The 57671-nt window shown below is 45.5% G+C and carries 46 protein-coding genes (1 of these 46 only partly in view); 26 read left to right on the top strand and 20 right to left on the bottom strand.

Going from position 1 to position 57671, the window contains the following annotated elements; genetic code table 11:
• A protein-coding gene (locus FS373_RS28455) for a TrkH family potassium uptake protein (RefSeq protein WP_152831161.1) crosses the window boundary here: on the top strand, positions 1–299 show its end. It extends 1144 nt beyond the left edge of the window; only the last 299 of its 1443 coding nucleotides appear in the window; the start codon falls outside the window, past its left edge; the stop codon is at positions 297–299.
• A 456-nt stretch (positions 300–755) separates the two neighbouring features.
• Here the strand turns inward: FS373_RS28455 and FS373_RS28450 are convergent, their stop codons facing one another.
• Entirely contained in the window at positions 756–1985 is a 1230-nt protein-coding gene (locus FS373_RS28450; RefSeq protein ID WP_194165948.1) for a serine hydrolase domain-containing protein, read from the bottom strand.
• 108 nt (positions 1986–2093) lie between these two features.
• Here FS373_RS28450 and FS373_RS28445 point away from each other — a divergent pair, with 108 nt between their 5' ends.
• Positions 2094–2972, top strand: a complete 879-nt coding sequence (locus FS373_RS28445; RefSeq protein ID WP_152831157.1) for a LysR family transcriptional regulator — start codon at positions 2094–2096, stop codon at positions 2970–2972.
• 84 nt (positions 2973–3056) lie between these two features.
• Here FS373_RS28445 and hemG (FS373_RS28440) read toward each other — a convergent pair whose 3' ends face one another.
• Positions 3057–3596: a menaquinone-dependent protoporphyrinogen IX dehydrogenase gene (gene hemG / locus FS373_RS28440; protein WP_152831155.1), complete on the bottom strand. Its 540-nt coding sequence runs from the start codon at positions 3594–3596 to the stop codon at positions 3057–3059.
• 198 nt (positions 3597–3794) lie between these two features.
• Between hemG (FS373_RS28440) and FS373_RS28435 the strand changes: the two genes are divergently transcribed.
• The gene (locus FS373_RS28435) at positions 3795–4100 is read left to right on the top strand and encodes an ArsR/SmtB family transcription factor (protein WP_144044315.1); all 306 of its coding nucleotides are present in this window, start codon (positions 3795–3797) and stop codon (positions 4098–4100) included.
• Between the two features lie 73 nt (positions 4101–4173).
• On the opposite strand, the gene hemG (FS373_RS28430) is transcribed toward FS373_RS28435, so the two are convergent.
• The 4 genes from hemG (FS373_RS28430) to pepQ all read right to left on the bottom strand — a co-directional run bounded on the left by hemG (FS373_RS28430) (position 4174) and on the right by pepQ (position 8376).
• The gene (gene hemG / locus FS373_RS28430) at positions 4174–4701 is read right to left on the bottom strand and encodes a menaquinone-dependent protoporphyrinogen IX dehydrogenase (protein ID WP_152831153.1); all 528 of its coding nucleotides are present in this window, start codon (positions 4699–4701) and stop codon (positions 4174–4176) included.
• A gap of 116 nt (positions 4702–4817) precedes the next feature.
• Positions 4818–6275 carry a TrkH family potassium uptake protein gene (locus FS373_RS28425; RefSeq protein WP_152831151.1) on the bottom strand — a complete coding sequence of 486 codons (1458 nt, stop codon included), beginning with the start codon at positions 6273–6275 and terminating at the stop codon, positions 4818–4820.
• 164 nt (positions 6276–6439) lie between these two features.
• A complete protein-coding gene (locus tag FS373_RS28420) occupies positions 6440–7057 on the bottom strand; it encodes a YigZ family protein (protein ID WP_144044313.1) in 618 nt (205 codons plus the stop codon).
• The gene (pepQ, locus tag FS373_RS28415; protein WP_144044312.1) at positions 7057–8376 is read right to left on the bottom strand and encodes a Xaa-Pro dipeptidase; all 1320 of its coding nucleotides are present in this window, start codon (positions 8374–8376) and stop codon (positions 7057–7059) included. The genes FS373_RS28420 and pepQ overlap by 1 nt, the downstream gene beginning before the upstream one ends.
• 303 nt (positions 8377–8679) lie before the next feature.
• On the opposite strand from pepQ, the gene fadB reads away from it, so the two are divergent.
• The 8 genes from fadB to FS373_RS28375 all read left to right on the top strand — a co-directional run bounded on the left by fadB (position 8680) and on the right by FS373_RS28375 (position 18951).
• Complete coding sequence (gene fadB / locus FS373_RS28410; RefSeq protein WP_152831149.1) at positions 8680–10833, top strand: fatty acid oxidation complex subunit alpha FadB; 2154 nt, start codon at positions 8680–8682, stop codon at positions 10831–10833.
• A gap of 18 nt (positions 10834–10851) precedes the next feature.
• Complete coding sequence (fadA, locus tag FS373_RS28405; protein WP_144044310.1) at positions 10852–12015, top strand: acetyl-CoA C-acyltransferase FadA; 1164 nt, start codon at positions 10852–10854, stop codon at positions 12013–12015.
• Positions 12016–12216: 201 nt separating this feature from the next.
• Positions 12217–12717: a GNAT family N-acetyltransferase gene (locus FS373_RS28400; protein WP_144044309.1), complete on the top strand. Its 501-nt coding sequence runs from the start codon at positions 12217–12219 to the stop codon at positions 12715–12717.
• Positions 12714–13193, top strand: coding sequence for a Cys-tRNA(Pro) deacylase (gene ybaK, locus FS373_RS28395; RefSeq protein ID WP_144044308.1), 480 nt, complete (start codon positions 12714–12716; stop codon positions 13191–13193). The genes FS373_RS28400 and ybaK overlap by 4 nt, the downstream gene beginning before the upstream one ends.
• A 167-nt stretch (positions 13194–13360) precedes the next feature.
• The gene (gene tusA, locus FS373_RS28390) at positions 13361–13594 is read left to right on the top strand and encodes a sulfurtransferase TusA (RefSeq protein ID WP_144048759.1); all 234 of its coding nucleotides are present in this window, start codon (positions 13361–13363) and stop codon (positions 13592–13594) included.
• 33 nt (positions 13595–13627) lie between these two features.
• Positions 13628–14065 carry an MOSC domain-containing protein gene (locus tag FS373_RS28385; RefSeq protein WP_144044307.1) on the top strand — a complete coding sequence of 146 codons (438 nt, stop codon included), beginning with the start codon at positions 13628–13630 and terminating at the stop codon, positions 14063–14065.
• Positions 14066–14490: 425 nt separating this feature from the next.
• Positions 14491–17730 carry an amidohydrolase family protein gene (locus FS373_RS28380; RefSeq protein ID WP_152831147.1) on the top strand — a complete coding sequence of 1080 codons (3240 nt, stop codon included), beginning with the start codon at positions 14491–14493 and terminating at the stop codon, positions 17728–17730.
• A 630-nt stretch (positions 17731–18360) separates the two neighbouring features.
• Positions 18361–18951, top strand: a complete 591-nt coding sequence (locus FS373_RS28375; RefSeq protein WP_152831145.1) for a hypothetical protein — start codon at positions 18361–18363, stop codon at positions 18949–18951.
• 112 nt (positions 18952–19063) lie between these two features.
• On the opposite strand, the gene FS373_RS28370 is transcribed toward FS373_RS28375, so the two are convergent.
• Complete coding sequence (locus tag FS373_RS28370; RefSeq protein ID WP_152831143.1) at positions 19064–19663, bottom strand: DNA-3-methyladenine glycosylase I; 600 nt, start codon at positions 19661–19663, stop codon at positions 19064–19066.
• A gap of 180 nt (positions 19664–19843) precedes the next feature.
• On the opposite strand from FS373_RS28370, the gene glyQ reads away from it, so the two are divergent.
• Together glyQ and glyS are read left to right on the top strand one after the other, a co-directional pair.
• Entirely contained in the window at positions 19844–20749 is a 906-nt protein-coding gene (gene glyQ, locus FS373_RS28365; RefSeq protein ID WP_144044304.1) for a glycine--tRNA ligase subunit alpha, read from the top strand.
• 11 nt (positions 20750–20760) lie between these two features.
• Positions 20761–22830: a glycine--tRNA ligase subunit beta gene (glyS, locus tag FS373_RS28360; RefSeq protein WP_144044303.1), complete on the top strand. Its 2070-nt coding sequence runs from the start codon at positions 20761–20763 to the stop codon at positions 22828–22830.
• 51 nt (positions 22831–22881) lie between these two features.
• Here glyS and FS373_RS28355 read toward each other — a convergent pair whose 3' ends face one another.
• On the bottom strand, positions 22882–23949 hold the full coding sequence (locus tag FS373_RS28355; protein WP_143564349.1) for an HDOD domain-containing protein: 1068 nt from the start codon (positions 23947–23949) through the stop codon (positions 22882–22884).
• 149 nt (positions 23950–24098) lie between these two features.
• Here FS373_RS28355 and pxpB point away from each other — a divergent pair, with 149 nt between their 5' ends.
• The 3 genes from pxpB to pxpA all read left to right on the top strand — a co-directional run bounded on the left by pxpB (position 24099) and on the right by pxpA (position 26812).
• Positions 24099–24881 (top strand): 5-oxoprolinase subunit PxpB, encoded by a 783-nt coding sequence (gene pxpB / locus FS373_RS28350; RefSeq protein ID WP_143564348.1) that lies wholly within the window; start codon positions 24099–24101, stop codon positions 24879–24881.
• Positions 24878–25807 (top strand): biotin-dependent carboxyltransferase family protein, encoded by a 930-nt coding sequence (locus tag FS373_RS28345; RefSeq protein ID WP_143564347.1) that lies wholly within the window; start codon positions 24878–24880, stop codon positions 25805–25807. Before pxpB ends, FS373_RS28345 begins: the two co-directional genes overlap by 4 nt.
• Before the next feature lie 267 nt (positions 25808–26074).
• Positions 26075–26812 carry a 5-oxoprolinase subunit PxpA gene (pxpA, locus tag FS373_RS28340; protein WP_143564346.1) on the top strand — a complete coding sequence of 246 codons (738 nt, stop codon included), beginning with the start codon at positions 26075–26077 and terminating at the stop codon, positions 26810–26812.
• Between the two features lie 46 nt (positions 26813–26858).
• Here the strand turns inward: pxpA and FS373_RS28335 are convergent, their stop codons facing one another.
• The 8 genes from FS373_RS28335 to dnaA all read right to left on the bottom strand — a co-directional run bounded on the left by FS373_RS28335 (position 26859) and on the right by dnaA (position 36147).
• On the bottom strand, positions 26859–27215 hold the full coding sequence (locus FS373_RS28335) for a c-type cytochrome (protein WP_152831141.1): 357 nt from the start codon (positions 27213–27215) through the stop codon (positions 26859–26861).
• 1 nt (position 27216) lies between these two features.
• Positions 27217–27648, bottom strand: coding sequence for a cytochrome C (locus FS373_RS28330; protein WP_227993374.1), 432 nt, complete (start codon positions 27646–27648; stop codon positions 27217–27219).
• Positions 27648–28874 carry a sulfite oxidase gene (locus FS373_RS28325; protein WP_143564344.1) on the bottom strand — a complete coding sequence of 409 codons (1227 nt, stop codon included), beginning with the start codon at positions 28872–28874 and terminating at the stop codon, positions 27648–27650. The genes FS373_RS28330 and FS373_RS28325 overlap by 1 nt, the downstream gene beginning before the upstream one ends.
• Positions 28875–28876: 2 nt before the next feature.
• Positions 28877–29212: a c-type cytochrome gene (locus FS373_RS28320; protein ID WP_227993363.1), complete on the bottom strand. Its 336-nt coding sequence runs from the start codon at positions 29210–29212 to the stop codon at positions 28877–28879.
• A 570-nt stretch (positions 29213–29782) separates the two neighbouring features.
• Complete coding sequence (gene gyrB / locus FS373_RS28315) at positions 29783–32203, bottom strand: DNA topoisomerase (ATP-hydrolyzing) subunit B (protein ID WP_143564343.1); 2421 nt, start codon at positions 32201–32203, stop codon at positions 29783–29785.
• Between the two features lies 1 nt (position 32204).
• Positions 32205–33302, bottom strand: coding sequence for a DNA replication/repair protein RecF (recF, locus tag FS373_RS28310; RefSeq protein WP_152831139.1), 1098 nt, complete (start codon positions 33300–33302; stop codon positions 32205–32207).
• Positions 33303–33638: 336 nt separating this feature from the next.
• Complete coding sequence (dnaN, locus tag FS373_RS28305; RefSeq protein WP_143564341.1) at positions 33639–34739, bottom strand: DNA polymerase III subunit beta; 1101 nt, start codon at positions 34737–34739, stop codon at positions 33639–33641.
• A gap of 19 nt (positions 34740–34758) precedes the next feature.
• The gene (gene dnaA / locus FS373_RS28300; RefSeq protein ID WP_143564340.1) at positions 34759–36147 is read right to left on the bottom strand and encodes a chromosomal replication initiator protein DnaA; all 1389 of its coding nucleotides are present in this window, start codon (positions 36145–36147) and stop codon (positions 34759–34761) included.
• Positions 36148–36595: 448 nt separating this feature from the next.
• Here dnaA and rpmH point away from each other — a divergent pair, with 448 nt between their 5' ends.
• The 6 genes from rpmH (at position 36596) to FS373_RS28270 (ending at position 41167) form a co-directional block, all read left to right on the top strand.
• Positions 36596–36733 (top strand): 50S ribosomal protein L34, encoded by a 138-nt coding sequence (rpmH, locus tag FS373_RS28295; protein ID WP_006083827.1) that lies wholly within the window; start codon positions 36596–36598, stop codon positions 36731–36733.
• A gap of 14 nt (positions 36734–36747) precedes the next feature.
• Positions 36748–37104 (top strand): ribonuclease P protein component, encoded by a 357-nt coding sequence (gene rnpA / locus FS373_RS28290; protein WP_144049173.1) that lies wholly within the window; start codon positions 36748–36750, stop codon positions 37102–37104.
• Positions 37071–37328, top strand: coding sequence for a membrane protein insertion efficiency factor YidD (yidD, locus tag FS373_RS28285; protein ID WP_144048756.1), 258 nt, complete (start codon positions 37071–37073; stop codon positions 37326–37328). Before rnpA ends, yidD begins: the two co-directional genes overlap by 34 nt.
• 3 nt (positions 37329–37331) lie before the next feature.
• Positions 37332–38966 carry a membrane protein insertase YidC gene (gene yidC / locus FS373_RS28280; RefSeq protein ID WP_144048755.1) on the top strand — a complete coding sequence of 545 codons (1635 nt, stop codon included), beginning with the start codon at positions 37332–37334 and terminating at the stop codon, positions 38964–38966.
• 126 nt (positions 38967–39092) lie between these two features.
• Positions 39093–40454 carry a tRNA uridine-5-carboxymethylaminomethyl(34) synthesis GTPase MnmE gene (gene mnmE / locus FS373_RS28275; RefSeq protein WP_144048754.1) on the top strand — a complete coding sequence of 454 codons (1362 nt, stop codon included), beginning with the start codon at positions 39093–39095 and terminating at the stop codon, positions 40452–40454.
• A gap of 401 nt (positions 40455–40855) precedes the next feature.
• The gene (locus FS373_RS28270; RefSeq protein WP_152831135.1) at positions 40856–41167 is read left to right on the top strand and encodes a DUF6916 family protein; all 312 of its coding nucleotides are present in this window, start codon (positions 40856–40858) and stop codon (positions 41165–41167) included.
• Between the two features lie 4 nt (positions 41168–41171).
• On the opposite strand, the gene FS373_RS28265 is transcribed toward FS373_RS28270, so the two are convergent.
• Entirely contained in the window at positions 41172–41669 is a 498-nt protein-coding gene (locus FS373_RS28265; RefSeq protein ID WP_152831133.1) for a GNAT family N-acetyltransferase, read from the bottom strand.
• Between the two features lie 81 nt (positions 41670–41750).
• On the opposite strand from FS373_RS28265, the gene FS373_RS28260 reads away from it, so the two are divergent.
• Together FS373_RS28260 and FS373_RS28255 are read left to right on the top strand one after the other, a co-directional pair.
• Positions 41751–42296 carry a phage tail protein gene (locus FS373_RS28260; protein ID WP_152831131.1) on the top strand — a complete coding sequence of 182 codons (546 nt, stop codon included), beginning with the start codon at positions 41751–41753 and terminating at the stop codon, positions 42294–42296.
• A gap of 43 nt (positions 42297–42339) precedes the next feature.
• A complete protein-coding gene (locus FS373_RS28255) occupies positions 42340–50790 on the top strand; it encodes a tandem-95 repeat protein (protein WP_152831129.1) in 8451 nt (2816 codons plus the stop codon).
• A gap of 790 nt (positions 50791–51580) precedes the next feature.
• Here FS373_RS28255 and FS373_RS28250 read toward each other — a convergent pair.
• Positions 51581–54166, bottom strand: a complete 2586-nt coding sequence (locus FS373_RS28250) for a helicase-related protein (RefSeq protein WP_152831127.1) — start codon at positions 54164–54166, stop codon at positions 51581–51583.
• Between the two features lie 221 nt (positions 54167–54387).
• Here FS373_RS28250 and FS373_RS28245 point away from each other — a divergent pair, with 221 nt between their 5' ends.
• Positions 54388–55422 carry a hypothetical protein gene (locus FS373_RS28245; protein WP_152831125.1) on the top strand — a complete coding sequence of 345 codons (1035 nt, stop codon included), beginning with the start codon at positions 54388–54390 and terminating at the stop codon, positions 55420–55422.
• A gap of 2 nt (positions 55423–55424) precedes the next feature.
• Entirely contained in the window at positions 55425–55853 is a 429-nt protein-coding gene (locus FS373_RS28240; protein ID WP_152831123.1) for a hypothetical protein, read from the top strand.
• A gap of 62 nt (positions 55854–55915) precedes the next feature.
• Here the strand turns inward: FS373_RS28240 and FS373_RS28235 are convergent, their stop codons facing one another.
• Together FS373_RS28235 and FS373_RS28230 are read right to left on the bottom strand one after the other, a co-directional pair.
• A complete protein-coding gene (locus FS373_RS28235) occupies positions 55916–56590 on the bottom strand; it encodes a hypothetical protein (RefSeq protein WP_144048746.1) in 675 nt (224 codons plus the stop codon).
• A 15-nt stretch (positions 56591–56605) separates the two neighbouring features.
• A complete protein-coding gene (locus FS373_RS28230; RefSeq protein WP_152831121.1) occupies positions 56606–57610 on the bottom strand; it encodes a 5'/3'-nucleotidase SurE in 1005 nt (334 codons plus the stop codon).
• Positions 57611–57671 lie beyond the last annotated feature (61 nt).

Genomic DNA, 57671 nt, shown 5'->3' with positions numbered 1-57671 from the left:
CCATAGGCGAAGATATCGTCCGCTCCCTAGTGACCTTTATTCTGCTGTTCATGTTCGTGATAATCGCACTTTCAGTCATATTAGTCATGACAGGACTAGATCCCACCACCAGTTTCACCGGCGCAATAACAGCAGTGACTAACGTAGGTCCTGGTCTTGGCCATATTATTGGTCCAGCGGGTAATTTCTCTAGCTTGCCCGACGTGGCCAAGTGGGCACTGGCCATAGGTATGTTGTTAGGACGCTTGGAAATACTGACGGTAGCGGTGCTGTTCCACCCAGGCTTTTGGAAATACTAGTTCGAAGTATTGGGTTCGAGTTTGAGTTGGGTTCATTGGGCAGGTTTTGGAGTTTGGTGAGTTTATTGAAGACCAGAGCTTCATTGGTATTTATTGCTTACAGCTGATGCCGTGCAAGGATGCACCAATGTCGTGATCACATGGATGTGAGTGAACGACCTTAAGTGCAAACGCTGCTGTGACACGCCGTAAGCACAATCCCTGTGGGCTCTACGACATCATCCCTGATGCCGAAGGTCACAGCCGCGTTCACACCAGAGTATTTGCTTCTTCGATTGAAGATTTATAGGTAGTCACTAACACGTTTTTGGACAGGAATAAGTAAGAATATTGCGTCTAGCTAAGGTGACTTCGATCAGAATAAGTATCTTAATTTACTTGAAGACCCTAATTCGCTCCGACCCCATTATTCTAAAAACCGCAATAAATGCGGCTTTTTACATTAAAGAAGCAAAGTTAACGCAGTGCTTTGATAATCTTGATGGAGCGTTCAATAGCGTCAAGTGCCTTATCACTATCAATGTTGATAGACCAGTCTTGCTGATTAATAACCGAAATACCCGAGGTTAAATCACTGAAGCCCACCTGCCCAAATGATCCTAAGCTCATCAAGATATTTTCTTCAGCAATGTAATAAGTCTGCATTCCATAAGAAACCTTACCTGAAACTTGCCCTAGGAACTTTCCAGTCGAACTCGACGCTAAATTATCACGTTGGATATCCATTGCCGTTTCATAAAAACTCTTACCTGCCTTACCTTCTGCGATGTACTGATGGAAAAGAGCGTAATCAATCGCACTTACATCGATACCAAATGCGGGAGACGTTGAACCATCAGAGGTCTTAGCGATAGCAGATGTGTTCTGATAGCCCACGTCATTAGCAATTTCGCCAAGTAATTCAGGCATAGACTTACCTGACACAGTCTCAGCAATAAGACCTAAAGTATCGGTGTTTTGATCACTGTACTCCCACTTTTCACCGCGCAGCGCACCGCTCGCTTTTGCTTGCTGAATCGCCTTCAAGTGCCCCTTTGGAGTACCGTTAGTTTGTAAGCCAATTTCAAGTTCCCACTCATAACCATTTGAGCCTTGAGTGTGGTAGTCGCCAAGCGACTCTATACCACTTGCCATATTACTAATATCCCTAATCGTAGCGGCACCAATAACACTCCCTTTAAGCTCTGGCATGTAATGCGCTGCCGTCTGGTCTAAATCGATCAGCCCTTTATCAACGAGTCTACCTATGATAACTCCTGCATAAGTTTTAGAGGCTGACTGCAAATTGTTAGTCATTCCTCGGTTATATCCATTATCATAAAACTCAGCCAAAAGGGTGTTGTTCTTCATGACTACAAACCCTTTTGTCTGGGTTGCGATTAAGTTTTCAATGAAACTCTGGCCCCCCTTAAACTCTTGGTTTAAGTCAAATACAATATCTGCCGAATTAATTTTAGCGGGGTCAACAGCAGCAGGAATATTGACCATTCCGTGAGCAACAAAATCTTGCATATTCATGCTCACGTACTTGTAATAAGGCCAACTTTGCATCCTGCTTAAAGGAATATTTTTAGTGTCAAATGCTTGGTAAAATTTCTGCACATCTTCACTTGGACCAAATGCACTATCAGCAAATGAACCAAAAGACAAAGTTACTAAGGTTAGAGCGCACAGTGATTTTTTCATATTAGTCTCCATAAAATTAAAGTTGTATCTATTGGGAACACCGTCATTATGCATTGGTGAAAAATATACTAATATGTAGATTCCATTGGTTGAACCTATAGGTTAGACATGAGTAGTCCCGAGTTACTTCGCAGCTTTATAGCGGCAGCAGATACAGGTTCATTCAGTGCAGCAGCAAGATTACTTGGTAAACATCAAGCAACCATTAGCGGAAATGTTGCACGGTTAGAGGATGAACTAGCTGTTATATTATTTGACCGTGTTGGAAAGTATCCCGAGATAACACCCCAAGGATTAGCACTTTATGACAGTGCCAAACTGGTCGTAGAGAGTACAGCTAGGTTTAATAGAAATGCATTAAATCTAGCTGCAGGTTTACCCGTACTCATCACTTTGGGTTTAGATGAAGATTTGCCTACTGCACCTTTGGTGGGGTTATTTAAAAAAATCCGCCAACAATACCCTTTATTAAAAATCAATATACTAAGAGAGCCTTCTCAACAGCTATTTAAATTAATAGAAGGAGAGCAGCTAGATTTAGCGCTATCTCTGACGTTAGAAGGACAAACAAATATCTATGAGTACAAAGCGATAGGCAGCGCAAACTATCATCTGGTGTGTGGAAAACGCCACCCTTTTGCAAGAAAAGCCACCATTAGTACTGACGAAATGATGCATTCTACTCAAATTTTACAGCGATCTTTGGCTCAAAATAATCTACATCAGACGGTAAAAATCGCATTTGATACTTGGGAATGCCAAGGGTTTGAGGCGCAGCTGGAAGCCATTAGAGCGAATGTTGGCTGGGCTTTTCTCGCCAATTATCCCTATCAACCAATGCCTGAAGGCATCACACAGTTCAATGCCGAGTTCGCAGCCGTCGACTTTTCCTCTCAATACGACCTGATCTGGCCTAAAGGGCGAGCAATCACAGAAGTAGAAAAATTCATCTGCGATCAGATAATGAGTTTGTTTTCGCAAAAATAACTGACTGTTAAAGTTATAACTTTCACAGTAAAAAACCGCAACGAGTACGGCTTTAATCTATCTATGGCAATAAAATCAACCTGGTTACTTAGCTAGACTAACCAAGTGATTTGCATAGACTTTAACGTCATCCCAGTCGGTGTAGTCGATCACCGATTTAGGGTCTGTTGGGCCATCTGTCATCTTCATGATCATCTGAATAGCGAGTCTGTCCCACCAGCGCCATGAGGGGTAATCAACCTTGCCGGCGATCACTTTAACGTCCTTGGGTTTCCAGGGGGAAAGCTCGATGAATTTCTGCAGATACTTGTTATTCTCCGGGATGCGCTTCTCGGGATTACGAGCGACAACATTAACGCTGTAAAAACTGCTGGGAATGCTATCTAAGGCTGCTTGATGTTCAGTGGCAAAGGCGAATACTGATTTATCATAGCTACCGTAAAGTACACAGGCACCTAAAGCGACGCAGTCATATTGTGACCAATCCAAGCCACTTTGCGTCGCCTCACTGATATGCATCACAGTGCATCTGTTTCCGCTGCTTTCAATTTGTTCGGCGACGGCGCGGCTGATTCTGGCGGTATGACCACCTCTGGAGTAGTAAAGTACCAGTACTGACTTCATCGATATGTCCAATTCAAAACTATTTTCAGCGCGTATTGTTGCAGCAAGTCATTTTATAAACACAGGAATTGATCACAAATTAGCGCTAGCTCATATAAATAGAAGTTAGAATTGAGATCTGTAGCCAAGTTAGTATCATTGTCTTAGCTAAACGGCTCAATTAGAATAAACTAATCCAAGAGTGAAGTGAGTACAGATATGCAAAAAGATATCGATGTAAATGCCATGGTGACCAATGCAGAGAATGCGGCTAAATGGCTAAAAGCGATTGCCAACCCAAATCGATTGATGATCTTGTGCCTACTGCTGGATAATGAATTAAGTGTGACTCAACTAAATGAGACCATCCCGCTGAGCCAATCAGCCCTGTCTCAGCATCTTGCCGTTTTAAGAACACAGGATCTGGTGTCTACACGTAAGAGCTCCCAGGTGGTGTATTACTCACTCAAGAATGAACAGGTCACTGAAATCATCTCGATCATGCATAAGCAGTTTTGTACATAATTCTTTTGGATAAGTTTATACAGCAAAATGCCAGTCACTCGACTGGCATTTTTAGTTTTCATCACAGCTAGAACTATCTATCGGTAAAAGCCTTGGCGAACTCTTCGACTTGATCCCAGTTGGTAAACTCATAGGTTCCAGACGTATCAGTCGGTCCCTTGGTCATCCACATGATAAAACGTATCATGCTCTTATCGAAGAAACGGTACTTAGGATAATCGATCTTACCGGCGAAAACGCCTAACTGCTGTGGTTTCCATAAAGAAAGCGATAGAAACTTCTTCATATAAGGATTGGTTTCCGGGGTGTTCTTCTCCGGTTTCCTGGCAACTACATTCACTGTAAAGAAGGCATTCTTCTTGGCATTAAGTACGGCTTGATGACGGTTGATATACTGATACAGTTCCGGTCTGTGCTTACCATAACGGATACTGGCACCAATCAAGATCTTATCAAAGTAAGAGAGGTTTAAACCTTGGGCCTCTTCCAGTGAAGCTAAAGTCACACTATCACCCGCACCTTCACTGATCCCCTGCACAAGCTCACAAATTGCTTTTGTTTGGCCATCGACGGTGGAGTAGATAATTAACGTATTGCTCATCAGCTTTCCTGAATAATAAAGGTAGAAATACCAGCGGCCACTTATGGACCATAAGTCTATATCAATTAAATAAAAATGTAGCCAATAAAGCTATAAGGTAAAGGTTTAATTCGACCCTAATTTCGCCAAAAAGTAGGCGTAAACAAGACTAAAAGCGTAAAAACTTCGAGTCGGCCAAACAACATGGCTAACAAGAGTATCCATTTAGAACCATCATTGATACTGGCATAGTTACTTGCCACTTCACCTAAACCTGGGCCTAAGTTATTTAGGCAAGCCGCGGTGGCGCTAAAGGCGGTGATATTATCCATCCCCATCCCCATCAATGCCAGCATGCAGATAACAAAAACCAGGGCGTAAGCAGAGAAAAAACCCCATACCGCATCTATGACGCGCTCGGGTAAGACTTTATTGCCGATCCGAATCGAGAACATGCCTCTGGGGTGTACCAGACGTTTAAGTTCACGGGAGCCCTGCTTGAGTAACAAGATCATCCGCATCACCTTGATACCGCCGGCAGTCGAACCGCCACAGCCGCCGATAAAGCTAGAGAAGATGAGTAACATAGGCAGAAACAGCGGCCACATGTGGAAACTCTCGGTGCCGAATCCAGCCGTTGTCGAAATTGACACCGCCTGAAATAGGGCATAATCGAAGGTCTCTTCCGGAGAATCATAGATCCCCGAGTGATAGAGAGTCGCAAAGCAGATCGCAGTCAACGCAAGCTGCACTATAATCAGCACCTTAAACTCGGCGTCTTTAAAGTAGACTCTGAGGTTAATACCGCGACGGGTGAAGGCAGCAAAGTGAAGGCTGAAATTGAGCGCTGCTATTAAGAGAAAGACCACACAGACCATGTTAATTGCCGGGCTATCGAAATGGCCGATACTGGCATCATAGGTAGAGAAGCCGCCGATGGCGATAGTTGAGAAAGAGTGGCAGATAGCATCGAAGACATTCATTCCCGCCACCCAGTAAGAGAAGGCACAGGCGACTGTCAGTAAAAAATAGATATACCATAAAGCCTTAGCTGTCTCGGCTATCCTTGGGGTCATCTTACTGTCTTTCACCGGACCAGGCATCTCGGCGCGATAGAGCTGCATTCCACCGATACCAAGTACAGGCAGAATGGCGACGGCCAAGACAATGATCCCCATACCACCCAGCCATTGCAGCAGATGTCGGTAGAAAAGTATGGCTTTGGGTAGAGAATCTAAGCCTACAATCACAGTGGCACCTGTGGTGGTTAAGGCCGAGAAAGACTCAAAGAAACTGTCAGTAATAGATAAGTCTGGCTGACTGGAAAAAATAAAGGGTACCGCACCAATAGAACCTAGCACCCCCCAAAAAAGCACCACCAAGAGGAAGCCTTCACGGGTACGAAGATCTTTTTTGTGCCTTCGATTGGGATACCAGAGCATGAAACCAAGAAATAGACTCAACACAAACGCCTGAATAAATGCGGTACCGCCTCCATCCTTATAGATCACCGCAACCAGAGCTGGCGGGAGCAGAGATAGGGAAAACAAGCCCATAAGCATACCTGTTATTCTTATTATCGTTCTATATTGCATCTAGGCCTATCTATTATTCATTAGCGAAACTCACTCCCCATAAGAAGAGAGCGAGGAAAGCGCACATTTTGTTATTTTCGCACATTTCGATAACCCAGCACAGAGACAAATCATCGTGCTCACTCATCATTAATGCAACTGGTATAAACCTCTTAAGCCAGAGATCACTCCAGCTCAAAGTTCGCTTTGAGCTTTCCCTGACTCATGGTGGCTAAATCAGTATTGAGTTTGTCTTGATGCCGTTTAGGAAGCTCAAAAGTCACCAGAACCTTATCGGTAAAGGATCTGTCCGATATCACGCCGTCACTCTGCTTAAGCAGATACTCCACATCCTGAAGCTGGCTATAATCACACTCCAATAGCCCCGGATAACGGATCTGTTTAAGCTCAGTTTGTAACTGAGTCAGTCCTTGTCTGATACCCGAACTATAGGCCCTGACTAACCCACCCACTCCGAGCTTAGTACCACCGAAGTAACGCACCACAATGGCGCCTATCTCACCCACACCAGATCCCTGTAAAGTCGCCAACATGGGACGCCCGGCACTTCCAGCTGGCTCCCCATCATCACTGGAACCGATAGCCATGCTGTTACCCGGTGCTGCATTTACGAACGCATAGCAATAATGGCTGGCCCCAGGATACTCGACCTTAATGTTAGTAAGCGCACACTTCAGCTCTTCATCAGACTGACAGTGAAAAAGAAAAGAGATAAAGCGACTATGCTTTATCTCTTCTTCTACTACTATGTCGACAGATGGGATCTGATAACTATCAATCATTAGCCTAAGCCACAATCACGAGTCATATTCTCGTTTCTATCGGCATGAACGATGACATTATCTTCGATGCGAATGCCGCCGAATGGACGTAACAGATCTATGGTATTCCAGTTGATCTGTGCCTGACGTTTATCTTGTTTTAAGCCATCGAGCAGAGAGTCGATGATGTAGATGCCAGGCTCTATGGTCAGCACCTGGTTCACGGCAAGAGTACGGGTACAACGCAGGAAGGGATGCGCATCTGGTGCGGCAATATGAGTGCCGCGTTCATCATGAAGATAGCCACCCATGTCGTGGACTTGTAGCCCTAACATGTGGCCTAACCCATGGGGGTAAAAGACACTGGTGATACCCTGCTCGACTAAGCTCTCGACATCCCCTCTGGCCATATTAAAATCCAACATGATCTGGGCAACTTTCTTATGAGTCTCAATATGTAAATCAACATATTTGACTCCCGGCCTCATCATATCCACAAGCTCAAGTTGCGCCTTGTTCATCGCCTCGATCAACTCGCTGAAGATATTTTTCTCGAAGGCGTAGGTGCGGGTAATATCCGAGGCATAACCAAAGAAATTTGCCCCGGCATCGATAAGAAAGGATTTTCTCGGATGAGGACTGGCATGTTCAAGCTTAGTGTAATGCAGAATCGAAGCATTCTGGTTAAGCGCGATAATATTACCGTAAGGCACTTCGTTCTCGCCCTGACAAGAAGCTGTTAGGTATTCCTGCTGGATCTCAAACTCGCTGCCACCATTATAGAAGGCCTTTCTAGCCGCTACGTGACCATGTACAGCTATCTCGTTAGAGCGTCGCATACACTCGAGCTCATATTGAGTCTTGGTCGCTCTATGGTAATGAAGGTAACTCATCACTGCATCTGGATTTCGAGACTTAAACCCAAGTACCTCGGCAACATCTAAGTGTTCCCCTATATAGGCCCAGTTTGCGATATCTTTTGGCAGTAACTCGGCAACCTTATCGGCTTTAGTCAGCAGTTTGATCTCAACATGCTCGCTCCAGAATGCATCGGGAACATCGGCAACCTTATGCCAGAAATCTACCGGACGAAAGAAGATCAATTGCGGCTTATCCCGGCCATTGACTAACAACCAACAGTGAGGATTATCCAAGATAGGTAACCAGGCCTTAAAGTGCGGATTAACCTTAAAAGGGTAATCCATATCGTCTAAAAACTGACGATGAGGTTGGCCTGAATGGATCACCAGACCAGATAAATTTTCTCGGGTAACTATGTCCGCCACACGACGGTTCAGTTCGGTGATATGAGCAAGATAATGGCTAGCGAGCTGATCCATGAGTGACTTCCTGTTGTTAGTTGTTCTTATTATTAAAGCATAGTAAGTATCTGACTCGCTTTTCAGCGTCACTTAACTAGACTATTTATGCCTGTTCAGCATCTAAAAACAGTCTAACATAAAGCTTAAAAAGACCTCCACCAAAGCGTCAATCAAACGAGTGTTTAAATTGGGTGTTGTAATTTATCCAAATTCGTCGCACACTGAGTAGTAACTGGTCAGATGATGACCTGCGCTGAGATAGAAAAATAACCCCTAGTTAATAATATTCAAAGACGGGTATCACGCAAAAGGAAGCAAGCAATGATCTACCAAAGTCCTACGATTCAGGTTGAGTTACTTGAAGATAATATCGCTCGGCTATGCTTTAACGCACCGGGTTCAGTCAACAAGCTAGATAGAGAAACGATTGACTCTCTTAACGCTGCACTCGATGCAATCAAGCAAAATTCAGACATCCAAGCTTTAGTCCTGACTTCAGGTAAAAGCGCCTTCATCGTTGGCGCCGACATCACTGAATTTTTAGGCTTGTTCGCCCAAGACGATAGCGTGCTACTACCTTGGATAGCAGAAGCGAATGTCGTATTTAATAAGTTAGAAGATCTTCCCTTTCCGACTATCTCAGCCATCAACAGCTTTGCACTAGGTGGTGGTTTCGAAACCGTACTAGCAACCGATTTCCGTATTGCCGATACTACGGCAAGAGTGGGATTACCTGAGTCTAAGCTAGGATTGGTTCCTGGTTTTGGTGGTACGGTTCGCCTTCCGCGTCTAATCGGTACAGACAACGCCCTAGAGTGGATCACTAGCGGTAAGGACCAACGTCCGGAAGCGGCACTTAAAGTCGGCGCTATCGACGCTATCGTTGCACCAGAGAATTTACAAGCTTCAGCGATTCAGATGCTGAAGGATGCCGTCGCAGAAAAACTCGACTGGCAGAGTCGCCGCGCTCGCAAGCAGGCGCCACTTACATTACCTAAGCTAGAAGCCATGATGTCATTCGCCACGGCGAAAGGCATGGTCTTCAAGATAGCGGGCAAGCATTACCCTGCACCTATGACAGCCATCAGCGTCATAGAGCAAGCAGCAAACCTTAAGCGAGATGAAGCTCTTAAGATAGAGCATCAGGCTTTTGTTAAGCTAGCCAAGACAGATGTGGCTCAGGCATTGATTGGTATCTTCCTCAATGACCAGTTAGTCAAAGGCAAGGCTAAGAAGGCCGGTAAACTGGCTAAGAAAGTAGACACAGCCGCCGTACTGGGTGCTGGCATCATGGGTGGCGGCATCGCCTACCAGAGCGCCAGCAAGGGCACTCCTATTGTCATGAAGGATATCGCACAGCCAGCTCTGGAGTTAGGTCTGGGTGAAGCATCTAAGCTGCTTGCTGCACAGATTAAACGTGGTCGTTCCACACCAGAGAAGATGGCTAAGGTGCTTAACAACATCACAGCGACTCTGGACTATACCCCGGTTAAAGATGTCGATGTTGTTGTCGAAGCCGTTGTCGAACATCCTAAGGTCAAGTCAATGGTACTGGCCGAAGTTGAGCAGCATGTTGCCGACGATGCCATCATCACCTCTAATACTTCTACTATTTCGATCAATCTGCTGGCTAAGGCGCTAAAGAAGCCTGAACGTTTCTGTGGCATGCACTTCTTCAACCCGGTACATAAGATGCCATTGGTTGAAATTATTCGTGGTGAGAACAGCTCGGAAGAGACTATCGCGACTGTAGTAGCTTACGCCAGTAAGATGGGTAAGACACCTATCGTAGTGAATGATTGCCCTGGTTTCTTCGTTAACCGTGTGCTGTTCCCTTATTTTGCAGGCTTCAGCGGCCTACTCGCCGATGGTGGTGATTTCGCCGCTATCGATAAGGTGATGGAGAAGCAGTTCGGTTGGCCAATGGGCCCAGCATACCTGCTCGATGTTGTCGGTTTAGATACAGGCCATCACGCACAGGCTGTTATGGCTGAAGGCTTCCCTGACCGCATGGCGAAAGAAGGCAAAGATGCTATCGATATCATGTTCGAGGCGGAACGCTTCGGTCAGAAGAATAGCAAAGGTTTCTATGCTTACTCAGTCGACCGTCGTGGCAAGCCGAAGAAAGATGTCGATGCCGTTAGCTATGAACTGCTAGGTGCCGAATTCGGCGAGCTTAAGCAATTCGAATCAGATGAGATCATCGCCCGCACTATGATCCCTATGATCATAGAAACCGTGCGTTGTCTCGAAGAAGGCATTATCGCTTCACCCGCTGAAGCGGATATGGGTCTGGTTTACGGCTTAGGTTTCCCACCATTTCGAGGCGGTGTATTCCGTTATGTAGATACCATGGGCGTCGCAAACTTCGTCGCTCTTGCCGATAAATATGCTCACTTAGGTGGCCTATATCAAGTAACAGATGCCATGCGTGAACTTGCCGCAAACAATGGCAGCTACTACCAGTCTAAATAAGTGGGAAGGAATAATACAATGAAACAAGCAGTTATCGTAGATTGCATCCGTACTCCCATGGGCCGCTCTAAGGCTGGAGTATTTAGAAATGTACGTGCAGAGACTCTCTCTGCTGAACTAATGAAGGCCCTGGTTGAACGTAACCCTAAACTGGATCCTAATACCATTGAAGACGTGATCTGGGGCTGTGTGCAGCAGACTCTGGAGCAAGGCTTCAATATCGCCCGTAATGCATCACTGCTTGCGGGTCTGCCTAAGCAGATTGGCGGCGTGACCGTTAACCGTCTATGTGGTTCATCTATGGATGCCCTGCACCAAGCCGCGCGCGCCATCATGACAGGCCAAGGTGATACGTTTATCGTCGGTGGTGTCGAGCACATGGGTCATGTACCTATGAATCATGGTGTCGACTTCCACCCGGGTCTTGCCAGTAATGTCGCTAAGGCATCGGGCATGATGGGTCTAACGGCTGAGATGCTAGGTAAAATGCACGGCATCACACGTGAGCAGCAAGATGAATTTGCAGTACGTTCACATAAACGTGCTCATGCAGCCACAGTAGAAGGTCGCTTCGCCAATGAGATCCACCCAATCGAAGGTCATGATGCCAATGGTGCCTTGATCATGGTTGAGCATGACGAAGTTATCCGCCCTGACACGACCATGGAATCTCTATCAGGACTTAGACCTGCTTTCGATCCAGTTAACGGTACTGTAACAGCGGGGACATCCTCAGCCCTGTCCGATGGTGCTTCTGCCATGCTGGTTATGGAAGAAGAGAAAGCCAAGGCTTTAGGCTTACCAATTCGTGCTCGTATCCGCTCAATGGCTGTCGCAGGTTGTGATGCAGCCATCATGGGTTATGGTCCGGTTCCGGCGACTAAGAAAGCACTGGAACGCGCAGGCCTGACTATCGATGACCTTGATGTTATCGAACTCAACGAAGCCTTCGCCGCCCAGTCTCTGCCTTGTGTGAAAGAGTTAGGCTTAATGGATGTTGTCGATGAGAAGATTAACCTCAACGGCGGAGCTATCGCCCTAGGCCATCCATTGGGTTGCTCCGGTACGCGTATCTCTACAACGCTTATCAACCTGATGGAAAGCAAAGATGCAAAATATGGTCTTGCGACCATGTGTATCGGTTTAGGCCAAGGTATCGCAACGATATTCGAAAGACCTTAGGTTTACCATCAAATAAAACTTGTTAACGAAGTTAACCTTAAAAAAAACCTAAGCGTATTTAGCTTAGGTTTTTTTGTTCCACGTGAAACATATCTACTGCAAGTTCCTGAAAATGCTCCCACAAACAGATCGACCTCCCCTTGAATAATTAATCAAAACCTGTCAAAACTAGTCTTCCTCAAACAACTTTGGAATCAAGATATGGAACTGGTATTACTGGCAGATAAGCCTAAAGCGATTCCACAAATTGCTAAATGGTATAGCGATGAGTGGGGACACATAAGTAACGACAGTAGTCGATCAACTTCAGCGTTAGAAACTAAGCTGAATGGTTATCTCAATACAGACAAACTCCCCTTAATGCTTTTGGCTACAGTCAATAACCAGATGGTTGCAACGGCTCAATTGCGTTTTCAGGAGATGACCACTTACCCTGAAACCTCACATTGGCTCGGCGGCGTTTACGTCGATAAGGCTCACAGAGGGAAAGCCATTGGTCAGTCCCTGATTAATGGCATCTTAGATTTAGCCAGACGACACCAGGTGAGCGAACTCTATCTACAAACAGAAGATCATTCAGGTGGCCTGTATAAGAAGATGGGCTGGAAAGCCGTCGAACAGGTGACCTATCACGGAGTGAAAGTACTGGTGATGAAATTGAAGGTGAATGAGCGAGTTTGCGAAGAGCAGAAACGAGCATGACGCCTGCAATCGATGCACTAAAGAAAGCTAAGGTAGAGTTCACCATTCATGAATATCACCATGAACCGGGTTGTGATTCCTATGGGTTAGAGGCGGCAGAAAAACTAGGTCTGCAACTTGAACAGGTATTTAAGACCTTGGTCGTGCAACTCGATGGCAAACAGCTTGTGGTTGCCATAATTCCCGTCGCCTCAAAACTCAGTATGAAACTCATAGCCAAGGCAGCGAACGCGAAAAAAGCGGTCATGGCCAATGCCGATGATGTGCAAAGATCCACGGGTTATAAATTGGGAGGCGTCAGTCCAATCGCCCAGAAGAAAGCCCTAAAGACTTACATAGACATCAGTGCAGAGAATCACCCACAAATATATGTCAGCGGCGGTCAGCGAGGATTAGATATCGAACTAGCGCCAGAGCAGCTACAACAGATGACTAAGGCACAAGTATCTCCCCTCACGAGTGAATTGAAATCCTAAGCCCTACTTTCACAAAATCCCCCTCAGAGCTTGGATAAAGCTTTTTGCTGGAGTAATATTAGTCACTCTTTACAAGCACGCCTCACCTCTGATTTCAGTAGGTTTGATGGCAGATATATGGTTGAGGAATTATGAGCGACCGAGTGAGTGATACGATTATCGATGGCATGAATCAGGCCGACCATCATTTAGATGCCATTGGGCTCAGATGTCCGGAGCCCGTTATGATGGTGCGTAAATCAGTACGAAAAATGGAAGCTGGCGAGACTCTGCTGATTGTCGCAGATGACCCTGCCACTACACGCGATATTCCCAGCTTCTGTGAATTTATGGATCATAAGCTACTCTCGAGCAGTACAGATAAAACCCCTTACCAGTATTTAATCCAAAAAGGTCTCTGAACTGAAAGCCCTAACTACATAAAGGAATCATCTATGTCGACACTCATTGCCATCGGGTTTAAACCCATTAAGCAGAAGCCTATGACACTCGTTACTAAGGCGAATGTCACCTGCAACCATGGCGTCGAACAGGATTTCTTCGGCCGACCAGGAAAACGACAAGTCACCGTAATGTCTAAAGAGCAATGGCAAACCGTCTGCGCTGAACTAAATACCATGCTACCTTGGACGACCCGTAGAGCGAATCTACTGGTGGAAGGACTGAGTTTTACTCCGGCACACGTCGGCAAGATACTCCAGATAGGTGAACTCAAGCTGGAAATCACCGGCGAGACAGACCCATGCAAGAAGATGGAAATAGCCCATGCAGGACTCGAAGCCGCATTAAGACCTGATTGGCGCGGCGGTGTCACCTGCCGGGTATTAAACGATGCGGAGATAAATACAGGAGATTCCGTTCTGCTGAGCTAAACCAAGCTTACCTGTAAAAGCAGACTCGATGACAGGCTTAGCTCTGTTCATCGAGTTGAATTAGTCCAGACACTCTTCTTTCTCTTTCTTGCTAACCAACAGCAAGACCAATTTTCAAAACAAACTCGTTTATGGCAAGTATCAAAAATCCTGCTTAGAACCTCTCCTGCTAATTTCCCGATAAGCTTAATCATAAATCGAGTCTTGAACCCAATCTGAGTTAACAATTTGCTACACGATATTTGTTTTACCAGTCCCTTAAATATGCGATAAAAGACAGGTAAAAACCCAACGAAAATAAAGCATAAAAAACACAAGCGTCACAAAAATAACAACTCAGCTCGCTTTAAGAAAAGTCTGGCACAATCAACAGAGAATAATTATTGCCAACAGTTTTAGATTAGAAGAATAAATCAGGGATTAAAATGATAAAACATAAGTTAACTCCGCTATGTGCAGCAATCGCACTTAGCTTAAGTTTGCCGATAATGGCAAGCGAATCGACCTCAGACAAAGAACCTAAGTGGCAGGTAAATGCACCGACTAACGCCCCCTTTGAACAGGTTAAGATTGATGTATCAGAAGGCACCTGGATGAACATCAGTGTCAGTCCAAATGGTAAAACTATCGTGTTCGACATGCTGGGTGATATCTATCAGATCCCCATGCAAGGTGGTGAAGCTAAAGTACTAGCCAAAGGCATAGCCTGGCAGATGCAGCCAACATACAGCCCGGACGGAAAGTATATCGCCTTCACCTCCGATGAGAATGGTGGCGATAATATCTGGATCATGGATGCCGATGGCAGTAATCCAAGAGCCCTAACGGACGAAACATTCCGCCTGCTCAATAGCCCAGCCTGGAGCCCAGATTCACAATACCTGGTCGCGCGTAAGCACTACACAGGATCTCGTAGTCTAGGTGCCGGAGAAGTCTGGCTATATCATGTGGCAGGCGGCGAAGGCATTAAACTCACCGAGCGCCCTAACGAACAGAAAGATCTGGGCGAACCCGCCTACTCTCCGGATGGCCGCTACATCTACTTTAGCCAAGATGCCACTCCGGGTAAGACATTCCATTACTCGAAAGATTCGGTCAAGGGCATCTATAAGATCAAGCGCTACGATACCGAAACCGGTGACATAGAAGTATTAGTCCAAGGTACAGGTGGCGCCATACGGCCGACCCCTAGCCCGGACGGCACTAAACTAGCCTATATCAAGCGTGACGGATTTCAGTCTTCTCTGTACCTGCTCGACCTCAAATCAGGCAAGAAAGAGAAGCTATACGGCAAGCTAGACAGAGATATGCAAGAGACCTGGGCCATTCACGGTGTCTATCCGACCATGAGTTGGACCGCCGACAACCAAGAGATAGTCTTCTGGGCTGGCGGTAAGATTAACAAACTAGATGTTGAGTCCAAATCAGTTAAACAGATCCCCTTCTCGGTAAAGACCGAATTGGCAGTTCAACCTGCGGTACGATTCGAGCAAGACCTTGATAAGGATGTGTTCGACGTCAAGATGCTGCGTATGGCTCAAGTTTCACCCGATGGTAAGAAAGTCGTTTATGAAGCTCTGGGCAAGCTGTGGATTAAGAACTTATCTAATAAATCTGACAAGCACAGCCGCCTCACTAAGCTAGATTCAGACCTGAGGGAGCTGTATCCCCAGTGGTCTCGTGACAGCAAAAGTATCGTGTTTACCACCTGGGATGATCAGCAACAAGGTACCGTTAAAGTTGTCAGTGTCAGAAACAAGCGCAGCAAAACCCTAACCAAGGAGCCAGGTAAATATGTAGAACCCACCTTCTCCCCCGATGGTTATTTCGTGGTTTACCGTAAAGCTAAAGGCGGTTTTATCACACCGAAAACCTGGTCTCAGGATACTGGACTCTATAAGGTAGATATCAAAGGCAAACAAAATACCCGAATCACGCCCGACGGTTATCAGCCACAGTTTGGTGCCGACTCAGGGCGTGTCTACTTTATGGATCAAGGTGAGACCCCAGAGTTCGCCTCAATAAACCTGGATGGCTTCCAGAAGCGAGTTCACTACACCAGCAAGCTAGGTACAGAGTTTCGCATATCTCCCGATGGAAAGCAGCTAGCTTTCGCTGAACGCTTCAAGGTCTGGGTTACCCCATTCGCTAAGCACGGCGAGACCATAGAGATAGGTCCTAAGGCGAGTAACTTACCTGTCAGCCAGTTGAGTGTACGTGCCGGTGAGAGTATTAGCTGGAACGGTAACAGCGATCAACTCTACTGGACCTTGGGCCCAGAGCTGTATCAGATGCCAGTAGATACAGAATATAAAAATCAGCGTAAAACCAAGGGTGATGAGCAAACTAAGTCAGATATAGCTAAGGTCGAACCTAAGACCACCGATCTAGGATTCACTCAGAAGGCCGATGTTCCACGTGGAACAATTGCCTTCGTCGGGGGCAAGATCATCACCATGGAAGATGACAAGGTGATTGAGAATGGTGTGGTGATCGTCAAGGATAATAAGATTATCTCTGTCGGTGACGCATCGACTGAAATCCCTGGTGAAGCAACAATCATAGACATCAAAGGCAAGACCTTGATGCCAGGCCTATTCGATGCACATGCACATGGCGCACAAGGTGAAGATGAAATTATCCCTCAGCAAAACTGGGAACTCTACTCGAACCTGTCTCTGGGTGTCACGGCTATCCATGATCCGTCTAACGATACTACAGAAATATTCGCCGCTTCCGAGCAACAGAAAGCGGGTAATATTGCCGGCCCACGCATCTTCTCGACTGGTACCATTCTCTATGGAGCCAATGGTCCCGGCTACACATCTCACATAGATTCATTGGAGGATGCTAAATTCCACCTGGAGCGTCTGAAGAAAGTCGGTGCATTCAGTGTGAAAAGTTATAACCAGCCACGTCGTAATCAGCGTCAACAAGTCATAGCGGCCGCTCGTGAACTCAAGATGATGGTAGTGCCTGAAGGTGGCAGTTTACTACAACATAACCTGACCATGATTGTCGATGGTCATACGGGTATCGAACATTCATTACCAGCGGCATCTATCTACAACGACATAAAGCAACTCTGGAGTCAGACTGAAGTCGGTTACACCCCGACTCTCGTCGTCGCCTATGGCGGAATCTCGGGTGAGAACTATTGGTACGATAAGACAGATGTGTGGGCACACCCAAGACTGTCCATGTATGTACCAAGTGATCTATTAGATGCCAGATCCATGAGACGCCCTACCGCACCGGATGAACATTACAACCATTTCAATGTTGCTCGTGTGGCCAATGAGATGAATGATTTGGGTGTTAAACCAAATATAGGTGCCCATGGTCAACGTGAAGGTTTAGCGGCTCATTGGGAGATGTGGATGTTTGCCCAAGGTGGCATGAGCAACCTCGAGGTGCTCAAGACTGCAACCATCAATCCGGCCACACACTTCGCCATGGATCATCAGCTCGGCTCAATCAAACAAGGCAAGCTCGCCGACCTGATCGTCATCGATGGAGATCCACTCAAAAATATTCGAGTCACAGATCGAGTTACTTATACTATGGTTAACGGCAAACTCTACAACGCCGAAACCATGAATCAGTTAAACGGTGGATCAAAAAATAGAGGAAAGGAGAGAAAGCCTTTCTTTTTTGAACATTAATATCTGTTTTTTATTTTAAAATCTGGCTAACTTTACTGCCAAATTTTAATTTCAGGAAAATTATTTTTTGAAGAAAAAGAACCAAAAAATAATTAAATTTTCGCTTCGCGAAGAAAAGTGAGATAGAAAAAGTAATACTTCGATATTAAATAAGACAAAGGGTGTTCCACGTGGAACACTCTTTTTCTTATCATAATATACATACTTCATCCGCCCAAAATTAGAGAAGGTTCATGCAAATTATTCTACTGACAGTCTTGTCTCTCTTCATTTTATGCATGACCATTTTTAAGAAGTTAAAGTGGAAGCTAACCACACTTTACTTTGCAACAATTTCTAGTTTAAGTATTTTATTCATCGCTAAGAAGTACTTCTTCCTTCTGGAACCTGAAGCTTTGAATCCCATAAACTTCAGTGGCAACCTTTTTTACATCCGTTCTTGTTTATCAAGTAGCATATTATCTATTAAAAAAAATTAAGAATAGTCGGTTCAACATAGCGATAACCGTTACTATTGTTACCCTAGTAACTATTTTATCCTTGTATACACTACCGCGAATGGTCTATTTCCTCGCCTTCAATGAATACCTGAACCAAGAAACAAGCACTAATAATACCAACCCGCTTAAGTTGAGAAAAATAGAATATCATCGTCAAAGCTCTGATGTATCAACAGATATATCATTAAGCTTTATGTTATCTAAATCGTTAATTCCTTTGGAAATTTACAAAAGTAATAACAAGTTCCCACTTACAAATAGCAAGATGTTTTTTTCTGAGAAAAATGACATTTATAAGTCAGTGAATATTAGAAAAGTAGTTGTAGACTCAAATTATATCAAACAGCTGTTAACCGAAGAGAACTCTGAAGAATTAAAGAGTTTAGTTGGTATTAAGCCCTTAAGTTCTGATTTTGAACTTATCAAGTTTATGCTTAAATTTGAAATAGATGACTTAAGTTTTTTTTCTTCATTAGATGACTTTAAGCTGGCAATGATGTCCAAAATTATCAAGTCAACTTTCATACCTTTCAATGGAAACATATTTGAATTTAAACTAGATAAAGGATATCAAGGGCTTCAGTTTGGAGAGACTGATCTGAATAAACATATAAGAGTTAATGTTTACAGCGAAAAAATGCTGCTTGAACTGACGTTCAATGAATATACACAACAAGAGATCGATTTCTTTTTATCACAGATAAAGTTGATCGAGCAGTAGCAGGAAGTACTAATGCCAATCGGTATAGTACACTCTATTCGCTCCAACAAGCACTGACCAGGTCTTGGTTTTGCTCTCTCTTGACCTTAGCTATTTCCCTAAAACCTAGTTCCTAGGAACTAGTCTCTTCTTTATTACACTTATCATAACAAAAACAATATGTTGCATGGTCGTTAACCATACCCACCGCTTGCATAAACGCATAACAGATTGTTGGCCCTACGAAGTTAAATCCCATTTTTTTCAAAGCCTTAGACATGGCTACTGATTCTGGAGTCTGCACGGGGATCTCTTCCATAGCCTCGAAGTGGTTCACAATCGGGCTGCCTCCGACGAATCTCCAGAGAAATTCAGAAAAATCATTACCCTGCTCGCCCTTAGTATCAGAAAAGTTGGCCATGTAACCACGAGCATTCTTGATGATGGAATTAACCTTAAGACGATTTCTGACTATACCTTTATCCTGGAGTAATTCTTCGACCTTAGCATCATCGAATTTGGCGATCACTGCTGGGTCGAAGTTGGCAAATGCCGCTTCATAGGTCTTTTGTTTCTTGAGAATGGTGATCCAGGAAAGACCCGCCTGCTGCCCATCGAGGCAGAGTTTGGCGAAAAGCTCCTGATTGTCATACACAGGGCGGCCCCAGACGTAATCATGATAATCCAGGTAAATTTGATCATCCCCGACCCAGCCGCAGCGCTTCTTGTCCATGGTCTTACTCCCGAAATATAATTTTTATGTTTATTTCCTTTAGGAGATAAAAAATAACCTACATATGCCTATTTCTACAAGGTATAATCGAAACCATTTTTATATTTCCAAGCTAGCTCTAGTTGCTAATAAGCATCTAGACAAGGTATTGGTATCATCCTGACGGCGTAGACAGTAGACATGACGACGAAACATGACGTAAAGACATTCCAGGGTTTTATTATGACCCTGCAGGAGTACTGGGCGCAGCAAGGTTGCGCTATCGTTCAACCTCTCGATATCGAGGTTGGTGCCGGTACATTCCACCCACAAACTTTCCTACGTTCATTAGGCCCGGAGCCAATGAGCAGTGCCTATGTGCAGCCATGTCGCCGCCCTACCGATGGCCGTTATGGTGATAACCCTAACCGTCTACAGCACTATTATCAGTTTCAGGTCGTATTGAAACCATCTCCGAGCAACATTCAAGAATTATACCTGGGCTCATTGGAAGCTGTGGGTGTAGACATGGGCGTTCATGATGTACGTTTCGTAGAAGACAATTGGGAATCACCTACATTAGGTGCCTGGGGTCTAGGTTGGGAAGTCTGGTTGAATGGCATGGAAGTGTCTCAATTCACTTACTTTCAACAGGTTGGCGGTATCGAATGTAGCCCAGTAACCGGTGAGATCACTTACGGTCTGGAACGTCTGGCCATGTATATCCAGGAAGTTGATAGCGTCTATGACCTGGTCTGGACCGATGGTCCCATGGGTAAGATCATGTACGGTGACATCTTCCACCAGAACGAAGTAGAGCAATCTACCTACAACTTCGAACATGCGGATGTCGATGTACTTTTCAAATTATTCGATGATTGTGAGAAAGCGTGTGAGCGTCTCCTGTCTCTCGAAAAGCCTCTGCCGCTTCCGGCCTATGAGCAAGTGATGAAAGCCTCTCATGCTTTTAACATGCTGGATGCCCGCCACGCCATCTCGGTAACCGAACGTCAGCGTTATATTCTACGCGTTCGCACCTTGGCTAAAGGTGTTGCACAATCCTATTATCAAGCCCGTGAAGCCCTCGGCTTCCCAATGTGTAAGTAGAGGTAATAACCATGAATTTCGAAAACTTACTCATTGAAATAGGTACCGAAGAGTTGCCTCCTAAATCTCTGCGCAAGCTAGCAGAGTCTTTCCTGAGCAACTTTACCGACGAATTGAAGAAAGCGGAGCTTAGCTTCGAAACAGCCGTTTGGCATGCCGCCCCACGTCGCTTAGCCCTTAGCGTAAACCAACTCGCTACCGCTCAAGCCGACAAGGTCGTCGAAAAGCGTGGTCCAGCAGTGGCTCAGGCCTTCGATGCCGATGGCAACCCGACTAAAGCCGCCATGGGCTGGGCTCGTGGCAATGGCATCACAGTCGAACAAGCGAGCCGTTTGAAAACTGATAAAGGCGAATGGTTACTGCATCAGGCAAAAGTTGTCGGTGTAGAGACTAAGAGCCTGATCTCCGCTATGGCGCAACGCGCACTGGATAAGCTCCCTATCCCTAAGCCAATGCGCTGGGGCAGTAACAAGACTCAGTTTATCCGCCCTGTGCATACAGTGACTATGCTACTTGGCAGTGAAATCGTTGCGGGTGAGCTACTGGGCATCAAGTCAGATCGCGTTATTCGTGGTCACCGCTTCATGGGTCAAGCCAGCTTCGAGTTGGATCACGCCGATAACTACCTGTCAGCACTGAAAGAAAAAGGCAAGGTACTCGCCGACTACGAAGCGCGTAAGGCAATCATCAAGACTGATGCTGAAGCTGCGGCGGCTGAGATTGGCGGTATTGCCGATCTTGAAAACGAGCTGCTCGAAGAGGTCTGCTCTCTGGTCGAATGGCCAGTGGTATTAACCGCTAGCTTCGAAGAGAAGTTCCTCGATGTACCTGCTGAAGCCTTGGTATACACCATGAAAGGCGATCAGAAGTACTTCCCCGTATTCGATAAAGCGGGTCAGCTACTGCCTAACTTTATCTTCGTCACTAACATAGTGTCTAAAGATCCTCAGGTGATCATCTCGGGTAACGAGAAAGTAGTTCGTCCTCGCCTTGCCGATGCCGAGTTTTTCTTCGAAAACGATAAGAAACAGACATTGGAAGATCGCCTTGTGAGCCTGGAAACTGTTGTGTTCCAAAAGCAGCTGGGTACGATTAAGCAACGTGTCGAACGCATCTCTGAAATAGCAGGCTTCATCGCCACCAGCATAGATGCAAATGCCGAGGAAGCATCTCGTGCAGGCCTACTTTCTAAATCAGATCTGATGACAAACATGGTCATGGAATTCACCGATCTTCAAGGCACTATGGGCATGCATTACGCACGTCTCAATGGTGAGACCGAAGCGGTTGCTCTGGCTCTGCAAGAGCAATACAAGCCAAAGTTCTCCGGCGACACGGTTCCTGCGGCAGCTATTTCAGTCTGTGTAGCGCTGGCTGAAAAGCTGGATACTCTGGTAGGTATCTTCGGTATCGGTCAGGCACCTAAGGGCGCAGCCGATCCATTCGCACTGCGCCGCGCCGCTATCGGTATCCTACGTATTTGCGTCGAAAATAACCTGCAGCTGGATCTGGTTGACCTTATCGCTAAGGCACAGGCACTACATGGCAGTAACTTGAGTAATGATACAACTGCCGAGCAGGTACTCGAGTTCTTCATGAATCGTTTCCGCGCCTGGTATCAAGATCAAGGCGTTAGCGTCGACGTAATTTTAGCCGTACTGGCTCGTCGTCCAACGTCACCAGCCGACTTCGATAGTCGCATCAAGGCCGTATCTCACTTCAGAACGTTGGAGCAGGCTTTGGCATTGGCCGCCGCTAACAAGCGTGTGTCTAATATCCTGGCTAAAGTTGAAGGTGATATTCCGGCAAATATCGATGCGAGTTTATTGACTGAGAACGCTGAAAAAGCACTGGCAGAGAAGCTCAAGGATCTTCAACCTAAGCTGGCTCCTTTGTTTGCCTCGGCAAACTATCAGGAAGCACTGGCACTTCTGGCTGATCTACGTGAGAGCGTTGATACCTTCTTCGAAGACGTCATGGTTATGGTCGATGACGAAGCATTGAAGAACAACCGTTTAGCCCTGCTTTCAAGCCTACGCGATCAGTTCCTCCATGCGGCAGATATATCTTTGCTGCAGTAAACTGGTCCTAGAAACTTAAAGAAGCCTCAGCTCTCGCTGAGGCTTCTTCTTTTAAACCTCTTTCAGCTTCTCGTGTAGAACCTCAAACTCATCCCGGCTTAGATTTGCATCGATTAACAAGCGTGCCAAACAAGGCTCATCTAGCTTTTTACCATGATAAAGCATGGAACACTCACTGATCAGGTTTGCGCGCCATACCAAGGCTGCTAACGGCTCTGTGGGCGTTGAATCTAGGTTGGCTAGTTGGCTCAAAGATGATTCAAAGCAAACAGGTAAATGCCAACATTGAGCCAATAAGGCACTCAGGCTGAGGGATTTAGTGGTCATCACTTGCCTGAACAGCCAGGAGCTGGGCTGCTCTCCTGGTTCGGCTATCTGAAACTCATCTAACAGCATCTTAAAGATGGCAATTTTTCCTACGTCATGAAGAAGGCCTAAGAGAAATGCCGTGTCAGGATCCTGATCGGAATGATCAGCGGCCAATTCCGATGACAGATAGGCGACTTGCATTGAATGGCGCCATATCTGCAGACCGAAGCGGCGATAGTAGATAGGTTTAATCACTATCATCTCACGCACCATACAGGTGGTAACCAAACGCCTAAGCTGATCTCTGCCCAACTGCACGAAGGCCTGTTGCAAGCTGGTGACCTCCCTATCACCACGCTTAAATAACGGAGAGTTACATAATTTTATCACTTCGACACTCAAGACAGGATCGTCATGAATCTCGTCTACCAATACCTTTATATCGACACTCTCATCCTTAAGCCGTCTATCTAACTCGGTTAGCTTGCTTGGCAGTTTAAGGACCTTGTCGGCCACATCTTGTGGTGACATCAGGGCATTCTCTACATCATCCATAACCGCTTTCTCTAAATTATTAGCGATTCCTCCGGTGTCATTGGATTTAGTCGGGAAAAGTAGACTATAAAACAGCGCAGCGACATCAACCGAATCAGAGGTAAGCACCTCCTCTGTCGCTGTTGGGTCTTGTGGTTTAGCCGAGGTATCGGCTAATTTATCTTGGACACTCGTGTCTTGCCTAAAGCCTTTCGGCTCGGAAATAGAGGTTTTATCTCTGATATTAAAGAGCTTATTAAAAAGTTTTATAACCAATTTGTATGACCGGGTGAATAAACAGAAACGCCAGAATAGAAACTTAATCATAGCGCTTAGAAAGATAATCGGTGCGGTTTATCGGGTTACAAACTAGCTTTTAAGTATTACCCTGATTCTTTATCTTATAGATATGAAGCAAACATCACATGAGCGACGATCTGCTACCTAAATTATTCCGACTCGGTGAAAAAGCCCTGGTGCTGGATTGCGCCTCTCTATCAGGCTCAAACAGTAAACTGCAAATACAGAGACAAATTTGGCACATAGCGGATCTATGTAAAACCAGTGGTGACTTTGACGATATTGTTCCGGGTAATAATAATCTCACTCTTTTTTTCAAAGACAGTAAAAAAATCTCTTTCTGGAGTAATCAAATCAACAAGCTTTGGACCAATAAACAGGTTCAAGACAAGCCTAGTAAACTCATCCAAATCCCGGTCCAATATGGTGGGGAATATGGGCCAGATCTTAATGCTGTTGCCGAGTACCACAAGCTAACTCCACGAGAGGTAATAGCAATACATACCTCAACCCAATACAGTGTGCTGTTTCTGGGCTTCCAACCTGGCTTTCCCTATCTCGATGGACTGGATAAGCAACTCTTTACCCCAAGATTGGCAACTCCAAGATTATCGATTCCAGCAGGGTCTGTCGGTATTGGTGGCGAGCAGACTGGCATATATCCGGCTCAGTCTCCCGGAGGCTGGCAATTGATTGGTCGAAGTGCCCTGACACTATTCGATTCCTCATCTGAGCATGGTGCCCTGCTGAAACCTGGAGACAGGGTAGAGTTTGTCTCGGTTCGATCTATTTTAGATCCATCTATTTCAGAGCAGCCTATTTTAGACCAAGCAATTTCAGACCGATCTAATCCCGAGAAAGCTATTTCAAAGCAAGCTAAAACCAGCCATAAGGAGTCCTCAAGATGATAGAGGTGCTCATTCCCGGCTTTCACACCACAGTTCAAGACCTTGGACGCACAGGTTATCGCCACTTAGGGGTATCAGTCTCGGGCGCTTTAGATCGACAAGCCTTGATGCTTGCCAATCGTTTAGTCGCTAATCCGGATAACGCTGCGGGCCTAGAGCTCACGGCAGGAACATTGGAGCTCAAGTTTCACCGTGATGCCTGGTTTAGCCTGACAGGAGCTAACTATGAGATCAAGATTGGTTCCAGAGAGATCTGGCATGGTTGGCGCAGCAAGATTAACGCCGGAGAAACCCTCATCCTGAAAGGGCCAAAATCCGGAATGCGTGCTTACTTAGCTATAGATGGCGGCATAGATGTGCCTATCTCTTTGAGCTCGAGATCTACGCTAACTGCCGCCGAACTAGGCGGACACCAAGGTAGAGCCCTCAAAGTAGGGGATCGAATCCCCTTAGGAGATAAACTCTCACTTTCTAAGCCAATTGGTGCGGTGCAAAGAGGTTATTCTAATGAGGTACGCGCCCTAGCCGGACCCGAGATGGCCCTGTTTACCCAAGATTCACGTAAAGTATTCTGGAGTCGCCAGTGGCGGCTATCTAACGACAGTAATCGTATGGGTGCACGCTTATCCGGCGAGGCATTAAACTTAGAACAAGAGCCGAACTTAAACTCACATGCTGTGATGCCTGGTACCATTCAGGTTCCGCCATCGGGTCAGCCCATAGTCCTGCTAGCCGACGGACAGACGACTGGTGGCTATCCTAAGATAGCTACTGTGATTGAGGCCGATCTTTGGAAACTGGCTCAGACCAGGCCAGGAGAGAAGCTGCAATTTATTCACGTGAGTCCAAACCAGGCGGAAGATGCGAACTATGAATGGCAACAATATTTTTATCGTCTCCAAAAGGCAATTGATAGTTGTAGTTGATAACAGCAATCACGGAAGATGACTGTAAACTGCGAGTGGGAGCAGTATTTTTATCGATTACAGAGAGCAATAGATGGCTGTAGTTGATTAAAGGCAATCACGGAAGATGTCTGTAAACTGCAAGTGGCAACAATATTTTTATCGTCTGCAAAGGGCAGTGGATGCTAATAGCTAAGGCTAAGAAAGCCTCGAGTTGCGAGCTAAAGACAAAGCTAAGAAAGCTGCGAGTTTAAAGCTCGTAGCTAATAATAACAGTAAGGTTATATAGTGAAATTAAATCCGAAAGGCTACCCGATCGATCTTAATGCCGACTTAGGTGAAGGTGGAACCAATGATGAAGCCTTACTGCAACTGATCACTTCGGCAAATATAGCTTGTGGAGGTCATGCCGGTGATCAATCGAGTATGCAGACAACAGTGAAGATAGCATTAGCATCTGGGGTTAATATTGGTGCTCATCCCAGCTTCCCCGATCGTGAAAATTTTGGTCGTCAGCCCATGATCATTTCAGACCAAGAGCTATCAACCTCACTCAATCAGCAAATTGGCTCATTAAAAGCCGTATGTAGCTCACTAGGCGCAAAATTGTTCCACGTGAAACCTCATGGTGCCCTTTATAATCAAGCGGCCTTCAGTGAGCGTTTAGGGCAAATCTTAATTAACGCCATAAAACGAATAGACCCAAGCTTAAAATTAATGATTCTCGCTGCCAGTCCACTGGTGCCATTGGCAAGACAGCACGGATTAACGGTAATTGAAGAGGCTTTTGCCGATCGCACCTATTTAGCTGACGGCTCTCTGGCTCCCAGAACTATGCCTGGAGCGATAATAGAAGATGACAATCAATCCATAAAACAAGTTGAGCAAGTGTTAGCTAATCGACCACTAACGACATTAGATGGATCCATGCTGCAGCTCAAGGCCGATAGTATCTGTTTACATGGGGATAATGAGCATGCCTTAAGGTTCGCCCAGAAAATTGCAGAATACCTTAAAAATAAATAACACCGATCGCTATCAAATCAGCAGCCAATCAAACGCCAAAGATAACTTATTTAACCTTGGTATTCAGATTAATAGGAGTCAGAAGGCTATAGTAGAAAGTAAGATCTCTCATTTGCTCATCGGTCAGGCCACCAGCCTGAGCCTGCATATTAATATCGGCTCTGTCCCCAGATTTAAAATCCTTAAGCTGCTTATACAAATAAGCTTGCTTTTGTCCCCTGAGGCTAGGAAATAAACCCGCCTGACTTAACATCACAGGTCCATGACAAGCTTCACATCTGGTGTTGGCTAGCTGTCTCCCCTGCTCAATATTCCCTTGTTGTGGTTCTGCTGCGCTCACGCCAACAGCGACAATGGAAATAAGAAATATAAATATAAATGCGATACCAATTAATTTTTTCATCTTACTCGTCCCTCTTTATCACAGTGCCTATATCGGCTTTCTGACTTGGCGGCAGCGAGTCTTTATCTATTGGCTTACGTCGAAACAGGGTCATATCAATATCGACTTGATTGTAATAAGTACTTAAGTAATCCAATGTCGGCTCCCATGTATCGGACAGATCCCATAATCCCTGTGTATCTACCATCCACTGAATAGTCTCTTGCCAAAAGTCTCTGTCACCATGGTTTTGCGGCACGATTAAACTAGAATGGCAGGCGTTACACTGACCATTCACTAACTCCCAGCCAGGTGCCTTAATCAAACCGGATTTAGCATCGACGGGGTAGTCAATCTTAGCAATTGAAGTATTGGTGTCGCTTAGCTCAACGGCTTGAGCATGCAGGCATGTAGAGAGCAGGAGCAGACAGACAAACCGAATAAAGGACTTCATCAGACCACCCTAACGGCTATTCTATGGCAGCCATTAAACATATAACCTTTTGGGTTCCACTGAGGCTGCACCACAGGCTGGGTATCACCCTCACTATCGGTGGCTCTGGCCCAAATCTCATAATACCCTTGCTCAGGTAAGTCTAACTCTGTCTGCCATTGCTGCCAGGCAGTTGCGTTCTTGGGCTTCTCTAGCTCAACGACATGCCAGCGAGTACCATAGTCATAGCTAACCTCAACCTTGATAACTTCTCTCAAACCAGCCCAGGCATGACCACGAAGCACTGTTTTCTTGCCAAGCTTCATCTCGGTACCGGACTCAGGGAAAGTGATCAATGACTTTACAATCATCTGCTCAATGATCTCAAAGTCTTTGTTATCGACTTTTTCACCTGGGGCCACTGGATACTTAGGCACCTGATAAGCGGGAGCCGCCATCTTATGACCGTCGTGTAACTTGTTTCGTACACTGATCCCCACCGCGCATTTCTGTGATACCGAAGCGGGCCGTCCACCGAAAACAATACGCAGTGGATAACCATGCATATAAGGGATATCTTCACCGTTCATCGACCAGGCGATCAAGGCATCATCACTCAAAGCGGCATCGATAGGCACGCCTCGCGAAATAGCCTCACCGTGACCACTAAGATGCTTGTCGATACCATGATGTCCGGTATACACGGCATCTTCCTTGATGCCACAGTCATACAGCACATCCCTGACTAAGACCCCTGTCCACTCAGAACAGTACACAGCAGCATTATTCCACTGATTGCCCTTAGTACCGGGAAAGAAGTTAACCCGACTATTACCGCCACACTCAAGCACAAGTCTGCGGGTATGATGTTTAAATCTTTGCTTTAGCTCATCTAAGGTATAGGTCTTAGGTGTCTTTACAGATTCGCCATCCACCTTGAAGGTCCAGGTTTTAAGATCCATAGCCTTAAAGTCAGGCATCTGACCATTCCATCGAATGAATGCTACATCACCAGGAGTCACAGCCTTATCCAGCATGTGCTCTGCTGGGTAAGCATTTAACGGTTTTGTGTTCAAAACAGTGAAGTAATCGGGAAGATCTTCAGCCTTACTCCAGGTTAAAGATGAAATATCCAGAGAGGCCATTCCCAGAGGCATATTTCCAGCAAATACCCATTTAACCGGCAATATAGCAACCGCAGAGGTAGCAATAGCCCCTTTAATAAAAGCTCGTCTGTCTAAACTCATAATTATTTATTCTCTCCAGTGTAAAAATATTGCGCCAGGCTCTGCATATCTTCATCAGTTAATAACTGCGCCACCTTAGACATGGTCTTGTCACTGCGCTCACCGGATTTAAATGCCTGAAGTTGTTTAACCAGATATTCCTGATTCTGCCATCGTAAGTCTGCAATATTGGGAAAGTCATTAGTGCCCACAGTGCCATGGCAGGCAATACACATATTGAGTAACTGAGGTGATTCTCCAGCCTGAGCAGCCGAAGACGCCAAAACAGCAAGCATGACTAAGCTTGATAGCGTCAGACTCAATGCTGGCTCGGCGCTTCTGAGATTAAACATGGGCATTACAGCCTCCATAGCTTGCTCAATAAATTAACGACTCATACCCATTGGTATAATTTTCAGTGAGCCTTCTAGCATTAGCTGAAGGCTCACTTAACGTGTCGCTAATTTAGCCTTAACAGGACGGTTAAGAATATTCAAACTTCTTGATTTAAAGCGTTGAGAAAAGTTAATCAGGGCTGGGAAAGAGGGAATAAAGAAGGTGAGCGAGAAGGATTAAGAGGGAGAGGGAAACACCAATACTCTTTGTCTACAACAAGGGAACATCAGGCAGCTATGGTCTTTGGGGATAACGACTCTGACTATCAGGGATGATAGGAATGCACAGAGATGTAGAAACATCTCCTGCCATGTGCAACGTCTATTTGTATACATCCCTGTCCCTCTTATCTAATAAAGAATGACATAAATGTTCCAGACACAAACCCCCTCCTAGACCATCCATGGTCTTCGGGGATAACTACTTCCATGTACAAAAAAGCCCCGGATTTCTCTGAGGCTTTATCTTTCACTGTTAACGCTTAGCTCTTAACTCCACGTAGTGGCATCAATAGAGATGCGCAGCAGATCTATTTAGACATCCAAGTTAGCTACGTTCAACGCATTCTCTTCGATGAAGTTACGACGCGGTTCAACTTGATCACCCATCAAGCAGGTAAACAGCTGATCGGCACCGATAGCATCTTCGATGGTCACAACCAGCATACGACGTGACTCAGGATCCATGGTGGTTTCCCAAAGCTGCTCAGGGTTCATCTCACCCAATCCCTTATAACGTTGGATATAGAGACCACGTCTGGAATCATTCATCAGCCAGTTAAGTGCCTCGACGAAGGTAGAAATCTCCTTTATGCGTTCACCACGTTTAATATAACCGCCTTCAACTATGAGTCCTTCGAGCGCCGCAGCAAGTTTAGCCATACGCTCATAGTCACTAGAATTGAGGAACTCGTAGGTAAACAGATAACTGGTATCGATACCGTGCTTACGTATGTGCACATTAGGCAGATATACTTTACGCTCAGGATCCATAATCGGTTCGGCTTTATAGATAACACCGCCAGATTCTTTCTCTGTTAGATCAGCGACAAATGCGTCACACCACAGCTTAACCTTAGCTTCATCGGCTAACACCTCAGCATCCAGAGCTGGATGATAAAGCATACGTTCGGTCAGCAGAGTCGGATAACGCAGATTTAAACGCTCAAAGATGGTTTCAACTTCACGATACTGATAAACCAACTTCTCTAACGGTGCACCTGAGATAGCTGGTGCGTCAGCAGAAGAATGAAGCTCACCACCATCTAAGGCTAAGTTAGTCAGAAACTCAGTCAAGGCCAGCTCATCTTTCAGATACTGTTCCTGTCTGCCTTTTTTCACCTTATAGAGAGGTGGCTGGGCGATGTAAATATAGCCACGTTCGATAAGCTCAGGCATCTGACGGAAGAAGAAGGTCAGCAGCAAAGTTCGAATGTGAGATCCATCGACGTCCGCATCTGTCATGATGACGATGTTGTGGTAACGGGTCTTATCAGGATCGTATTCATCACGACCGATACCACAACCCAATGCGGTGATCAGAGTCGCGACTTCCTGAGAAGAGAGCATCTTATCGAATCTAGCCTTCTCAACGTTAAGAATCTTACCCTTTAGCGGTAGAATTGCTTGATTCTTACGGTTACGCCCCTGCTTGGCGCTACCGCCAGCAGAGTCACCTTCCACTATGTATATTTCAGAAAGTGCAGGATCTTTTTCCTGACAATCAGCCAGCTTACCCGGCAGACCACCTAAATCTAATGCACCTTTACGACGCGTCATCTCACGGGCTTTACGCGCCGCTTCACGAGCACGAGCCGCATCGATAATCTTACCGACGATCAATCTGGCTTCGTTTGGATGCTCCATCAGGTAATCACCCAACTTCTCACCCATGGTCTGCTCAACTGCCGATTTAACTTCGCTTGAAACCAACTTATCTTTAGTCTGAGAACTGAACTTAGGATCCGGAACTTTAACCGAAACAACCGCAGTCAGGCCTTCACGGGCATCATCGCCGGTAGCACTGGTCTTGCCCTTCTTGTTATAACCTTCACGCTCCATGTAAGCGTTTAGGTTACGGGTCAATGCACCACGGAAACCAGCAAGGTGAGTACCACCATCACGCTGAGGAATATTGTTGGTGAAACAGAAGATGTTCTCCTGGAAACCATCGTTCCACTGCATGGCCACTTCGACAGTGATACCGTCATCGCGTTCCTGAATGAAGTGGAACACGTCTTTGTTGACCGGCGTCTTGTTCACGTTCAGGTAATCGACGAAGGCGCTGATGCCACCTTGATACTGGAAAAACTCATCACGGTTATCACGCTCATCGATCAAGCGGATACCGACACCCGAGTTTAGGAATGACAGCTCACGAACGCGTTTAACCAGAATATCGAAATGAAATTCGATATTAGTAGTGAAGGTTTCATGGCTTGGCCAAAATCTTAGCTCGGTACCAGTGCTCGTCGCATCGCCAATCTCTTTGATCGGCGCATCGGGCTCACCCGAGGTATAGAACTGCTCGTAGAGCTTACCGTTACGACGAATAGTCAACTGTAGCTTCTCAGACAGAGCGTTTACTACCGAAACCCCCACGCCATGGAGACCACCGGAGACTTTATATGAGTTATCATCGAACTTACCGCCCGCATGGAGTACGGTCATGATCACTTCTGCGGCCGAGATACCCTCTTCCGGGTGAATTTCGACTGGAATACCACGACCATCATCTTTCACCGATACCGAGCCATCGACATGGATAGTGATGACAACTTCGCTACAATGGCCCGCTAAAGCTTCATCGATAGAGTTATCGACCACTTCGAATACCATGTGATGTAGCCCGGAACCGTCGTCGGTATCGCCGATATACATCCCTGGTCTTTTCCGTACTGCATCAAGGCCTTTTAATACCTTAATACTCGAAGAATCGTAACTATTCTCTGACATATTATTCTCTCGTCGGTTGTTCAATTACCGTTACACGCCCCTGTTCCACATGGAACACCTTACTCGGCGGCGTGTTTAACGAATCTAGTATCGCTGCAGGCTCGATGGCGGTGACAAAAACTTGTGCGCCGGTATCGGTTAACTGCTGCAGCAACAATTGCCTGTGCTTTGCATCCAATTCCGATGGAAGATCATCCACCAGATAAATACTATTCTTATCTATTTGCTGCTTGAGTAACTTTCCCTGTGCAATACGCAGTGCACAGACTAACAATTTCAGCTGTCCCCGGGATAAAGCATCCTGAATTGGCAAGGTGCCAACACGTAATCTCAAATCGGCTTTATGGGGACCACTAGCGGTATTGCCGCTAGATACATCTCTGGGATATTGCGTCTCTAAGAGCTGCGCATAATCTGTTTTACTATCCCAGCCTCGGGTAAAAGAAATCTTCACATCGACCTGAGGTAAAAACTCTTCGATTATACCCTTAAGTAGCTCATTTAACGAGTTTACATATTGAGTTCTGATATCGGTCACGACTTCAGAATAACGAACTAACTCTCTATCCCAATATTGAATCTGATCGTAGCCAGCCTCATTTTTAAGCAACTGATTTCGTTGCTTTAAAATTCGCTTTACATTGACCCAGGCGGAATGAAAAGTTTTATCACAATGGAACGCTCCCCAATCGATAAACTGACGCCTAGACTTAGGCCCTTCAAACAGCAAGGCAAAACTCTCGGGGGTGATCACTTGTATCGGCAAAGATTCGGCCAGGGTCGATAATCGTTTGACCTTATCGCCGTCAATCTTGACCTCGGTCTCGCCGCTGCGAAATCGTCTCAGGCCTATTTTGCTCTCTTTATCCTGCACATTTAAGTTAGCGAATAAGGTTAACTTATCATCCGAGTGTTGAATCACACGCTGGGAAAGATGACTGCGAAAGGAGCGGCCCATACCAAGAAAATAGATAGCTTCTAAAATACTGGTTTTGCCACTGCCATTCTGACCATAAATGAGATTAATCCCTTCGGCCGGAAGCAGTTGAGCAGAGACGATATTCCGAAAAGTTTCAATATGAAGACGCGTCAGACTCATTTATGGCTCATTAATCACTTATTCGGGCAAACTAACAAAATGCACTTAATTTAACGGATAAAACGTCGCAAATCATCAGGTGGAAAAATTTAAATAGCCAAGAAGATTAGCATATCCACAGACCACATCAAAGCGCAGAATTTATCCAGGGTAAGACACAAAGCCGGTTGTTTACCGTCCATAATCAACCGGCATAGGTGTTGACTGCCAAGGTCTTAAGCGTTCCATACGCTTTAAAGACATTTCCCACATCCCTATGGGTCAGTGGCAGACACAAAAAAGGCTGCGTTAGCAGCCTCTTCAATATTAATTGCGGTTTATCTAGTCGAATTAAGACTAGAGCCTCATCGGCATAACCACATACATAGAGTTTTCTTCGATATGATTTTCGATCAAGGCACTGGAATTGCCATCGATAAGCGTGATGCGTACATCGTCTGAAGGTAAGTTATTAAGCACATCCAACAGGTAACTGACGTTGAAGCCTATCTCCAGAGGTGTATTGTCATATTCCACATCTAAGATCTCCTCGGCTTCTTCCTGCTCAGGATTGTTGGCGGTGATCTTAATCAGATTATTTTCCAGCTGTACCCGCACACCACGAAACTTCTCATTCGACAGGATAGAGGCGCGAAGCAGAGCCTGCTTAAGCTGGTTTCTGCTGGCAATAACGATTTTATCGCCCCCCTTGGGCAAGACTCGGCGATAATCAGGGAAACGACCATCCACTAACTTACTGGTCAGTACAGCACTCGATGTCGTTGCGCGTATGGCATTATCACCTATGGCGATAGTCACATCTAAATCTTCGCCTTCGAACAGACGTTGCAGCTCGACAACCCCTTTACGGGGCACGATCACTTGCTTCTCTGGCAGGGTCGCCTCAATTTGACGATGACTCAAGGCTAAGCGATGTCCGTCGGTTGCAATGGCACGCAGCACATTGCCATCGGTTTCCAGTAGCAGGCCGTTAAGGTAATAACGCACATCCTGATTAGCCATGGAGAACTGAGTCGCATCGATAAGCGACTTGAGTGTGCCCTGCTTGATGGTAAATTCGATATCAGACTCGAAGGCTTCTACATTGGGATACTCTTCCGCCGGCAGTGTCGCTAAGGTAAAGCGACTGCGGCCAGATCTGAGTAACAGGCGATTTTCCTGTTGCTCAATTTTTATCTCGACCTGATCGGGGAGTGATTTAACGATATCGAGTAATTTCTTCGCCGGAACGGTAGTACGTCCCTCTAGAACATCACCCTCTAACTGAACCTGACCGACTAATTCGACCTCAAGGTCGGTACCAGTCATCTTAAGTGTGTGACCACTTACTTCAACTAAGAGGTTTGCCAGAATAGGCAAGTTATGTCGTCTCTCCACCGCTCCATTAACTAATTGCAGCGGCTTTAATAGGGCATCCCTATCAATTGAAAATTTCATCAGTTTCAATTTCCCAGATTTATGAAGATAACGTACGGATCAAATTAGCATAATCTTCTTTAATGTCGTGATTTTCTTCGCGCAACTGTGCAATTTTACGACATGCGTGTAAAACAGTTGTATGGTCACGACCGCCAAAAGCATCCCCTATCTCAGGTAAGCTCTGGTTGGTTAATTCTTTCGATAGCGCCATAGCCACCTGACGAGGCCTGGCGACACTACGGGAACGACGCTTAGACAGCATATCGGCCATCTTGATCTTATAATATTCGGCAACAGTCTTCTGAATGTTATCTATGGTGACTAATTTTTCCTGCAACGCCAACAGATCTCGCAAGGCTTCGCGGACGAAATCGATAGTGATTGGGCGACCGGTAAAATTAGCATTCGCTATGACTCGATTCAATGCACCTTCGAGCTCACGAACATTAGAACGTAATCGCTTAGCGATGAAGAAAGCGACTTCATCGGGGAGATTGACGCCACTTTCCTGCGCCTTACGCATAAGGATCGCCACACGAGTCTCTAATTCTGGAGGCTCGATCGCTACGGTCAAGCCCCAGCCGAAACGAGACTTGAGACGATCTTCTACGCCATCGATCTCTTTCGGATATTTATCTGAGGTCAAGATCACTTGATGATTACCTTCCAATAACGCATTGAAGGTATGGAAGAACTCTTCCTGTGATCTGTCTTTATTGGCAAAGAATTGAATATCATCGATAAATAATGCATCGACGCTACGGTAATAGCGTTTGAACTCTTCGATGGCATTATTTTGCAGGGCTTTCACCATATCCTGAACGAAACGCTCAGAATGCATGTAGACCACTTTGGCATTGGGATTATTCTTGATGATGGCATTGCCCACGGCGTGTAACAGGTGGGTCTTACCCAGACCGGTTCCACCGTAGAGGAATAAGGGGTTGTAAGCACCACCAGGATTCTCGGCAACTTGAAGTGCCGCAGCTTTGCCTAATTGGTTCGATTTACCCTCGACAAAGTTTTCAAACTGATAAGCCGGATTAATATTACTTCTGTGATTCGCCGTGATAGCCGGTTCGGGCATATTCACATTAAATGAAGTCTTAGTCGGCCTGGTATTCATCTGAACTCTAGGGGGAGCCATTGCAGGCGTAGCCTGAACCGGGCGTGGAGCGGCAGGTTTGCTGCCTATATCGAAACGTAACTTAGGTGCATCACTACCCAATTGCTCAGTAAAAAACTGATTGATGATGTTAATATATTTGTCTCTGACCCAATCTAGTACGAAGCGATTTGGCGCGTAGAGAACGAGTGTGTCCCCATCCATTTCTGCTTGCAACGGTCTGATCCACATGCTGAATTGTTGAGACGAGAGCTCATCTTGTAGTCGCCCGAGACATTGCTGCCAAAGTGTAACCGCCACGTACTTATCCCCAAAAGATCATACAAAGAGGTGTATTCTATAGTGAGATCACTAGGATCGCTATCCTTTATAATATAATTATCCCCAGATAGATCACCTTTAACATATGATACAGATCCAAAAGGATCTACAGCGATCTTATTATTTTAAAAAAGCGGCAAAACCAGCTTTATAAAGCGATCCGAATCGATCTATAATTGGCGCCGCTAGATCGACTAAATGATCACTGGATCCACAAGATGTAGTGGTCATGCACAGAGTTATCCACAAATTATGGTGGCTTTGGCTAGGTCGGCTAGAAAATAAATGGCTAGAATTTTATCACTTGATGCGTTTGCTTGTTGACGGGCATAGTTAAAGTGATTACAATTCGGCCTCTTTTTTACCCCTATTCCTCAATTTTGAGAATTTGGGTTTTGTTCAACTAACATAAAGACGGATTGCCACAATGAGTAAACGTACTTTTCAACCAAGCAACCTAAAGCGTAAGCGTTCTCACGGATTCCGCGCTCGTATGGCTACAGTTGGAGGCCGCAAGGTCCTAGCTCGTCGTCGTGCTAAAGGTCGCGCTCGTCTTTCTGCTTAACAGTAGAAATGCAAGTGACTAGCTATACCTTTACGCGGGAGTTACGTTTGTTAACTCCCGCGCAATTCAAATCTGTATTTGCAAAACCTATCAAAGCTTCTTCCGCTGAAATAACCTTACTTGCTATTCCGAATTCTGAGCAACATCCACGTATTGGATTAACCGTTGCTAAGCGTTTTGTTAAGAAAGCCCACCAGCGAAACAGAATTAAACGTATCATCCGAGATAACTTTCGTTTGCATCAACACGAATTACCTCCGGTTGATATTGTCGTTTTGGTCAGAAATGGCGTCGTAGAGATGGAAAATGCAGAGCTCCATAAATTGGTAGAAAAGCTATGGCGAAAACTCAGTCGCCGCTACAATGGCTAGCAACCACGATTATTCGTGGCTACCAACTCTTTATCAGTCCCCTGCTGGGGGCTAATAAGTGCCGCTTTCATCCAACATGCTCATATTATGCTATCGAAGCCATTCGTTTGCATGGATTTGTAAAAGGCTGTTGGCTTACGGCCAAACGCGTATTAAAATGTCACCCTTTGCATCCGGGCGGTATTGACCCCGTCCCCTCAAAAAAACACAGGTGTAACAAATAGGCTATGGAATCTCAACGCAATATATTGCTTATCGGTCTACTTTTTGTCAGCTTTTTGCTTTGGCAACAATGGCAGATGGATCAAGCTCCACAACCAGTGGCTACTGAAACAAGTTCGGTAACGACGGCATCAAATGCTACAGACGCGCACAGTTCTGATGTTCCAAATGCAGATTCAGCGCTTCCAGCTGCAGTTGTCGCTTCGAAAGAATTGATCACAGTGACTACCGACCAATTAGTCATCAAGATTAATCCAATTGGTGGTGATATCGTCTACTCGGCCCTAATTGAACATAAATTAGAGCTAGAAAATGACGAGCCATTCGTTCTTCTGGAACAAACTAAAGATATTAACTACATATCTCAGAGTGGTCTTATCGGTCGTGATGGTATCGACAGTAGCACTAAGGGCCGAGCTCACTTCAACAGTACATCACGCGACTACAGCATGACTGCGGGCCAAAATACTTTAGAAGTACCCTTGACCTATGTTGCTGAAAACGGTGCTAACTACACTAAGATGTTTATCTTCCACCGTGGTCAATTCAAAATTGATGTCGACTACGTGATAGACAACACCACAGATAAGCAGCTTCAAGTTCAGATGTACGGTCAGATCAAACACAGCATCAAAGAAAGCGAAAGCAGCATGATGATGCCGACTTATCGTGGTCCAGCCTTCTCTACAGCAGATATTCGTTACGAGAAGTACAGCTTCGATGATATGGCTGATAAGAACCTGGATAAGAAGACGCTAGGTGGTTGGGCAGCTATGCTGCAACACTACTTCGTTTCTGCCTGGGTACCACCAGCTGACGACCAGAACACTATTTTCTCCAGCATCAGTGCCGGCGGTCAGGCTAATATCGGTTTCCGTGGCGCCATCTATGATGTTGCACCTGGTGCGACTCAGGCTATCAATGCTCAGTTCTATGTTGGTCCTAAAGATCAGGAAGCACTTTCTGCAATCTCAGACTCACTTAACTTAGTCGTTGATTATGGTTTCCTTTGGTGGATAGCCGTTCCTATCTACAAATTACTTATGTTCTTCCAGTCAATAGTGTCTAACTGGGGTCTGGCGATTATTCTTATCACGCTTACCGTGCGTGGTATGTTATTCCCGCTAACTAAGGCTCAGTACACCTCTATGGCTAAGATGCGTAATCTACAGCCTAAGCTTGCTGAGATGAAAGAGCGTTTCGGCGATGACCGTCAGAAGATGGGTCAGGCCATGATGGAACTGTACAAGAAAGAGAAAGTTAACCCTATGGGTGGCTGTTTGCCTATCTTGCTACAGATGCCTATCTTCATCTCGCTATACTGGGTACTGATGGAGAGTGTTGAACTACGTCATGCACCATTCATGTTATGGATCACCGATTTATCGGTACAAGATCCTTACTACGTGATGCCAATCCTGATGGGTATCTCCATGTTCGTCATGCAGAGAATGCAGCCTATGGCACCGACCATGGATCCAATGCAACAGAAGATGATGCAGTGGATGCCTGTAGTCTTTACCGTGTTCTTCCTCTGGTTCCCTGCCGGTCTGGTACTTTACTGGTTAGTAGGTAACTTAGTTGCTATCACGCAGCAGAAGATCATCTACGCAGGTCTGGCGAAGAAAGGCTTAAAATAAGTCTGAGACCAAACAAGCGTCAATTGAAAAGCGGTTTAATACTTAGGTATTAACCGCTTTTTCTTTTTATGAGAGACTGAGTCTTTCAGTTTTACCCCCCTCTTATTTAGCTTAGGAATCACAGTAATGACAGCAGATACTATCGTGGCACAAGCCACTGCCCCAGGCCGTGGCGGTGTGGGTATCATACGTATCTCCGGCGATCAGGCCAGCGAAGTCGCTATGGCCATGCTTGGACATATACCCAAGACACGTTATGCAGATTACTGTGATTTTAAAACTGCCGAGGGTGAAGTGATCGATCAAGGTATCGCCCTCTACTTTAAGGGACCCAACTCCTTTACCGGTGAAGATATACTCGAGCTACAGGGCCATGGTGGCCAGATAGTGCTGGATATGCTGATCAAGCGCGTGATGGAAACCAAGGGCATTCGCATCGCCAGGCCTGGTGAATTCAGCGAACAAGCCTTCATGAATGACAAGTTAGATCTCACCCAGGCCGAAGCCATCGCCGATCTTATCGATGCCACCAGCGAACAAGCCGCTAAGAGCGCCCTGAACTCACTCCAGGGCGAATTTTCGGCAGAAGTACATGCATTGGTCGAACAGGTCACTAACTTGCGCCTATACGTCGAGGCAGCCATAGATTTCCCCGATGAAGAGGTAGACTTCCTCTCTGACGGTAAAATAGCTGGATCACTCAACAAGATCATCACCAGACTGGACTCGGTCAAGGCCAGCGCCAAGCAAGGTTCGATTATCCGTGAAGGCATGAAGGTCGTCATTGCCGGTCGACCCAATGCCGGTAAATCCAGCTTATTGAATGCCCTCGCAGGCAAAGAATCTGCCATCGTCACCGAAGTAGCTGGCACCACTCGTGACGTACTGCGCGAACATATCCATCTAGATGGCATGCCATTGCACATAATAGACACAGCAGGCCTGCGTGAAACGGCCGATACCGTCGAGAAGATCGGCATAGAGCGCGCCTGGGCCGAAATTGAAACAGCCGATCAAGTGCTATTTATGGTCGATGGCACCACCACAGACGCCGTCGATCCGCACGAGATCTGGCCAGACTTTATCGATCGTCTACCTAATAGGCTCGGTATCACAGTGGTGCGTAACAAAGCAGACCTCACAGGTGAGTCATTAGCACTCACCGAAGATCACGGCCATCCCGTGTTCCGTATCTCGGCCAAAACAGGTTTAGGCATTGAAGAGCTCAAGCAACACCTTAAATCGCTTATGGGTTATCAGAGCAATCTCGAAGGCGGCTTTATCGCACGTCGTCGTCACTTAGAGGCGCTTGATCTAGCCAGCAGCCACCTGATGTTAGGCAAAGAGCAGTTAGAAGTTTATCTAGCCGGTGAGCTATTAGCCGAAGAACTACGCATGACACAGCTAGCCTTATCTGAGATCACAGGTAAGTTCACCTCAGACGATCTACTCGGTAAGATCTTCAGCTCTTTCTGTATAGGGAAGTGATACCAATTGCATTAGGTATCTAACCATTCAGCGAGAGTTCAAAACGTTTTAGACAAGGCTGGGGCTTGAAGCTAATAGTTATTCTATATCTAAAGCCCTAAACGCAGCATAAAATGCTTTGAAACCCGCACTACGTGAGTGCCTCAGGATTTCCACTTCCGCTTTGCATTAATTAAACCATTTCTTCATCAATGCGCCTTGAATTGAAAACCCTGTGGCGCTCTGAATTGATTACATACTTAATGCAACTGGTATACTAAAGTACTAAAATCGGACGTCAAGGCATCCGCCATTTGTACTATTGCGTACACTGTTATTCCTTCCTATATTAAAGTAATAAATATAAGCACCAACAGTCGGTTGAGCATGGATTTGCTTAGTTTGGTAAAGGAATACCTGTTATGCATAGCATTGAAGACTTTAACTTTAAAAATATTGAAGCCATAAAAGGCGAACTCCTGTTAGTAGAAGATACCCAAGGTAATAGCTTGTCAGTTACCGTAAGAGGAGTGAGAACAGGCAGTGCTCATAGCGGTGATTATGAGAGCTTTACTACCCATCTAGTAGACAATGAACCCCAGCGTATCCCCCAAGGCAGTTACAACTTTAGTCACTCAAAAATTGGTCAACATTTTCTGTTTTGCACCGCAACGTCAGCTACTGACTACGAGATAGTGATCAATCGCAGCAAGATTAGCCAATCACCGCCTTAGCCAATTAATCACAACGCCACTCCATCAGAAGATAAATCTCATCGGTCACGGTTTTTAACGTAAAACCGAGCCGTTCATAGAGGACTTTAGCGGGATTATCTCGCTCGACATGGATAGATACGCTAGCACCTAAGGTTTTGGCCTCATTCAACAGCTGACGAAAAAGCGCTGTTCCTAAACCTAAACCACGAAACTCTGGCAACAGAGAAATATCAACAATACGAATGTCCAGACGCGCATCGAGGCAGTAGTCGACAAAAAGACGACCTATGGCTTGATTTTGGTAATAGACAATATCGAATCTGTCGGTGCTGTAATACTGACAATAATAGCGGTACTGGGCAGAAAACTGCTCAGATAAAAAGGAATTTAATTGCAACTCAGACCAGTTAGCTTCGGCAAACTCAGTTCGACGCACACTGATGTAGAGCTGTAATAAAAAGGGCAAGTCAGCTTCGCTATGGGTCTTTAGCTCAAGCGATGCGAATTGTAAATCGCTCATGTTAGGACATTTTTATGTAGTAGATGGTAAGTACCCAACATACGCAAAGAGATGAAAATAACAAGCTTTAGGAGAGTAACAATGTCAGAACCTTTTATCGGCGAGATCAAAATGGTGGGGTTTGATTTCGTCCCCAAGGGATTTGCAAATTGTGATGGTGCCGTTATCGGCATCTCACAAAACCAGGCGATGTTTTCCTTGTTAGGGACTCGGTTTGGTGGTGATGGTCGCACCACTTTTGCGTTGCCCGATCTTCGTGGACGCACCCCTATGCACCAAGGCCATGGCCCTGGTGTATCAGCCCGGATAATGGGGCAAAAATTTGGCACGGAAGCTAATCAACTTAAAACGGAACAAATGCCGAATCATACACACATAGCGACACTTAAAGGTGTCAATAAAGCAGCAAACGAAACGGGGGTAGCTGGCGCTACCTGGGCTCAGGAATCCGATGTCAATGGCGATGCAATTACCGCCTACTCCACAGAGACCCCAGATACGGCAATGAATCCCAAGGCCATCAGCCTTAGCAACACTGGTGGGTCAACAGCAGTAAATAACCTACAACCGACTCTAGTGGTAAATTTTATCATAGCGACTCAGGGCATATACCCACCAAGAAATTGATTGGCAGATAGATCAATCTAAACCCGCCACCAAGGATAGCTTGGTGGCGACTATATCAGAGGTCATTATGTTACTATTGAAACGGATTTCTCACGCAATCATATTAATTGTTGGCAGCATGTTTATCTTGCCGGCTCACGGAGCACTGAACCTAGGTGATATCGTGGTTCTCGGTGTCAATAGTGATGCGCCCACCGATCAAGTAACTATCATGTTGCTGGCCGATATAGCCTCAGGGGAAACCATTAAAATTACCGACCGAGGCTGGGATTCAGACTCGATAGCCTTCTACAGCAACACCGTATCAGAAGGCACAATAACCTGGACAACCACATCTAGCCTAACCGCAGGAAATGTTTATCAAATAGCCATAACTGCTGGTAGCCCAGCAACCCTAGCGACTCTACCAGGAACACTCTCCATCAGTGGATGGGTCTCAAGCGTAATGGCCTCCGGTGGCGATCAATGGCTGATATACCAAGGCAGTGATGTCAGCCCCACCTTTATTTATGGCTTTAGTAACCCTTCTACCAACAATGCTGGGGGAACAGTAGCGGGCAACTGGGTTTCAGCAGGCACAGCAGTAACTTCTACCACCTCCCACCTCCCATCTGGTTTAACCAATAATACCAATGCAATAGCCCTATCCACAGGGACTTATCACAGTGATAACATGTACTATTCTGGTTCACTAGTCGCCACAGATAAAACCACCTGGCTGGCAAGAATCACTACACTGTCGAACTGGACGGGTAATGAATCAACCACCTATGACATCTCACCTGGCGGGGCTATATTCGCAGCTCAAGAAACAGTTACCGGCCTCAATAGTGTGCCTACCACAGCCAACTTCAATGGCGATAGTTTTACCTATACCGAAGGCGGTGGCACACAAGTCTTAGACCAAAGCACTCAGGCCACCGTCACCGATGGCGATAGTGCGGACTTTAATGGCGGTAATCTCACACTGACCATCACTTCTGGCGAAGATGCGGCGGAAGATATTCTCTCTATCGATACCAGCGGCGTAATCTCATTGGCTGGAACATTCGCAGGCAACAATATCTCGATAACTGGTCCAGGAGTGATTGGCACACTGGGAAATAATATCGCTGCGGGTAATGACTTCATCATCAACTTAAACGCCTCGGCTACACCCGCACTGGTGCAAACATTAGTCAGAGCGCTAACCTATCAAAACAGCGATACCGACAACCCCACCACAGGGCCGCGTAATGTGCGTCTGAGTATAAGTGATGGTGATGGCGGCACATCATCAAACGCCGATATCACAGTCTCAGTAGTGGGCAGTAACGATAGTCCGAGCATCAACAACCTTGCGGGTGACAACCTCAATTACAGTGAGGGAAATGGACAACAAAACATCGATACCTCGGCAAACGCCACTGTGAGTGATGTTGACTCAACTAATTTTGATACAGGTAGCCTTACCGCCACCATTCTGACCAATCAAGATGCTAGTGAGGATATTCTCGGTTTTGATAACAACGTCACTACAACCGGGCTAGCCAGTGCCAGTATCACGATAAGTGCGACCAATATCGGCACCCTCACCAATGCCATATCAGAAGGCAATGACTTAGTCATCACCTTCAATAGCAATGCTACCCCAGCCTTAGTGCAATCATTACTGCGAGCGATCAGCTATGAGAATAGTGATACCCTCGCCCCAACTGAGTCGACTCGAACCATCCGCTTGATACTGACTGATGGAGATGGTGGCAGTAGCGGAAATATCGATACCACAGTCGTCGTGAGTGCCATTAACGATCTGCCTGTCGGCACCAACAATAATCTCAACCCGAATGAAAGTGCGGTATTAACGCTGACCACCAGTGACTTTGGCTACAGCGATCCTGAAGGTGACTCGCTTAGCTACATCACCATAACGGCGGCACCGGTTAATGGCATACTTTGGATAGATACAGATGGCAGTGGCACAGTCAACAACGCCGAATCGGCGTTAGCCAGCAACGCCACCATAAGCAAGGCAAATCTAGACGCCAATCTACTCAAATATCTTGCCAATGGCAGTACCAGCTCTGGCTTTACCTTTAATGTTAACGACGGTATTGGCGATGCGTTAGCCAACAACACTATGACCTTAACAGTTAACCCGCGGCCGACAGTCGCCATTAACCAAGCCTCGGGGCAAGCAGACCCCACCAATAACGCCGCAATTGTTTTCGATGTGCTGTTTAATGAGTCGGTTACAGGCTTCGATGCCAGTGATGTGAGTCTTAATCTAGACTCTGGCATGGCAGCAAGCGTGACCAATATTTCAGGCAGTGGCACAACATACCAAGTGACTGCAACGATAACCGCTGGAGATGGCAATATTAGTGCGACGGTTTTAGCTGGTGGCGCTACCGATGCTGGAGGCGCAACCAATAAAGCCAGTGGCAGCACCGATAACCAAATCACTGTTGACAATACTGGCCCACAAATAGTTTCGGCAAGCTTAAATACCGGTAATTTAAAAGCTGGCGATACAATCACAGCGGTATTGAATTTCGACGAAACAGTGGTTCTATCAGGCTCTAACAGTACAGCAACACTCGATATTGGTGGCACCCAACGCATAGCGACCTATCTAAGTGGCCATAACAGCAGCACGCTTAGCTTTAGCTACACAGTTATCACTGATGAAGAAGATACCGATGGAGTCCGATTAGTCTCGCTACAGACCAATTCAGATACCGCACAAGATTCATTAGGTAACTCAGCAACTCTTAGCTTCACGCCGATCACTGAGGCAAGCCTACTCGTCGATGCAATTGCGCCAACTGGATACAATTTATCAATAGATCAATCACAAATAGGCAGCGATGCGACTCTACTAAGTTTTACCATCACAGGGGGAATCAACGGAGATACCTATAGCTATACCTTAAGTGATGGGACAACAACGTTAACTGGTAATGGCACTTTAACTGGAGCCTCCCATAACGTTAGCGCGATTGATGTTAGCGGTCTCGATGAAGCGACACTAACACTAAACCTAACGCTGACCGATAGCTTTGGAAATATTGGTTCGGCGGCCAGCGATACGGTAGTCAAACTGTATAACGTCGCTCCAGTTATGAATCAAGGTACTAGTGTTTCTATCACTATGAGTGAAGATAGCGCACCGACACCATTTAGCCTGACCTTAAACGCCACCGATATCGACACATTGAGTTGGAGCATAGGATCCAATGCCGCTAACGGCAGTGCCTCAGTGTCGGGCAGTAATACTTCTGCCAGCATAAACTACACGCCAACGGCTGAATATTTCGGTTCTGACAGCTTTATTGTTGCAGTCACCGATGGGGAATTTACTGCCACTACAACAGTTAATGTCACCATTACTTCGGTTAACGATCTACCTGTCGGCACCGACAATAATCTCAACCCGAATGAAAGTGCGGTATTAACGCTGACCACCAGCGACTTTGGCTACAGCGATCCTGAAAGTGACTCGCTTAGCTACATCACCATAACGGCGGCCCCCGTTAATGGCAGCTTGTGGGTAGATACAGATGCCAGTGGCACGATCAACAACGCCGAATCGGCGTTAGCCAGCAACGCCACCATAAGCAAGGCAAATCTAGACGCCAATCTACTCAAATATCTTGCCAATGGCAGCACCAGCTCAAGCTTTACCTTCAATGTTAACGACGGTATTGGCGATGCGTTAGCCGACAACACCATGACCTTAACGGTTAACGCGCGGCCGACAGTCGCCATTAACCAAGCCTCGGGGCAAGCAGACCCCACCAATAACGCCGCTATTGTTTTCGATGTGCTGTTTAATGAGCCAGTTACAGGCTTCGATGCCAGTGATGTGAGCCTTAATCTAGACTCAGGCATGACAGCAAGCGTAACGGCTGTATCAGGTTCTGGAGCCAGCTATCAAGTCACAGCCACTATCAGTGCCGGAGATGGAATTATTAGTGCGACGGTTTTAGCTGACGGCGCTACCGATGCTGGAGGCGCAACCAATAAAATCAGTGGCAGTACTGATAACCAAATCACTGTTGACAATACTGGCCCACAAATAGTTTCGGCAAGCTTAAATACCGGTAATTTAAAAGCTGGCGATACAATCACAGCGGTATTGAATTTCGACGAAACAGTGGTTCTATCAGGCTCTAACAGTACAGCAACACTCGATATTGGTGGTACCCAACGCATAGCGACCTATCTAAGTGGCCATAATAGTAGCGCACTAAGTTTTAGCTATGTTATTACCACAGGTGAAGAAGATACCGATGGAGTGCGATTAGTCTCGCTACAAACCAATTCAGATACCGCACAAGATTCATTAGGTAACTCAGCAACTCTTAGCTTCACGCCGATCACTGAGGCAAACCTACTCGTCGATGCAATTGCGCCAACCGGATACGACTTCTCAATAGATCAATCAATAATAGGCAGCAATGCGACTCTACTAAGCTTTACCATCACAGGTGGAACCGACGGCGATACCTATAGCTATACCTTAAGTGATGGGATAACAACATTAAATGGTAATGGCACTTTAACTGGAGCCTCTCATAACGTTAGCGCGATTGATGTTAGCAGTCTCAATGAAACCACACTAACACTAAGCCTCACACTGACCGATAGCTTTGGAAATATTGGTTCGGCGGCGAATGATACGGTTATCAAACTGTATAACGCCGCTCCAGTTATGAATCAAGGTACTAGTGTTTCTATCACTATGAGTGAAGATAGCGCGCCGACACCATTTAGCCTGACCTTAAACGCCACCGATATCGACACATTGAGTTGGAGCATAGGATCCAATGCCGCTAACGGCAGTGCCTCAGTGTCGGGCAGTAATACTTCTGCCAGCATAAACTACACACCAACGGCTGAATATTTCGGTTCTGACAGCTTTATTGTGGCAGTCACCGATGGGGAATTTACTACCACGACAACAGTTAATGTCACCATTACTTCGGTTAACGATCTACCTACAATAACAGGCACACCAGCCACCAGTGTTAAGGTGGGGAATCTATACTCTTTTGCCCCAACCACCACTGACACAGATGCTAATCCCAGTCTCTCTTGTACAATAACAAACAAACCCGCTTGGGCAAGCTTCAATAGCACTACAGGCGTACTAACAGGTACTCCAACGGCAGACGATGTTGGCACTAATAGCAATATTATTATCAGTGTAACCGACGGCACAGATACGGTTAGCTTAACTAGCTTCAATATCTCGGTCATTGCAATCAATAGCGCACCAGTGGCAAGTAATGCCAGTGTGAGTGTCGATGAAGACACTAGCCTGAGCATAACGCCTTCGGTACAAGATGCTGAGGGCGATACACTGAGTTATTCAATCACACAGCCCCCCACCAATGGGCAGTTAAGTCAGTCAGGTTCAATCTGGCTCTATCAGCCAGATAGCGACTATAGTGGCAATGATAGCTTCTCCTTTACCGCTAGTGATGGCGAGTTAGCTTCGCAAACTGCGATTGTGTCTATATCAATTAAGCCGATTAATGATAAGCCTGTCGCTGTTACTGACATGCTCAGCATGCCAAGTACGCAATCCAATGTTTATCTACTGGATCTAATAGCCAACGATATAGATATTGATGGGGATGAGTTATCGATCATCAAGGTTGGCAGCAACATAGGCAAGGCTAAGATAGTTAATAATAGGGTTGAGTACACGGCAGAAGCAGGAGTCCAGAGCCAAATAAAGATAACTTATGTTATCTCTGACCCTAGCAAAGAGACAGCTAAAGCAGAGGCGATAGTCACTATAGACAATAGTGCAAATCCGCTACTCCCCACTCTGACACTACCTGCAGATATAGAGATAAATGCCCAGCAACTCTTTACTAAAGTCGATTTAGGTTTTGCCACGGCGCTCGATTATTTAGGTGAACCCGCCCATGTAACACGGCTCACTCAAGGTAACCACTTCAGCTCAGGTACACATCAAATATTCTGGCAAGCGACCGATAGTGAAGGTAATAAAGTCACCGACAGCCAGATACTCGTCATACACCCCTATCTGACTTTTGCAGAAAATGAACAATCAGCAGAAGATAGTAATTATCAGGTTAGACTATCATTGAGTGGCCAGGCACCCAGTTACCCTCTCACGATTCCTTACACTGTATCCGGGACCAGCGACACCAGTGATCACAGTGCTATTGATGCTGAAATTGTTATAGATAAGGGCACTAGAGCGGTAATCGAGCTCACTATCTATGGCGATAATGAAACCGAAGTGGATGAAACTCTAGTACTCACCTTTACAGCAAATACACTAGGCAATAAAGTCTATAGTCTGTTGATCACCGAAGGCAATATTGCACCGCAGATATCAACTGAAGTACAACAAGCTGGTCAGCAACGACATATCATTGTCACCAACAGCGATCTGGTCACCATCAGCACCGATGTTTTCGATGCCAACAGCCAAGATAGTCATAGCTACCAGTGGATGCCAGTAAGCTCAGCTGTCGTTAATACTTCGAACCAAGACTCTGTATTCGAATTTAGCCCTGCTGGCCTCATTGCTGGACTCTATCCAATCACACTAACCGTCACCGATGATGCAGCTACCGCGCTAAGTAGCCAACAAACCATCTATCTCGAATTGGTCACAGCACTCCCCGTACTGACTGATGCAGATAGTGATGGTGACCTTATACCAGATAGTTATGAAGGCATAGGTGACAGCGATAATGATGGTATTCCAGATTACCAAGATGGTGTATTACCTTGTCATATAATGCCTGAACAGATCCCTATGCAGCAGCAATTCTTAGCCCAAGGGCAGAGTGATATATGTCTGCGTAAAGGTCTTCAAAGTTCCGATAATAGCTCTGGTGGGTTACTGCTCACCGACGAAGAGGTCGAAATAAAACTAGGCAGTGATACCAATGTTGAAAACATCGGCGGTGTCTTCGACTTTATCCTGTTTGGCCTGCCTCAAGTGGGCGGCACCTATGACATAGCGATCCCACAACAATTGCCGTTACCCGAGAACCCAATATATAGAAAATTCATCCAAGGTAACTGGCAGAACTTTATCCAAGACAATAATAACCAACTGGCTTCGTCATTAGGTGAAGCGGGTCATTGTCCAGCCCCTAACGATCCAAGCTGGGTAACAGGTCTTACTCAAGGACATTGGTGCGTTAAGCTATCGATACAAGATGGTGGCCCTAACGATAATGACGGCATAGCCAATGGCAGCATCGTCGACCCAGGGGGAGTGGGTGTCGCACGTTCAAGTAATATTTTACCTGTCGCGAACCCCGATAACATAACTATGCAGGCCAACACAGCAGAATTAATTGATGTGCTTGCCAACGATATCGATGCGAACGGCGATCAACTCACAATACTTGGGGCCAGTACCAATATAGGCACTGTCGCTATAGAAAATAATCAGCTGCGCTACAGCACTGAAACCGATCACTATGGAGAGTTGATAGTGAACTACAACATAGATGATAACAATGGTGGTACAGCTCACACCACTGTGGTTGTCAACGTAATAGCCAACTCGGCTCCACTCGCTATAGACGACACGCTAAATACCGATGATCAGCAAGTGGTCGAGATAGATGTACTTGCTAATGACAGCGATAAAGAATCATCAATAGATCTCATTTCAGCCACGGCTGAAGTTGGTAGCGTCGAGATAACAGCCAACCAGATGCTTAGATACACGCCTGTTGAGGGTTTTGAGGGGCTAGATACCATCGACTACACCATCACAGATGAACACGGGGCACAATCACAGGCACAAGTGATGATAATGGTCACAGCAGCTAAAGAGATAACCATACAAAACAAGGCTTCGTCAGGAGGCTCTATAGGGGGATTAATTTTGATTTTAGGTGCATTTGTGTTTATAGCCCGTAGTAGATTAGGGCTGTTACTCTTAAGTCTTATAGGCTTTAACAGTGTAGCGAGTGACTGGTCGATTGAGACAGAGCTGGGGCAGAGCTGGGCAGACTACTCCAGCCAACAATCTATCCCATCGGGTGAGCTAATCTCCTACGATAAGAGTGACTTTAGCTGGTCATTGGGTGTTGGCTATCTAATTGCTCCTAGATGGCAACTCAGTGCACGCTATATAGATATGGGACAGTCCAGCGCACAAATACAAGCCACAACAACATTGCCAACCGAGCTGCAGTACAATACCCCTGTACTGGCCAAGGGAGCCGGGGTAGATATCGCATATAGTTTTTGGCAGAGCGAGCGATTTAGCGCCTCGGCTAGCCTAGGCGCTATCTATTGGCAGCAGGAGCTAAGTAGTGAAATTTTAGATAGCCCATCAAGTAAAATTTCATCTGACAGCGATCACTTAGATGCTTACTTTGGCCTCAATATTAAATATCAACTCAGCGCTAATTGGCACACAGGAATCAAAGCCACACGCTATGATCTAGAAGCTAACTCGGTTGATAACCTCTACCTTATGCTTGGCTATCGTTTTTAGCCTAAGCAGATAGTTTTCTAATTTAGACAAAACGCCTAATACTCCATCACACAAATTATGAACAGTTGCCTTTACTCTAAATAAGGCACCTGTTCTCTAGGGAGCAACATTTCATATACTCCTTATTTTTCATGTGATTGAGTTCAGCCCTCCCCCTCGATTTCTCAAGCTCAAAACTATGCTATGGGAACGACAACAAAACACAGAGAGCGAGTATAAACAGGATGTTTAATCTTGCTATAGCAAATTCTGACTAGTTCCTAGGCTCTAAAAAATAAAAATACATAACTCTGAAAAGATCAGATTCTTATACCTATTGCTATTAAATAAAACGAACGACTGAATATTATGCTTTATGCAGCTAAATTAGCCGATAAAGTCACTATTTTAGGCGATAAAAATAGCAGATCTAAGCCTGTACGTTTTTTGATCTCGATCAAAATCATCAACAGACATATCAACAAGTAATCTAAAATTAGATCTTTTATTCAAACACCAAGCAGATCTCAGCCTAACTAGTTGATGCGGATAGAATAAAGATGTTTTAAAACATATCTATTTTACTTGTAAATTACAAAAATTAAGATCTTAGTTGAAAAGTTATACGCAAAACGAATTTTAATTCTGCTGATCAAAATCGATCTGATCGAGCAAAGATCAAAAACAATTTTTATAACTTCGATCCTTTGAGATTTTTACTCAATATATCTCTCAAAAATTAAGCTCGATAATAAAAAAAGAGGTCATTAAAACCACTCGATTACTAGGTCAATAAGCTAATAAACATGGGTCATTTTACATCCACGACACGGCTCGCCTTCTTGTATTGAATCTTCCAACCTTGCCAACGAGGTAACTCCCAGCGTTTAGGGCCGGTTTTGCGAGAACCGTTGGCATAAACTAATGTCACCACCTTGCGTTTAGGCTGGTATTCCACATTCAGTTTAAGGTCGGCTAATATCAGCTTAGACGGGTATAAGTTATCGAAATCTTCGCGCTGCCAATCAGGGATCCCCTCGAACAAGAGATCATCCGCCTCTATCAGTTCCAAATCATCAAAGCTTTCTACCCCTAACTCATTCAACCTCTCCATAAGATAGAGATCGAACACCAATGGCTCCTCACCTAAGCTGTTAACCAGACCCGATTCGGCAAATTGCTCCTTAGCCTTTCCCAGTGCTAACCAGATATTCCAGGCGGCAATATCATTTTTCAAACGCTGGGATAAGCCCTTAAATTGACGACCGACACTTATGCTACGCACAATAGCCTCAATCGCCTGCTCTCCCTCGACTTGTTTCAAGCGGGAACCTATCACTCTGCCAGCGTAAAGCGTCTCAACCACCAGTTTATGGCTCTGCCCCTTCTCCTTACTATCTCCCAGACGCTCCTCACCTAACTGCGCCTCTAACAAAAAGTTAAATGAGATGGGTGCCATACAAGAGGCCAGATTCAGCGTCTGCTTTGCCCCTTTACCGGCAATTGAATGCAAATCGAATATCACCGCCGCTAACGCACTCTCCTTGCCATCGACTCCCTTAACCTCACTACAGAAACGACTGACACGGCCGATTTGTGCCTCGCTAAAACCGTTTCCAAGGGCTGTGATGCGTTTTTCACGTCTTACGTAGGCGAGTTCAGGCGCCACCTTGATCACGGCTAACAGCCAACGCCGGCGTAGCTCAATGTCTTTACTGACTAACGCGGCTGATTGCTCGACACTCTGCAAACCCAATGCCGAACGGATCTGGTTTGCCAGCATGCGTGCCTCTTTACGGGCTCCTCTATTCACATAGCCGGCATCGGCGTCCCCGAGAAAATCGGGGAGCTTGTCTCTTACTATTTTTATTAGCGTAAATGCATCACAGCCCAGGGGCTCCCACTCACTCAAGAGTTTAAGATCAAACTCACTGGTGGGTAACTTGAACAAGCCCTGTGGCACACTCAGGGCCGCGGCAAGATCGACCATCAAGCCACGGCACACATCGTCGGGCATGGCACTGATAAGGTGAGCAAACTGAGTATCTATCGGTAGCGGAGAGAGTTTCTTACCATGAGCCGTGATCAACCCGTCTGCATCAATGGCTCCCATAGCCAGTAACTTTTGTTCGGCAATAGCCAATGACTTAATAGGCAAGTCATCGACGAACTTGAGATCAGACAGCTTATAACCACAACAAGCGGCTGCTAGCATAGGTTCCACCAGCTCTTCACGTTGAAGTTCTGGTGGTGTCATGGCTTCCATGGGCGCACTCTTACCCCATAAGCGAATACAGATACCGTTTTGCGTACGGCCAGCACGCCCCATTCTCTGAGCACAGCTGGCTTTAGATATTCTCGCTAGAGAAAGTACGGTACGACCGTTACGCTGGTGGGTACGCCGCTCAAGCCCACTATCCACCACAGCTGTGACTCCAGGGATAGTCAATGAGGTTTCCGCCACATTGGTCGCGAAGATAACTCGCTGGTGATCGGCTTGCTGCAAGACTTTTTTCTGATCTTGAGGACTGATCCCGCCATGGAGCGCTAAAAGCTCCAATGGTTTGCCACTCGCCAAGACCAAAGACTGACAACTTTGCAGAGCACCTTGAATCTCACGCTTACCCGGAAGAAAAACCAATATATCTCCATCGGTCTGTTGCAACAAACCCGACACTGCAGTTTTTACCGCTTGTTCCACGCCGCGAATGTCAGGCAGGTGGTGACTCTCAAGGGCCTGATATTTTAGTTCCACGTGGAACCTTTTTCCTTCCGCCACTAAACGAAGTGCAGTTCGCGCTTCTCCAGAGCTTACAACACCTGCTTGAACGGCTAAATCATTACTTAAGTCCTTGCTTAAGTAGCGGGTTAAGCGTTCACCGTCTATGGTGGCCGAAGTCAGAATCAATCTGAACTTGGGTGAAGATTGGGCCTTCAACTTCAACATAGCCAGCAGCAAGTCAGTGTCCCAACGACGTTCGTGGAACTCATCGATAATCACAGTAGCGAAACTGGCTAAACCGCTTTCCTGCAGCCAACGTAGGGCTATGCCCGGTGTAACGAAGGCTATCTGAGTATCATTAGTCACAGTTGAATCGAAACGTATGGCATGGCCCACTTTTAACTCAGTTTGCCCGCTGACAAATGAAGACAGTGCCAAACAAGCAACCCGCCTGGGTTCCACAACTAAAACACGTTTAGGTCTTCCAACATTCGGTCCTTCACTATCAGGTTCCGCGCACCAAAGTGGCAAACGGGTAGACTTACCCGAACCAGTATCTGACTCAACCACTAAGTGATTGTCATTTACTGCTAATTTAAATTCATCATAAAGTTTATCTATGGGGAGAGAATCAATAACAACTTGTTGAGGCTTATCCATTTGGCTATTTGACATCCGTTATGCAATTGAAAATTGTTTAATACGAGTTTGAAATATTAGATTGGCAAACAAAAATTATAATCCTGAACTCAACTCTGAGTAGCGAATAAAAAACACCGTAAATCAATGACGACTTAATTCCAAAACTCTGTTTTTGTTACAAATAGACTTCTTATTATCAGTCATAAGTTGTAGTATTTATGTTGCAAAAATATAACAACATAATAGGGAACATCATGTTAATAAGAATAATTCCGGCCATTTTCATCGCTTTTTTAGTGAGTGGCTGTACCGCAACACCAGCGAAACAACCTTTAAATGCACCGCTCACAAATAAATCAATAAATGTCTATTCATTGATCTCACAGGATGAAATCGAAGCATTATATCCAATCAGTAATAATTCTGCAGTTTCAGCACAATTTGGACTGATAGGTGCATTAGTAGGTGGGGCGATTGATTCATCGATAAATCAGTCAAACGCAGAAAAAGCGAATGACAGTCTAGTAGAGATAAGGAACCAGTTACTAGATTTGGACTTCGATCTCCTCTTTGAAGAAGAGATACGCAAAAAATTAGATGACCAAGTACATATAGGCTCTATAACAACCATAAAATCAATAGATGAACTAAAAAACAGATTAGAAGTTGGTGAGAGTTATCTCTTACTATCAACGAGTTATAAGCTTGACATTGATTTCAGAACACCGCTAATCGAAACAGCTGTGACCCTATCTGAACATGGGAAGACAAAAAAGAGCTCAAAAACACTATATAAAAATAGCTTCACCTATTTTGGGACATCTCTGCCCCTTGCAATAAAAAGCCAAGCAGATATAGATAAAGAAATAACAGAGCTAAATGAAAAATTTACCAGTAAAAGTGATGCTTATCAAAGCTCACATAAGAATAAAATGAGACTGAGGAAACAGGTCAGGAAAGCCAAAAATACCAGTTTAGATCACGACCAATCTGTAGATATTGCAGCAAGAGCTTGGAACCAAGAATATAAAGGCACTTTAAATAAAGGGCTTAGGAGTGGAATTCAGGATTTATTTTCCATTATCGAGACAGACATAGAAGATAGAACAGATCCTAAACAATATGAAAAAATAGGTACAACACCAAGTGGTTATCCTAATTACCATAAATCAATTTTAGTAAGTGAAAGTGACAGTAGAAAAATCATTCGATTCACAAGCGGGGCCAGAGCTGGAGCGCTATGTTCTATGCCTAACACAGAGTCAGACATAAAAGTTGTTTGCATATAATTGTGAAATATCCGCTTATCTTACTCATACTTAGTTTGACTGCTTGTAGTTCAACCAGTCAAATTGACCTGAAAGCTTGTGATATTTCAATTAATTTTGATATTTCAAAGAGAGTAAAGGATAGAAACATTCTGGATCTTGAAGCATTAAAATTACTAGTTAATCAACACTATAATAAAGAGCCCAAATCAGATAACCCACTAAACATCGAACTAAAAAAAGCATATTTAGGTCGTAACCATCTGATTATAAGTGCAAACGCAGTCATTCAGGTTACCAATAAAGGTGAGAAAGTCTATTTCCGCTCCAATGAGGTCGACACCAACATGATTTCTTCTAAGAGTGAGTGGCAGTATGCCTTAGAGGTGGCTGTTTTTGAATCGATTGATAAAGCCATTTTAAAATATAGCACTTGTAAAAAAAGGACTTAAAGTCCGACAAAAATAGGGATAGTAAACATATAAACTATCCCTATTTTATTAATCCTATGGTATTACAGCTTTACCCAAGTCGTCGGAATCTCAGCATTAACGGTTTGAAATTCAAGGCTGAACAATTCATCGTTATCACTGATATAGCTCATGATCCCAGTCAGATTATCGAAGCCACATGCATCTTGCAGCGCGTTATCGGCCAGTTCAAACATCAACACCTGCTCGTTAAGCTCATAGGATATTGAACCATTCGCCTCACAGCCTGCACCAGAGACAGTTAATTTATTATCTGCTGCTATGACGACGCGGTATGGCTCAGACTCAAACAGAGCGCTATAACTACCGAGTACAAGATCTATGTTTACCGCCTCTTGTGTCACTTTAGATAGAGTGAAGCTCTCAACCACTGATGAGCAAAGCCACAGATTATTATCCGGGATGCACTCATATTGCTCATTAGCAAAGGTCAGCTTATTTGAATCCTGATGATAAATCCCAGAGTAACTTACCTGTTGATCCCTCTCATCCCAAAGGGTGACAATTGTTTTAGAAGGCATTAGATCGGAGGCGGCTAAATTGATTGCCGTAGCTGTCACCTTCAACGGCGTTCCCGCTTCGCTATAGGTCACACCAGAGAAAACACCCGACACTTGAGGCGCTTTATTATCATCGCTATCGCTGCTGCAACCGGCCAAAAACGCCAGGCTAACCAGGCCTATAAGACACTTTTTCATATTCTGGTCCTTCGCTTATAAGCCAGACAAACGCTGTTGAGTCAGGGCAACCTTAGCTCTGGTCGCCTGCACACTGCCGTCTATGGTACTGATCGTGATGTAGCCATTCTTAACTGCGACACCTTCGGAGTTTTCATTGCTGTCATTCACGTCACTTGGAGCGAAACCGATACCTTGCTTGCCTTGCAACATTCCCTTGGCCATGGCTAATGCCTGCTCCATAGACTCGGCGGCTCCCTGATCAAACAGGATTTGCGCGAAGTAGCCGACTATCATCTCGTTTTCACTGAAATCTTCGACAAACTTAAGCGCTATACCTCCACCGTTCCAACCCACATCGGTAAAGCGATAACCTAAGCTGGCATCGATATCTTGAGGCATATTGATGTTTAGCCCCATGTAAGCTGGCAGAAGCGGCTGATTATCAGCGCGGCTGGCTTCCAGCTTATCGATCACATTCACCACCACATTGGCAATCTTAGGCCCCTGAGTGGCATCTGACAGAGAGTTCTCACTGCCACTCACTGCGATAGCCGGAATACCACGACTGAGCGCAATCATGGTCGCTCCTAAGGTGCCGGAGTTATTATTCATATAACCTAAGTTATTGCCTTCATTGGGACCGGAAACCACTAGATCCGGCGCCTTACCCCACTTCTTCTGCGCCGCGACATCTATGCCATACAAGACAGACATAACCGGCGTGCCTTCGACATAATCTTCGAAAGCTTGGCTAGTATCCACATCCCCAATACAGAACTCATACTGATCGGCCTTAGTCTCATCCACCTTCACCGATTTAAAGAAACCAAATGAGCCGCCCTTACCACTCTGCCCAGTACAAGGCGCTGCCATTATCACATCGTGCCCTTTAGCAACCAGCGCCTCTTTCATCGCCTTGATGTTATGGGTATTCCAGCTATCGTCGTTAGTTAACACAATATTCAACGCCGCAGCAGGAGCGGAAACCAATAGAGCTTGAGCAATCAGCGCAGACAAGAGACCAGTTTTAATTTTCATTTTATTCCCTACTTCTTTATCTAATACCAGACGAGCTATCACTAAGGCTATTTATCTGGAC

The sequence above is a fragment of the Shewanella sp. YLB-07 genome, assembly GCF_009377275.1.
The sequence above is the reverse complement of the archived record's forward strand: the minus strand, read 5'-3'. Positions and strand labels throughout refer to the sequence as shown.

What these genes read in the sequence shown, in the direction of transcription:
- FS373_RS28450 (WP_194165948.1), bottom strand. Translation starts at nt 1,985, where the DNA reads ATGAAAAAATCACTGTGCGCTCTAACCTTAGTAACTTTGTCTTTTGGT.
- FS373_RS28445 (WP_152831157.1), top strand. Translation starts at nt 2,094, where the DNA reads ATGAGTAGTCCCGAGTTACTTCGCAGCTTTATAGCGGCAGCAGATACA.
- hemG (WP_152831155.1), bottom strand. Translation starts at nt 3,596, where the DNA reads ATGAAGTCAGTACTGGTACTTTACTACTCCAGAGGTGGTCATACCGCC.
- FS373_RS28435 (WP_144044315.1), top strand. Translation starts at nt 3,795, where the DNA reads ATGCAAAAAGATATCGATGTAAATGCCATGGTGACCAATGCAGAGAAT.
- hemG (WP_152831153.1), bottom strand. Translation starts at nt 4,701, where the DNA reads ATGAGCAATACGTTAATTATCTACTCCACCGTCGATGGCCAAACAAAA.
- FS373_RS28425 (WP_152831151.1), bottom strand. Translation starts at nt 6,275, where the DNA reads ATGCAATATAGAACGATAATAAGAATAACAGGTATGCTTATGGGCTTG.
- FS373_RS28420 (WP_144044313.1), bottom strand. Translation starts at nt 7,057, where the DNA reads ATGATTGATAGTTATCAGATCCCATCTGTCGACATAGTAGTAGAAGAA.
- pepQ (WP_144044312.1), bottom strand. Translation starts at nt 8,376, where the DNA reads ATGGATCAGCTCGCTAGCCATTATCTTGCTCATATCACCGAACTGAAC.
- fadB (WP_152831149.1), top strand. Translation starts at nt 8,680, where the DNA reads ATGATCTACCAAAGTCCTACGATTCAGGTTGAGTTACTTGAAGATAAT.
- fadA (WP_144044310.1), top strand. Translation starts at nt 10,852, where the DNA reads ATGAAACAAGCAGTTATCGTAGATTGCATCCGTACTCCCATGGGCCGC.
- FS373_RS28400 (WP_144044309.1), top strand. Translation starts at nt 12,217, where the DNA reads ATGGAACTGGTATTACTGGCAGATAAGCCTAAAGCGATTCCACAAATT.
- ybaK (WP_144044308.1), top strand. Translation starts at nt 12,714, where the DNA reads ATGACGCCTGCAATCGATGCACTAAAGAAAGCTAAGGTAGAGTTCACC.
- tusA (WP_144048759.1), top strand. Translation starts at nt 13,361, where the DNA reads ATGAATCAGGCCGACCATCATTTAGATGCCATTGGGCTCAGATGTCCG.
- FS373_RS28385 (WP_144044307.1), top strand. Translation starts at nt 13,628, where the DNA reads ATGTCGACACTCATTGCCATCGGGTTTAAACCCATTAAGCAGAAGCCT.
- FS373_RS28380 (WP_152831147.1), top strand. Translation starts at nt 14,491, where the DNA reads ATGATAAAACATAAGTTAACTCCGCTATGTGCAGCAATCGCACTTAGC.
- FS373_RS28370 (WP_152831143.1), bottom strand. Translation starts at nt 19,663, where the DNA reads ATGGACAAGAAGCGCTGCGGCTGGGTCGGGGATGATCAAATTTACCTG.
- glyQ (WP_144044304.1), top strand. Translation starts at nt 19,844, where the DNA reads ATGACGACGAAACATGACGTAAAGACATTCCAGGGTTTTATTATGACC.
- glyS (WP_144044303.1), top strand. Translation starts at nt 20,761, where the DNA reads ATGAATTTCGAAAACTTACTCATTGAAATAGGTACCGAAGAGTTGCCT.
- pxpB (WP_143564348.1), top strand. Translation starts at nt 24,099, where the DNA reads ATGAGCGACGATCTGCTACCTAAATTATTCCGACTCGGTGAAAAAGCC.
- FS373_RS28345 (WP_143564347.1), top strand. Translation starts at nt 24,878, where the DNA reads ATGATAGAGGTGCTCATTCCCGGCTTTCACACCACAGTTCAAGACCTT.
- FS373_RS28335 (WP_152831141.1), bottom strand. Translation starts at nt 27,215, where the DNA reads ATGAAAAAATTAATTGGTATCGCATTTATATTTATATTTCTTATTTCC.
- FS373_RS28330 (WP_227993374.1), bottom strand. Translation starts at nt 27,648, where the DNA reads ATGAAGTCCTTTATTCGGTTTGTCTGTCTGCTCCTGCTCTCTACATGC.
- FS373_RS28325 (WP_143564344.1), bottom strand. Translation starts at nt 28,874, where the DNA reads ATGAGTTTAGACAGACGAGCTTTTATTAAAGGGGCTATTGCTACCTCT.
- FS373_RS28320 (WP_227993363.1), bottom strand. Translation starts at nt 29,212, where the DNA reads ATGCCCATGTTTAATCTCAGAAGCGCCGAGCCAGCATTGAGTCTGACG.
- gyrB (WP_143564343.1), bottom strand. Translation starts at nt 32,203, where the DNA reads ATGTCAGAGAATAGTTACGATTCTTCGAGTATTAAGGTATTAAAAGGC.
- recF (WP_152831139.1), bottom strand. Translation starts at nt 33,302, where the DNA reads ATGAGTCTGACGCGTCTTCATATTGAAACTTTTCGGAATATCGTCTCT.
- dnaN (WP_143564341.1), bottom strand. Translation starts at nt 34,739, where the DNA reads ATGAAATTTTCAATTGATAGGGATGCCCTATTAAAGCCGCTGCAATTA.
- rpmH (WP_006083827.1), top strand. Translation starts at nt 36,596, where the DNA reads ATGAGTAAACGTACTTTTCAACCAAGCAACCTAAAGCGTAAGCGTTCT.
- yidD (WP_144048756.1), top strand. Translation starts at nt 37,071, where the DNA reads ATGGCGAAAACTCAGTCGCCGCTACAATGGCTAGCAACCACGATTATT.
- yidC (WP_144048755.1), top strand. Translation starts at nt 37,332, where the DNA reads ATGGAATCTCAACGCAATATATTGCTTATCGGTCTACTTTTTGTCAGC.
- mnmE (WP_144048754.1), top strand. Translation starts at nt 39,093, where the DNA reads ATGACAGCAGATACTATCGTGGCACAAGCCACTGCCCCAGGCCGTGGC.
- FS373_RS28270 (WP_152831135.1), top strand. Translation starts at nt 40,856, where the DNA reads ATGCATAGCATTGAAGACTTTAACTTTAAAAATATTGAAGCCATAAAA.
- FS373_RS28265 (WP_152831133.1), bottom strand. Translation starts at nt 41,669, where the DNA reads ATGAGCGATTTACAATTCGCATCGCTTGAGCTAAAGACCCATAGCGAA.
- FS373_RS28260 (WP_152831131.1), top strand. Translation starts at nt 41,751, where the DNA reads ATGTCAGAACCTTTTATCGGCGAGATCAAAATGGTGGGGTTTGATTTC.
- FS373_RS28250 (WP_152831127.1), bottom strand. Translation starts at nt 54,166, where the DNA reads ATGTCAAATAGCCAAATGGATAAGCCTCAACAAGTTGTTATTGATTCT.
- FS373_RS28245 (WP_152831125.1), top strand. Translation starts at nt 54,388, where the DNA reads ATGTTAATAAGAATAATTCCGGCCATTTTCATCGCTTTTTTAGTGAGT.
- FS373_RS28235 (WP_144048746.1), bottom strand. Translation starts at nt 56,590, where the DNA reads ATGAAAAAGTGTCTTATAGGCCTGGTTAGCCTGGCGTTTTTGGCCGGT.
- FS373_RS28230 (WP_152831121.1), bottom strand. Translation starts at nt 57,610, where the DNA reads ATGAAAATTAAAACTGGTCTCTTGTCTGCGCTGATTGCTCAAGCTCTA.